This is a genomic window from Phenylobacterium zucineum HLK1, from assembly GCF_000017265.1.
GTDB lineage: Bacteria > Pseudomonadota > Alphaproteobacteria > Caulobacterales > Caulobacteraceae > Phenylobacterium > Phenylobacterium zucineum.
On the sequence record NC_011144.1, the window covers coordinates 1038205 to 1094718 of the forward strand.

The 56514-nt window shown below is 70.9% G+C and carries 50 protein-coding genes and 1 pseudogene (2 of these 51 cut by a window edge); 27 read left to right on the top strand and 24 right to left on the bottom strand.

Features of this window, described 5'->3' with window-relative positions; translation table 11 throughout:
• Positions 1-135 carry the 5' end (the start) of a LytTR family DNA-binding domain-containing protein gene (locus PHZ_RS05140; protein WP_236611872.1) on the bottom strand. It extends 630 nt beyond the left edge of the window, so 135 of the gene's 765 nt are visible here — the first part of the coding sequence; it begins with the start codon at positions 133-135; its stop codon lies beyond the left edge, outside the window.
• Positions 136-264: 129 nt separating this feature from the next.
• On the opposite strand from PHZ_RS05140, the gene PHZ_RS05145 reads away from it, so the two are divergent.
• Together PHZ_RS05145 and PHZ_RS05150 are read left to right on the top strand one after the other, a co-directional pair.
• Complete coding sequence (locus tag PHZ_RS05145; RefSeq protein ID WP_012521506.1) at positions 265-879, top strand: DUF2306 domain-containing protein; 615 nt, start codon at positions 265-267, stop codon at positions 877-879.
• A gap of 99 nt (positions 880-978) precedes the next feature.
• The gene (locus tag PHZ_RS05150; RefSeq protein ID WP_012521507.1) at positions 979-1623 is read left to right on the top strand and encodes a glutathione S-transferase family protein; all 645 of its coding nucleotides are present in this window, start codon (positions 979-981) and stop codon (positions 1621-1623) included.
• Between the two features lie 154 nt (positions 1624-1777).
• Here PHZ_RS05150 and PHZ_RS05155 read toward each other — a convergent pair whose 3' ends face one another.
• From PHZ_RS05155 to PHZ_RS05165, 3 genes are all read right to left on the bottom strand, one after another.
• A complete protein-coding gene (locus tag PHZ_RS05155; RefSeq protein WP_012521508.1) occupies positions 1778-3790 on the bottom strand; it encodes an elongation factor G in 2013 nt (670 codons plus the stop codon).
• 201 nt (positions 3791-3991) lie between these two features.
• Positions 3992-5545, bottom strand: coding sequence for an EAL domain-containing protein (locus PHZ_RS05160; RefSeq protein WP_012521509.1), 1554 nt, complete (start codon positions 5543-5545; stop codon positions 3992-3994).
• A gap of 95 nt (positions 5546-5640) precedes the next feature.
• Positions 5641-5907 carry a hypothetical protein gene (locus PHZ_RS05165; RefSeq protein ID WP_041373215.1) on the bottom strand — a complete coding sequence of 89 codons (267 nt, stop codon included), beginning with the start codon at positions 5905-5907 and terminating at the stop codon, positions 5641-5643.
• 104 nt (positions 5908-6011) lie between these two features.
• On the opposite strand from PHZ_RS05165, the gene PHZ_RS05170 reads away from it, so the two are divergent.
• Together PHZ_RS05170 and PHZ_RS05175 are read left to right on the top strand one after the other, a co-directional pair.
• Positions 6012-6512 (top strand): NUDIX hydrolase, encoded by a 501-nt coding sequence (locus PHZ_RS05170; protein WP_012521510.1) that lies wholly within the window; start codon positions 6012-6014, stop codon positions 6510-6512.
• 40 nt (positions 6513-6552) lie between these two features.
• On the top strand, positions 6553-7641 hold the full coding sequence (locus PHZ_RS05175; RefSeq protein ID WP_012521511.1) for a phosphatidylinositol-specific phospholipase C1-like protein: 1089 nt from the start codon (positions 6553-6555) through the stop codon (positions 7639-7641).
• Here the strand turns inward: PHZ_RS05175 and PHZ_RS21490 are convergent.
• From PHZ_RS21490 to PHZ_RS23525, 3 genes and pseudogenes are all read right to left on the bottom strand, one after another.
• A complete protein-coding gene (locus tag PHZ_RS21490) occupies positions 7638-8354 on the bottom strand; it encodes a hypothetical protein (RefSeq protein WP_012521512.1) in 717 nt (238 codons plus the stop codon). The two genes, PHZ_RS05175 and PHZ_RS21490, sit on opposite strands and share 4 nt — an antisense overlap.
• Positions 8355-8473: 119 nt before the next feature.
• Positions 8474-8692 carry a cold-shock protein gene (locus PHZ_RS23520; RefSeq protein WP_236611895.1) on the bottom strand — a complete coding sequence of 73 codons (219 nt, stop codon included), beginning with the start codon at positions 8690-8692 and terminating at the stop codon, positions 8474-8476.
• A gap of 180 nt (positions 8693-8872) precedes the next feature.
• A pseudogene (locus PHZ_RS23525) lies at positions 8873-9061 on the bottom strand (cold-shock protein); the annotation flags it as partial.
• 185 nt (positions 9062-9246) lie between these two features.
• On the opposite strand from PHZ_RS23525, the gene PHZ_RS05195 reads away from it, so the two are divergent.
• The 4 genes from PHZ_RS05195 to PHZ_RS05210 are packed head-to-tail and all read left to right on the top strand — an operon-like array spanning position 9247 to position 13305.
• A complete protein-coding gene (locus tag PHZ_RS05195; protein WP_012521514.1) occupies positions 9247-9834 on the top strand; it encodes an LOG family protein in 588 nt (195 codons plus the stop codon).
• Between the two features lie 46 nt (positions 9835-9880).
• The gene (locus tag PHZ_RS05200; protein ID WP_012521515.1) at positions 9881-11182 is read left to right on the top strand and encodes an amino acid permease; all 1302 of its coding nucleotides are present in this window, start codon (positions 9881-9883) and stop codon (positions 11180-11182) included.
• Between the two features lie 26 nt (positions 11183-11208).
• Complete coding sequence (locus PHZ_RS05205) at positions 11209-12222, top strand: aromatic ring-hydroxylating oxygenase subunit alpha (protein ID WP_012521516.1); 1014 nt, start codon at positions 11209-11211, stop codon at positions 12220-12222.
• Between the two features lie 9 nt (positions 12223-12231).
• Positions 12232-13305, top strand: a complete 1074-nt coding sequence (locus tag PHZ_RS05210) for an alpha/beta fold hydrolase (RefSeq protein ID WP_041373219.1) — start codon at positions 12232-12234, stop codon at positions 13303-13305.
• Between the two features lie 9 nt (positions 13306-13314).
• Here the strand turns inward: PHZ_RS05210 and PHZ_RS05215 are convergent, their stop codons facing one another.
• Positions 13315-13992, bottom strand: a complete 678-nt coding sequence (locus PHZ_RS05215) for a nitroreductase (RefSeq protein WP_012521518.1) — start codon at positions 13990-13992, stop codon at positions 13315-13317.
• Between the two features lie 138 nt (positions 13993-14130).
• Here PHZ_RS05215 and PHZ_RS05220 point away from each other — a divergent pair, with 138 nt between their 5' ends.
• From PHZ_RS05220 to PHZ_RS05230, 3 genes are all read left to right on the top strand, one after another.
• A complete protein-coding gene (locus tag PHZ_RS05220) occupies positions 14131-15723 on the top strand; it encodes a carboxylesterase/lipase family protein (RefSeq protein ID WP_041373221.1) in 1593 nt (530 codons plus the stop codon).
• A 25-nt stretch (positions 15724-15748) separates the two neighbouring features.
• Complete coding sequence (locus PHZ_RS05225) at positions 15749-17353, top strand: carboxylesterase/lipase family protein (protein ID WP_148216790.1); 1605 nt, start codon at positions 15749-15751, stop codon at positions 17351-17353.
• 67 nt (positions 17354-17420) lie between these two features.
• Positions 17421-17636 (top strand): hypothetical protein, encoded by a 216-nt coding sequence (locus PHZ_RS05230; protein ID WP_041373222.1) that lies wholly within the window; start codon positions 17421-17423, stop codon positions 17634-17636.
• Between the two features lie 8 nt (positions 17637-17644).
• Here the strand turns inward: PHZ_RS05230 and PHZ_RS05235 are convergent, their stop codons facing one another.
• Positions 17645-18355, bottom strand: a complete 711-nt coding sequence (locus tag PHZ_RS05235; protein ID WP_041373224.1) for an SDR family NAD(P)-dependent oxidoreductase — start codon at positions 18353-18355, stop codon at positions 17645-17647.
• A 251-nt stretch (positions 18356-18606) separates the two neighbouring features.
• On the opposite strand from PHZ_RS05235, the gene PHZ_RS21495 reads away from it, so the two are divergent.
• Together PHZ_RS21495 and PHZ_RS05245 are read left to right on the top strand one after the other, a co-directional pair.
• Positions 18607-18924, top strand: a complete 318-nt coding sequence (locus PHZ_RS21495; protein ID WP_012521522.1) for a hypothetical protein — start codon at positions 18607-18609, stop codon at positions 18922-18924.
• Between the two features lie 5 nt (positions 18925-18929).
• Positions 18930-20519, top strand: a complete 1590-nt coding sequence (locus PHZ_RS05245) for a methyl-accepting chemotaxis protein (protein ID WP_012521523.1) — start codon at positions 18930-18932, stop codon at positions 20517-20519.
• 21 nt (positions 20520-20540) lie between these two features.
• Here the strand turns inward: PHZ_RS05245 and PHZ_RS05250 are convergent, their stop codons facing one another.
• Entirely contained in the window at positions 20541-21275 is a 735-nt protein-coding gene (locus PHZ_RS05250; RefSeq protein ID WP_012521524.1) for an SDR family oxidoreductase, read from the bottom strand.
• A gap of 143 nt (positions 21276-21418) precedes the next feature.
• Here PHZ_RS05250 and PHZ_RS05255 point away from each other — a divergent pair, with 143 nt between their 5' ends.
• Positions 21419-22300 (top strand): AraC family transcriptional regulator, encoded by an 882-nt coding sequence (locus tag PHZ_RS05255; protein ID WP_041373924.1) that lies wholly within the window; start codon positions 21419-21421, stop codon positions 22298-22300.
• Positions 22301-22306: 6 nt separating this feature from the next.
• Here PHZ_RS05255 and PHZ_RS05260 read toward each other — a convergent pair whose 3' ends face one another.
• The gene (locus tag PHZ_RS05260) at positions 22307-24241 is read right to left on the bottom strand and encodes a S9 family peptidase (RefSeq protein ID WP_012521526.1); all 1935 of its coding nucleotides are present in this window, start codon (positions 24239-24241) and stop codon (positions 22307-22309) included.
• A 123-nt stretch (positions 24242-24364) separates the two neighbouring features.
• Between PHZ_RS05260 and PHZ_RS05265 the strand changes: the two genes are divergently transcribed.
• The 8 genes from PHZ_RS05265 to cobA all read left to right on the top strand — a co-directional run bounded on the left by PHZ_RS05265 (position 24365) and on the right by cobA (position 34333).
• Entirely contained in the window at positions 24365-25042 is a 678-nt protein-coding gene (locus PHZ_RS05265; protein WP_012521527.1) for a lysoplasmalogenase family protein, read from the top strand.
• 124 nt (positions 25043-25166) lie between these two features.
• Entirely contained in the window at positions 25167-25745 is a 579-nt protein-coding gene (locus PHZ_RS05270; RefSeq protein ID WP_012521528.1) for an ANTAR domain-containing response regulator, read from the top strand.
• A complete protein-coding gene (locus PHZ_RS05275; RefSeq protein WP_012521529.1) occupies positions 25742-26689 on the top strand; it encodes a CmpA/NrtA family ABC transporter substrate-binding protein in 948 nt (315 codons plus the stop codon). Before PHZ_RS05270 ends, PHZ_RS05275 begins: the two co-directional genes overlap by 4 nt.
• 220 nt (positions 26690-26909) lie before the next feature.
• Positions 26910-28127 carry a nitrate/nitrite transporter gene (locus tag PHZ_RS05280; RefSeq protein ID WP_041373227.1) on the top strand — a complete coding sequence of 406 codons (1218 nt, stop codon included), beginning with the start codon at positions 26910-26912 and terminating at the stop codon, positions 28125-28127.
• Between the two features lie 9 nt (positions 28128-28136).
• Positions 28137-30599: a nitrite reductase large subunit NirB gene (gene nirB, locus PHZ_RS05285; protein ID WP_012521531.1), complete on the top strand. Its 2463-nt coding sequence runs from the start codon at positions 28137-28139 to the stop codon at positions 30597-30599.
• The gene (gene nirD / locus PHZ_RS05290) at positions 30596-30934 is read left to right on the top strand and encodes a nitrite reductase small subunit NirD (RefSeq protein WP_041373229.1); all 339 of its coding nucleotides are present in this window, start codon (positions 30596-30598) and stop codon (positions 30932-30934) included. The genes nirB and nirD overlap by 4 nt, the downstream gene beginning before the upstream one ends.
• Complete coding sequence (locus tag PHZ_RS05295) at positions 30931-33573, top strand: nitrate reductase (protein ID WP_012521533.1); 2643 nt, start codon at positions 30931-30933, stop codon at positions 33571-33573. Before nirD ends, PHZ_RS05295 begins: the two co-directional genes overlap by 4 nt.
• Entirely contained in the window at positions 33563-34333 is a 771-nt protein-coding gene (gene cobA / locus PHZ_RS05300) for a uroporphyrinogen-III C-methyltransferase (RefSeq protein WP_012521534.1), read from the top strand. The genes PHZ_RS05295 and cobA overlap by 11 nt, the downstream gene beginning before the upstream one ends.
• 6 nt (positions 34334-34339) lie before the next feature.
• Here cobA and PHZ_RS05305 read toward each other — a convergent pair whose 3' ends face one another.
• The 3 genes from PHZ_RS05305 to PHZ_RS05315 are packed head-to-tail and all read right to left on the bottom strand — an operon-like array spanning position 34340 to position 40075.
• Positions 34340-35743, bottom strand: coding sequence for an efflux transporter outer membrane subunit (locus tag PHZ_RS05305; RefSeq protein ID WP_012521535.1), 1404 nt, complete (start codon positions 35741-35743; stop codon positions 34340-34342).
• Positions 35740-38922, bottom strand: coding sequence for an efflux RND transporter permease subunit (locus PHZ_RS05310; protein WP_012521536.1), 3183 nt, complete (start codon positions 38920-38922; stop codon positions 35740-35742). The genes PHZ_RS05305 and PHZ_RS05310 overlap by 4 nt, the downstream gene beginning before the upstream one ends.
• Before the next feature lie 13 nt (positions 38923-38935).
• Positions 38936-40075: an efflux RND transporter periplasmic adaptor subunit gene (locus tag PHZ_RS05315; RefSeq protein WP_041373230.1), complete on the bottom strand. Its 1140-nt coding sequence runs from the start codon at positions 40073-40075 to the stop codon at positions 38936-38938.
• A gap of 118 nt (positions 40076-40193) precedes the next feature.
• Between PHZ_RS05315 and PHZ_RS05320 the strand changes: the two genes are divergently transcribed.
• Positions 40194-40769: a TetR/AcrR family transcriptional regulator gene (locus PHZ_RS05320; RefSeq protein ID WP_012521538.1), complete on the top strand. Its 576-nt coding sequence runs from the start codon at positions 40194-40196 to the stop codon at positions 40767-40769.
• Positions 40770-40863: 94 nt separating this feature from the next.
• A protein-coding gene (locus PHZ_RS05330) for an IS3 family transposase (protein WP_407946656.1) occupies positions 40864-42029 on the top strand; the annotation gives its coding sequence in 2 pieces (ribosomal slippage) (positions 40864-41122 and positions 41122-42029; 1167 coding nt in all).
• A gap of 252 nt (positions 42030-42281) precedes the next feature.
• Here the strand turns inward: PHZ_RS05330 and PHZ_RS05335 are convergent.
• The 10 genes from PHZ_RS05335 to hsdR form a co-directional block, all read right to left on the bottom strand.
• Positions 42282-42656: a hypothetical protein gene (locus tag PHZ_RS05335; RefSeq protein ID WP_148216791.1), complete on the bottom strand. Its 375-nt coding sequence runs from the start codon at positions 42654-42656 to the stop codon at positions 42282-42284.
• Positions 42656-43821, bottom strand: a protein-coding gene (locus tag PHZ_RS05340) for an IS3 family transposase (RefSeq protein ID WP_407946656.1) whose coding sequence is annotated in 2 segments (ribosomal slippage) — positions 42656-43563 and positions 43563-43821 — 1167 coding nt in all. Because the reading frame shifts where the segments join, the coding sequence is not laid out codon by codon here. Before PHZ_RS05340 ends, PHZ_RS05335 begins: the two co-directional genes overlap by 1 nt.
• Positions 43822-43864: 43 nt before the next feature.
• Positions 43865-44419, bottom strand: a complete 555-nt coding sequence (locus tag PHZ_RS05350) for a hypothetical protein (RefSeq protein ID WP_049758144.1) — start codon at positions 44417-44419, stop codon at positions 43865-43867.
• Positions 44391-45554, bottom strand: coding sequence for a hypothetical protein (locus tag PHZ_RS05355; RefSeq protein WP_012521539.1), 1164 nt, complete (start codon positions 45552-45554; stop codon positions 44391-44393). The genes PHZ_RS05350 and PHZ_RS05355 overlap by 29 nt, the downstream gene beginning before the upstream one ends.
• Before the next feature lie 2 nt (positions 45555-45556).
• On the bottom strand, positions 45557-46477 hold the full coding sequence (locus PHZ_RS05360; protein WP_012521540.1) for an HNH endonuclease: 921 nt from the start codon (positions 46475-46477) through the stop codon (positions 45557-45559).
• Between the two features lie 94 nt (positions 46478-46571).
• Complete coding sequence (locus PHZ_RS05365; RefSeq protein WP_148216792.1) at positions 46572-47525, bottom strand: hypothetical protein; 954 nt, start codon at positions 47523-47525, stop codon at positions 46572-46574.
• Positions 47526-47551: 26 nt separating this feature from the next.
• A complete protein-coding gene (locus PHZ_RS05370) occupies positions 47552-48997 on the bottom strand; it encodes a restriction endonuclease subunit S (RefSeq protein WP_148216793.1) in 1446 nt (481 codons plus the stop codon).
• Between the two features lie 14 nt (positions 48998-49011).
• A complete protein-coding gene (locus PHZ_RS05375; protein ID WP_012521543.1) occupies positions 49012-50469 on the bottom strand; it encodes a type I restriction-modification system subunit M in 1458 nt (485 codons plus the stop codon).
• The gene (locus tag PHZ_RS22570; RefSeq protein ID WP_187149100.1) at positions 50466-51041 is read right to left on the bottom strand and encodes an 8-oxoguanine DNA glycosylase OGG fold protein; all 576 of its coding nucleotides are present in this window, start codon (positions 51039-51041) and stop codon (positions 50466-50468) included. Before PHZ_RS22570 ends, PHZ_RS05375 begins: the two co-directional genes overlap by 4 nt.
• Positions 51038-53485 carry an EcoAI/FtnUII family type I restriction enzme subunit R gene (gene hsdR / locus PHZ_RS05385; protein ID WP_012521544.1) on the bottom strand — a complete coding sequence of 816 codons (2448 nt, stop codon included), beginning with the start codon at positions 53483-53485 and terminating at the stop codon, positions 51038-51040. Before hsdR ends, PHZ_RS22570 begins: the two co-directional genes overlap by 4 nt.
• A 366-nt stretch (positions 53486-53851) precedes the next feature.
• Here hsdR and recA point away from each other — a divergent pair, with 366 nt between their 5' ends.
• The 3 genes from recA to alaS all read left to right on the top strand — a co-directional run.
• A complete protein-coding gene (recA, locus tag PHZ_RS05390; protein WP_012521545.1) occupies positions 53852-54937 on the top strand; it encodes a recombinase RecA in 1086 nt (361 codons plus the stop codon).
• A gap of 370 nt (positions 54938-55307) precedes the next feature.
• The gene (locus PHZ_RS05395) at positions 55308-56090 is read left to right on the top strand and encodes a methyltransferase (protein WP_049758145.1); all 783 of its coding nucleotides are present in this window, start codon (positions 55308-55310) and stop codon (positions 56088-56090) included.
• Between the two features lie 126 nt (positions 56091-56216).
• Positions 56217-56514, top strand: the beginning of a protein-coding gene (gene alaS, locus PHZ_RS05400; RefSeq protein WP_012521547.1) for an alanine--tRNA ligase. The gene runs 2345 nt beyond the window's last position; only the first 298 of its 2643 coding nucleotides appear in the window; its start codon is at positions 56217-56219; the stop codon falls past the right edge of the window.

A 56514-nucleotide genomic window follows, 5' to 3' on the forward strand; every position in this document is an offset into this window, starting at 1 on the left:
GTAGGCCATCCGCAGGCCCAGCGGCCAGGCGGCGCTCTGGAACGGGCCCAGGAAGGCCACCACGACGCCCATGGCGGTCAGCAGCGCGGTCTCGGCGGCGAGGCGTCTGGCGAGGGGCGGGCCGAGTCGGATCACGGCCCAAGTCTGCCATGCGGCGCCGCTCGCGCAGAATGGGCGCCGTTCGCGCAAAGCGGCCTTCCGCGGCCCCGCCGGATCGGCAGGTTCGCCTCCATCGCAGGACCGCCGCAAGGAGGGCGAAACGTGATGAAGGCGAGTGTTTCCAAGGGCGTGTGGGCGTTCGGGGCCCTGCTCAGCGTGCTCGTCGCGCTGGTCTCCTACCGCTATGTGGCGGGCGTGGGCCTGATGGCGCCGAACGTGATGGCCAACCGCTTCGTGCAGCCGTGGCTGGTGCTGCACGCGGGCGGCGCGTCCACCGCGCTGCTGATCGGCGCCTTCCAGTTCATGCCGCGGGTGCGGGCGAGCGGGCCCTGGCTGCACCGGTGGCTCGGCCGGACCTACGCCGCGGGTTGCCTGATCGGCGGCGTCTCGGGCTTGGCCCTGGCGGCGGGAACGTCGGCGGGCCCGGTGGCGGCCTGGGGGTTCGGCCTGCTCGCGGTCGCCTGGATTTTCACCACGCTGCAGGCCTGGCGCTTCGCCCGGACGCGGCGGTTCGAGGCGCATCGCGCCTGGATGGTCCGCTCCTTCGCGCTCACCTTCGCCGCCGTCACCCTCCGGGTCTACATCCCGCTTTCGCCCCTGGCGGGCGTCCACCCCGAGGAGGCCTATGTGGCCATCGCCTGGCTCTGCTGGGTCCCGAACCTGGCCATCGCCGAGCTGTGGCTGCGCTCGCGGCCGGCCCTCGTCGCGGCGCGCGCCTGATCCATTGATGGCCGGATAACGCGACCTGCTGACAGGCCCTGTCAGCAGGTCGGCGTAGGATCGCCGCGGGTCTGGCGACCAACCGCAAGGAGTTCCGCGATGTCGGACGAACTCGTCTTCTACACTCACCCCATGTCCCGCGGCCGGATCATCCGGTGGATGCTGGAGGAGGTGGGGCAGCCCTACACCACCAAGGTGCTCGCCTGGGGCGAGAACAAGTCGCCCGAGTACCTGGCGGTCAATCCGATGGGCAAGGTCCCGACCATAGTCCACGGCGGGACGGTCGTGACCGAGTGCGCGGCGATCTGCGCCTATCTCGCCGACGCGTTCCCTCAGGCGGGCCTCGCGCCGCCGCACGGCAGCCGCCTGCGCGGCCCCTACTACCGCTGGCTGTTCTTCGGGGCCGGCCCGATCGAGCAGGCCGTGGGCGTCAAGACGCTGGGTATCGAGCTCTCCGACGAGCAGAAGATGATGCTCGGCTTCGGCGACATGAAGACCGTCCTCGACACCCTCGAGGGGGCGCTCAAGGACCGCGAGTACCTGGCCGGCGAGGCATTCACGGCCGCCGACCTCTACATCGCCTCGCACCTCGGCTGGGGCATGGAGTTCGGCACGCTGGAGAAGCGTGCGACGTTCCAGGCCTACGTCGAGCGGTGCGGGAACCGCCCGGCCTCCAAGCGCGCCGACGAGATCGACAACGCGCTCATGGCCCAGATGCAGCCCCAGCCCGAACCGGCCGAGTAGGGGCCGCCTCTTCCCCTGTCGTCATGGCCCGCGTCATGCGGGCCACCCATCCCGACGCCCGTCCGCAGCAGGGGCGGCGCCGCCCCAGGCTGGGTCGCCCGGACAAGCCGGGCGATGACGAAAGAGGAGAGCGAACGCGTTCTTCCTCGGCTCCCTACGCTCCCTCCCTCGCGTGGTTCGCGGCCTCCTCGGCGAGGCGGCCGTGGAGCTCGCTCATGTGGTCGAAGTCGGCCTCGAAGGCGCCCAGGCCCTGGGTCAGCCCGCGCAGCTCGGCGATCAGGTCCTGGCGCTCGCTCTGCGGCAGGTAGGCCTCGATCCGCTCCCAGCCGCGCCAGTCCTCCCGCGGCCCCAGGCCCAGGATCTGGCCCCGCCGCGCGGTGAGCGCCGAGGTGACGTTCGAGGCGCTCGGCGAGGGCGAATAGACGACCAGCTTCTCGATCGGCTCCAGGAGGATCGTGCCGGCCGCCTTCAGGGCCTCCTCGATCGCCAGGCGCCCGGCGGTGCGGAAGGCCATTTCCGAGGAGTCGACGCTGTGGGTCATGCCGTCCACCAGCGTGACCTCCAGGTCGGTGACCGGGAAGCCCAGGAGCCCGTGGGCGAGGCCGTCGCGCACGCCGTCCTCGACCGCCGGGACCCACTGCCTGGGCACGGCGCCGCCGACGATCCTCGACTGGAAGACGACGCCGGAGCCGCGGGGCAGGGGCTTCACCTCGATGGTCACGTCAGCGAATTGGCCGTGGCCGCCGGACTGCTTCTTGTGGCGCGCCCGCTGGGTCACCGCCCCCCGGATGGTCTCGCGGTAGGGGGTCTTCGGTTGCTGGGTGTCGATCTCGACGCCGAAGCGCCGCTTCAGCCGCTCCAGCGCCAGCCGCACGTGCCCCTCGCCCTGGCCGGCCAGCAGCACCTGGCGCGCCTCGGCGTCGTGGGTCAGCGACAGACCCGGGTCCTCCTCGACCAGCTTGCCGAGCGCGCCCGAGAGGCGGACGTCGTCGTTGCGGTTCTTGGCGATCAGGGCGACGGCGAACAGCGGCCGGCGCGGGCGGGCGGTCGCCTTCACCTGCTGCGGCCGGCCGGTGGTGGAGAGGATCTGGCCCGCCTGGGCGGCCTCGACCTTGCCGATGGCGCAGACCTCGCCCACCGGCGCCTCGGCGATCTTCTTCAGCGCCGCGCCCTGGACGCCGAAGAGGCCGCCGGCGCGCTGCTTCTGGCCGTCCGGCAGAACGAACTCGGCCCCGTCCGCCAGCGGGGCGCCGAAGACGCGGGCGTAGGCCAGCTTGCCCGACTGGCCGGCGTAGGCGGCCTTCAGCACATAGGCGCCCGCCTCGACGCCCAGCCGCTCGGCGGCGCGGGATGGCGGGGGCGTCTCGTGGCGCAGCGCCTTCAGCAGGCGGCGCACGCCGAAGCCGTTCTGGGCTGAGCCGAAGAAGACCGGCGTGATCTGCCCTGCGTTCATCTCGCGCACGAGGTCGGCGAAGACCGCGTCGCGGCTGGGGACCACGTCGGAGAGGAGCTGCTCCAGCAGCTCGTCGTCGAAGTCGGCGATCTGCTCCAGCATGTGGAAGCGCGCCTCGGCCTCGGCGTCGCGCAGCTCGCCGGGGATGTCCACCTGCTGGCTGGGCTGTCCCGGCCGCCAGACGAAGCACCGCTCGAGCGCCAGGTCGATGAAGCCCGAGACCTTGTCGCCTTCCCACGTCGGGATCTGCCGGGCCACCAGCGGCGAGGACGAGACGGGGGCCAGCGCCTCCAGCAGCTCCTGGAGGGACCCGCGGGCCTGGTCCATCTTGTTGATGAAGAGGGCGTGCGGCACGCCCAGGCGCTCCAGCTCGCGCAGGGTGGGCTGCAGCAGCACGGCCTTGGCGGGGTCGGGCTCGGCCACCACGACGGCCAGGTCCACGGCGGGCAGGGCGGCGTCGATCTCGGCGCAGAACTCCAGCGACCCGGGGCAGTCGACGACGGCGTAGCGGTCGCCCATGAACTCGAAGCCCGCCAGGTTCAGCTCGACCGAATGGCCGCGGGCCTTGGCCTCGGGACTGCTGTCGCCCACCTCGCCCCGGCGGTCGGCGGCGCCGGTGGCGTGCAGCAGGGCCTCCATCAGGGCGGTCTTGCCGGCGCTTGTGGGGCCCACGAGCGCAAGCGCCCGAACGGACCCCTTTTCCTGGATTGCCATGGTCGTTCTCCCACGCACCGAAGGCGTCCCGGACGCCCCCGTTTCCCCCGGAACCTGCGGGGGTCGGAAGCGTCCGAGGCGCTTGTGATGAGCGGCCGACGACCGACTGGGCCGGCCAACGCCGCCCGATGGGAAAACCCTACGCCCCGGCTCGCGCCGTTGGCTAGCGGCGGCCCGTTCGAGTCCTCGTGATCGGGAAAGCTATCGGGCGAGGGCGGGTCGCATGGCGGGCGGCTTGATCTTCAGCTCGAGGGTCTCGGAGGCCGGGCCGTAGAACCAGCCCTGGGCGTAGTCGACGCCGGCCAGCCGCACGGCGCGCTCGGCGTCGGCGGTCTCGACCATCTCGGCCAGGGTCTCGACGCCCAGCTCGCGGCACATGTTCACCAGGTGCCGGATGAAGGTGCTCTCGCGCCCGCCGTGCTGCAGCTCGCGGATGTAGCGCCCGTCGATCTTCACGATGTCGACGGTCAGTTGCTGCAGGTAGGCGAGCGAGGCCGCGCCGGCGCCGAAGTCGTCGAGGCAGATCTCGCAGCCCGCCTCGCGCAGGGCCGCGAGCCGCCGGTCCGCCTGGGCAAGGTCGTCGATGGCCGCGCTCTCGGTGATCTCCAGCACCAGCCGGTCCCTGGTCGCCGGCTTGGCTCGCAGCAGCGCGATGGCCCGGCTGACGAAGGCGTCCGAGCCGATGGTGCGGCCCGAGATGTTCACCGCCAGCCGGTGCTTCGGCTCGCGCTCCAGCACCCGCAGGGCCTCGGTCAGGATGGCCAGGTCCAGCGGCTCGATGAGATCCATCTCCTCGGCCGCCCGGATCGTCGGGAAGGGGCTGGCCTCCTCGCCGAAGCGGACCAGCACCTCGTGGTGGCTCACCCGGCCGTCCATCAGCCGCACGACGGGCTGGTAGGTCAGGCGGAACTGCCGGTCGCGTATGGTGGCGCTCAGCGTGCGGGCGTCGTCGAGCGCGCCCTCCAGGGCCTGGTCCAGCGCCTGGTTGAGGCTGTCGGGCTGGATCTGGGCGAAGCCGCCCTCCATGAAGCTGGTGAGGGCGAAGCGCAGGGCGCGCATCGCCTGCTTGGCGCCGTCCACCCCGCCCATGGCCACGGCGCCGGCAGCGGGCTGCACGTCGGCGTCGATCAGCTTCTTCAGCCGGTCCTGCAGCGCCTCGACCGGCTCCCCCCGGCGGCGCACGAGGGCGTAGCGGTCATCGCCCAGCTCGGCGGCGGTCTCGCCCCGGTGGGACAGCGCGCGCAGCGTTCCGGTGAGCTGGTCCAGCAGCTTGTCGCGACCCTCGCCGGCCGCCTCGATCTGGCGGCCGAGGCCCTCCAGTTCGATCAGAGCCATCTCCATCGCCGGATCCTCGGCGAGCCGGGCCGCGGCGGCCTCGAAGTCGGCGCGGCTGAGCAGGCCGTCCACCCCGCCCGTGCTGACCCGGGAGAGCGCGCAGGAGATGGCGCCGCCGTTCTGCGGCAGGCGGAAGGCGGCGAGGCCCGCCAGGCGCTGGCCGTGCCCCTGTCCGGGGGTGAGCCGCACGGTCACCGGGCCGGCGCGGGCGCCGGGATCCAGGCCGGCGAACAGGGCCTCGACCATCGCATGGTCGGCGTCGTCCACGAACTGGCGCCAGCTGCGCCCGACCAGCGAGGTCTCGGCCGCGCCCGAGAGGGTCTCGCTGGCGCCCAGCGCGAAGGCGATGCGCGCGTCCGGCCCCACCTCCAGGAGGAGGTCGGCCCCCGCGAACGCGAACCCCAGCAGCCGGTGCGACATCAGCTCCACGTGGGGCGCCTGATCCTGTCGTAGACGAAGCTTGACCGTAGCCGGCCCGGCTTAAGTCGTGGTTTCCCTAGATGGTTTACGCCGGCTTACGCCGCCGCGGTGGTCCGGCGCGCCCGAAGCATGCGCTGGCGGTCCTTCAGGACGCTGAAGAGCCGCTCGCGCTGGTGTTCGCCCGCGGGCAGGGGGATGCGGCTGTTCTGGATCTCCAGGTCATGGCCGGCTTCGCGGGCCAGGACGTCCATGGCCTTGGGGTCCAGCCGCCAGAGCAGGTCGACGAGGTCGGCCACCAGCAGCTCGAGCGTCGCCACGCGCGAGACGAGGTCCCTTCGGCTGGTGCGGATCTCCTGGCTCATCTGGCTTCCGCTTTCGGGTTCGGCGTACGATCCGCATAGGCTGCAGCCTACATCTTAAGGTTTCGATATCCGCGGGGCGTACATTGTGAGGCCTGGAGCGTAATTTGACCGACCTGCCCCTAAGCGACCTGCCGGTACGGCCGACCGCCCGCGTCGTCCTGCTCGACCGCGAGGACCGCATCCTCCTGATGAAGGGCCGCCTGCCCAGCGCGAAGGACCGTCCGGGCGCCTGGTTCACCGTCGGCGGCGGGGTGGAGCCCGGCGAGACGCCGGCGGAGGCGGCCATGCGCGAGATCCGCGAGGAGACCGGCATCCTCGACTTCGACCTGGGGCCTGTCCTGTGGCGTCGCGAGGGGGTCATGCGGATGCCGGAGCCGACCCTGTTCCGGGAGAGCTACTTCCTCGCCCGCTGCGAGGGCGCCGAGCCGGATCGTGGGGGGTGGAACGCCGTCGAGCGGGAGCTGATCGACGACATCCGCTGGTGGCGTCACCAGGAGCTGCTGACGACGCAGGAGCGCGTCTTCCCGCCGGGGCTGGCCGAGCTGCTGGAGGAGGTGCTGTCCGGCCGGCTGCCTCCCGAGCCCCGCCCCATTCCCTGGATCTGACCGTCACCATACTGTCGGGCGGCGCCGCTAGAGGTCCCCCATGCTCGCCCTGATGCTCGCCGCCGCCCTTGTCTCGCCCGACTGCGATCTGGAGCGCCCCTCGGGCGCGCCGGGGTGCACGCGCGCGGCCGTGGACGCCCTGCCGATGAACGCGATCCAGGCGATCGGCACCCACAACTCCTACAAGCTCGCGATCTCGGCGAACGAGATGGCCGCCATCCGCGCCGTCAATCCGCGGCAGGCCGACGCCCTCGACTACAGCCACCGCCCCCTGGCCGAGCAGCTCGCCGCCGGCGCCCGCCAGCTCGAGATCGACATCGTCGACGACCCGCAGGGTGGCCTGTTCGCCAGGCCCCTCGGCCGCCGGATGGCCGGCGCGGCGGCCGAGCCCTACGGCCTGGAGCCCCTCAAGGCCCCCGGGCTGAAGGTGCTGCACGTCCCCGACGTCGACTACCGCTCCACCTGCCCGACCTTCCTCGGCTGCCTGCGCGAGATCCGCGCCTGGTCCCTCGCCAACCCCGAGCACGTGCCGATCCTGATCCTGCTGAACCTGAAGGAGGGCGGCCTGTCCTGGCCGGGGGCGGTGCAGGCGCCCGCCTTCGACGCGGCCGCGATGGACCGCATCGACGCCGAGATCCGGCAGGTCTTCCCGGAGGAGGCGCTGGTCACGCCCGACCAGGTGCAGGGACGCCACGCCACCCTGCGCGAGGCCGTGGGCGCCGGCGGCTGGCCGCGCCTGGCGGCCGCCCGGGGCCGGGTGATGTTCGCCTGCGACTGTCCGCCGGCGCAGGTCGCGGTCTACCGGGGAGAGCGCCGCAGCCTCGAGGGCCGGGCGGCGTTCGTGAACGTCGAGGAGACCTCGCCCGCCGCGGCCTACATCACCCTGAACCATCCGGTGGAGGACGCCGGCCGCATCCGCACCGCCGTGGAGGCCGGCCTCATCGTCCGCACGCGGGCCGACGCCGACACCTGGGAAGCGCGCAAGGGCGACCGGACGCGCCAGGCGGCGGCCCTCGCCTCGGGGGCGCAGTACGTCTCCACCGACTACATGGAGCCGGACCCGCGGTTCGGACCCTACAGCGTCGAACTGCCTGGCGGGGGCGCGGCCCGCCCGAACCCCGTCCGCTAGCCGAGCGGCGGTCCGGACCCCGGGACCGGTTCGGGCGGCGGAATGTCCCCCGCGAGGCCCGCAGGGTCCTCGCCGGGGGCGACCAACGCCGTCGTATCTGTCGGCGCCAGAGGTGCGAGGGGCGGGGTGGCGGCCACTTGGGCCGGGTCCGCGCCGGGCGCCGCCTCGGCGGCGGCCGTCAGCACCGCGGCGTCGCCGGCGGCGGGCGGCGGAGGCGGCGGGGCCTCGACCTGCAGGACGGGGGCGTCCACGTCCTTGTCCTCGCGGTCCTTGCCCTTGTCGTCCTTCTCATCGTCGTCATCGCCGTCCATGACGGCCTTGCCGATCTGCTTGCCCACGAAGCTGCCGGCGATCTTGCCCAGCGGCCCGCCCGCCGCCCCGGCCAGGCCGCCCAGCAGGCCGCCCACGGCGCCGCCGGCCTTCTCCTTGGTGACGAGCTTCTTTTTCTTCTCTTTTTCGCCGTCCTCGTCCCCGTCCTCTGCCGGCGGGGGCGGCGGCGCGGGATCGCCGAGCGCCGGGCCGGCAGGCATGGCGGGGAGAGGCTCCGCAGGCGGGGGCGCCGGAGTCTCGGGGATGATAAGGATGTCGGGGGCCGGCGGCGCCGGCGTCTGCGGCGCGGGGGGCGCGCCGGGGAGGACCTGCCCCAGGGCGGCGGCGGCGCCCGCGGGGGCGGCCAGCGCGCCGCATAGCGCGGCGGTCAGGATCTTGCGCATATGGGCTCCTTCAAGGCGGTCCCTCGAATTCGAGGACGATCAACGCCTTGCGCCCGCGCGCGTTTCAGCACGGCTGGAAACGGGCCTGGTCGTCCAGGCCCGTTTCCGCCGTCCGGTTGTTAGCCGGTGATCTTCAGGTTCGTCGCCGAGGTCTTGCCCGACCGACGGTCCTGTTCCAGGTCGAAGTCGACCGTCTGGCCCTCGTTGAGGCCCGACAGGCCGGCCTGCTCGACGGCCGAGATGTGGACGAAGATGTCCTGACCGCCGCCTTCCGGCTTGATGAAGCCGAAGCCCTTGGTCGGGTTGAACCACTTCACCACGCCCGAGCCCGAGCCCATCACGGCGCCGCGGGGACGATCGCCCCCGAAGCCGCCGCCGCGCGAGCCGCCGCCGAAGCCGCCGCCGCCGCCGCCGCCGTAACCGCCGCCGCCGCCGAAGCCGCCGCTGCGCTCGCCGCGGTCGAAGCCGCCCGAGCGACGCGGCGCAGGCGCGCCTTGCGCCGTCACGACGATCGAGGTCGCCGCCAGCTTGCCGGACCGACGGTCCTGTTCGAGTTCGTACTCGACCTGGTCGCCTTCGTTCAGGGCGTCGAGCCCCGCCTGAGCCACCGCCGAGATATGGACGAAGACGTCTTGTCCGCCGTCGTCAGGTTGGATGAAACCGAAGCCTTTGGCCGTATTGAACCACTTGACCGTGCCGCTCGCCATTCGCCGTAACCTACCGAGATAGAAGTCTTCCGCCGCTTTTCCGTCGCGACGTCCGGCCAATCCACGCGACGAGCCGTGGCGACGTTGTAGCTGGCGAAAGGGACCAACACCAGCGCGAGTGACACGGGTCTCCAAACGGCTTATGGGGAGCGCCCTTTCGGGCACAGGTTGGAGTCGAGCTGCTCGTGAAGAGCGTCTGCATCTATTGCGGGTCCTCCCCGGGAACCGACCCCCGCTTCATGGAAGAGGCCGTCGCCGCCGGGACGCTGATCGCCCGCGAGGGTCTGACGCTGGTCTACGGCGGCGGGCGCGTGGGGCTGATGGGCGCCGTGGCCGACGCCGCGCTCGCAGCCGGCGGCAAGGTGGTGGGGGTGATGCCCGCCGACCTCGTCAGCCAGGAGATCGCCCACACCGGCCTCACCGAACTGGTGGTGGTCAACTCGATGCACGAGCGGAAGTGGCGGATGGCCGAGCTGTCCGACGGCTTCCTCTGCCTCCCGGGCGGCCCGGGCACCTTCGAGGAGATCTTCGAGCAGTGGACCTGGGCGCTGCTGGGCTTCCACGCCAAGCCCTGCGGGTTCGTGAACGTCAGCGGCTACTACGACCTGCTGCGCGCGACGATCCAGCAGATGGCCGACAACGGCTTCATCGCCCAGCAGTACGTCGACATGCTGGTCTACGCCGACAGCACGGCCGAGGCGATCGAGCGGTTCCGGGCCTACGTCCCGCCGCCGCCGAAGTGGGGCGTGGCCCCCGTCGAGCAGCGCTACTAGGCGGGGCGCCGGCGCCGGGCTAGCCTCCCCAAAGGGGAGAACAGTCATGGCCGCGCACAACGACGGCGCCGGGCACGGCCGGATCGGCGTCCTGGGCGCCACGGCCCTCGTGGCCGGGAGCATGATCGGCTCGGGCGTCTACCTGCTGCCCGCGACCCTGGGCGCGGTGGGATCCATCTCGATCCTGGGCTGGCTGGCGGCCACCGCCGCCGCCCTGGCCATCGGCGGCCTCTTCGCCTTCCTGGGTCCGGCCGCGCCCGAGGCGCGCAGCCTGGCCGGCTACGTCCAGGCGGGACTCGGACGGCTGTTCGGCGTCCAGACCACCGTCGTCTACTGGTCGCTCTGCTGGTTCGGGAACGTGGCCATCGCCCTGGCCGTCGCGGGCTACGCCGGCTTCCTCGCGCCGGCGCTGGCGGGGGAGGGGCCCCGCCTCGCCGTCACCCTGGCCGCCATCTGGGTCTCGGTGTTTGCGAGCTGGATCGGACCGCGCACGGTGGCCCGGATCGAGGGCTGGACCCTGGCGCTCGGCCTGCTTCCCGTCGTCCTGGCGGCGAGCCTGGGTTGGCTCTGGTTCAGTTCGGAGACCTTCCTGGCCTCGTGGAATCCTCGGGACCTCAGCGTCCCCGCGGCGATCCGCGACTCGGGCCTCAATGCCTTCTGGGCCTTCCTGGGGCTGGAGAGCGCCGCGGCGGTGGCCGCCGTGGTGCGGAACCCGGCCCGCAACGTGCCCCGCGCCACGCTCTTCGGGGTGTTGGCGGCGGCGGCGATCTACATCTCGGCCAGCGCCGCGCTGATGGGCCTCCTGCCCGCGGCCGAACTCGCCAGGTCGGACGCCCCGTTCGCCGACGCCGCGCGGCTGATGCTGGGCGTCGGCGGGGCGGCGCTGATCGCGCTGTTCGCCTTCGTCCGCACCTCGGGCTGCCTGGTGGGCTGGACCCTGGTGGCCGCCGAGACCAGCCGCGGCGCCGCCGACGAGGGGGCGTTCCTGCGCGTCTTCCGCACCCGGCCCGGCGAGAAGGCCTCGGCGGTCAACCTGCTGGCGGTCGGCGTCCTGATGAGCCTCGTGGCCGTGATGACCGTCTCGCCGACGCTGGGCGAGCAGTTCGGAGTGCTGATCAACGTCGCGGTGCTGCTCAGCCTCTACGCCTACATCCTGGCGGGCCTCTCGCTCATCCGACTCTCGGGGAGCTTCCCGCCCGGCAAACGGGCGGCCGCTGTGGCGACGGCGGCGGTCGCCATCGCCTGCTCGGCCGGCCTCATCGCCACCGGCAAGCCGATCGAGCTCGCCTACAGCCTCGTTCCGATCCTAGCCGGCGCGGCGCTGTATCTCGTCATCCGGCGGCGCTAGAACAGGTCCGCGGAACGGAGGGGCCCATGCTGGCGGTCGATCTCTATCGCGGGGAAGAGGCGCTGAAGGCCGATCGCGCCCGCATCCTGCGGCGCACCTGGCAGTTCGTCGGCCATGTCTCGATGCTGCAGTCCAGGGGCGACTACATCGCCGACGTGATTGGCGGGGCCCCGGTGGTCGTGGTGCGCAACGACGGCGGCCTGGCCGCCTTCCACAACGTCTGCCGCCACCGCGCCGGCGGCCTGGTGCCCGACGGGACCGGCAACTGCGGCGAGCACTTCACCTGCCGCTACCACGGCTGGAAGTACGCCCTCGACGGGCGCCTGCGCAGCGCCGTGGACTTCGGCGCCGCGCCGGGCTTCGATCCGCGCCAGTTCGGCCTCTATCCGATCCGGGTGGAGACCTGGCGCGGGATGGTCTTCGTGAACCTCGACGTCGCCGCCGCGCCCCTGGCCGACCTCATGGCGCCGCTGGACCGCCGCTGGGCCGACGACCTGCCGCAGTTCGGCCTGACCGAGCGGCGCACCCACCACATCGCCTGCAACTGGAAGACCTACGTCGAGAACTATCTCGAGGGATACCACCTGCCGATGGTCCACCCCGAGTTCGACGAGGACATCGTGGTCGCCGACTACCGGGTCGAGATCGAGGGCGAGATCGTCTTCCACGCCGCGCCCGCCCGCGACGGCTCGGTCAACGCCGGCCTCTGGGCCTGGATGTGGCCGAACCTGGCCATCAACACCTACCGGCACGGCTACATGGTCGAGCGGATGACCGCGACCGGCCCCGAGAGCACGCGCCTCGACTATTTCTACTTCTTCGACCCGGCCCGCGCCGCCGAACTGGCCGAGATGTTCGTGGTCTCCGACCGGGTCACCGCCCAGGACAAGGAGATCTGCGAGATGGTCCAGCGCAACCTCGCCGCCGGCGTCTATCGCCCCGGCGTGCTCTCGCCCAAGCACGAGGCCGGCATCGCCTGGTTCCAGTCGAAGGTGGCCGGACGCCACGACGATCCCACCCCGCTGGCCGCAGTGTCCTAGAGTTTGCGAATGAAGTTCTCCGCCGCCCTCGCGGGCCTCGCCCTCGCGTTCTCCGTCGCCGCGTCCGCGCTCGCCGCGCCGCCGGCGCCGGCCACCCAGGACTGGACGATCCGTGACTTCCGGTTCCGCAGCGGCGAGACGCTGCCCGAGCTGCGCATCCGCTACCACACCCTCGGCCAGCCGCACCGCAACGCGGCGGGCGAGATCGACAACGCGGTGATGGTCCTGCACGGCACCGGCGGCTCGGGGCGCCAGTTCCTCCAGCCGCAGTTCGCCGACGTGCTGTTCAGGCCGGGCGGGCTGCTGGACCCGGCGAAGTACTTCATCATCCTGCCCGACAACATCGGCCATGGCGGCTCGTCCAAGCCCTCGGACGGCCTGCGCGCGAAGTTCCCGAAGTACGACTACGCCGACATGGTCCAGGCCCAGCACCGGCTCGTCACCGAGAAGCTGGGGGTGAGGCGGCTGCGGCTGATCATGGGCACCTCAATGGGCTGCATGCACGGCTTCATGTGGGCCGAGCAGTGGCCGGACGGGGCGAAGGCCCTGATGCCCATGGCCTGCCAGCCGGTGGAGATCGCCGGCCGCAACCGCCTGTGGCGCAGGATGGCGATCGACGCCATCACCACCGACCCCGCCTACCGCGGCGGCGACTACGAGACCCAGCCGGTCCAGGGCCTGCGCTCGGCCGTCCACCTGCTGCTGCTGGCCGGATCGGCGCCGATCCAGATGCAGGCGAGCCTGCCCACCCGCGAGGCGGCCGACGCCTGGCTCGCCGCCGAGGTTCCGCGGCGGGTCGCGGCCATGGACGCCAACGACTTCGTCTGGCAGGTGGCCTCTTCGCGCACCTACGATCCCTCGAAGGACCTCGAGAAGATCACCGCGCCGATGACGTGGGTGAACTCGGCGGACGACTTCATCAATCCGCCCGAGCTCGGCATCGCCGAAGCGGCCGCCAGGCGGCTGAAGACGACCCGCTACGTCCTCCTGCCGGCCAGCGACCGGACCCGCGGCCATGGCAGCCACACCTGGGCCGAGCTGTGGCAGGCCGAGCTGGCCGACCTGTTGCAGCGGAGCGAGTAGGGCGCCCGCCTACTCGTCGAAGCCGAGGAACACGGCCGCTTCCGAGACCGGCTTGCGCTCGGACACCACCGCGTTGGCCGGGAAGGCCTCGTCCGGCCAGCCCAGGGCGATGGCCTTCATGATCACCTGGTCGTCGGGGATGCCGGCGTGCTCGCGCACCACCGGCGACTGCATGATGCCCTGGCTGTTGATCACGCAGCCCAGGCCTCGGGACCAGGCGGCGTTGACCAGGCAGTTGGTCACCGCGCCGCAGTCGAACGGCGTGTCGTCGCTGCTGGCCAGCACCCGGTCGTAGGTGACGATCACGCAGACCGGCGCGTCGAACTGGCGAAAGCCCCGCAGCACCCAGTCCTGCCGCGCCGCCGTGTCCTCGCGCGCGATGCCCATGGCCGCGAAGAGCTGCTTGGCCACGCCGATCTGCCGCTCGCGGTGCACGCCGGCGAACGCCTCGCCGGTGCGGAACTCGCGCGAATGCGGGATGCCGGCCAGGTTCCGCTCGGTGTTGCCCGCGCGGATCCGGTCCAGCGGCTCGCCGGTGAGGACGTAGAAGTTCCACGGCTGGGTGTTCATCGAGGAGGGCGCCCGCATCGCCAGGGCCAGGATCTCCTCGATCAGCTTGCGCGGCACGGGATCGGGCTTGTAGCCGCGGATGCTGCGGCGGCCGAGGATGACGTCGTCGAAGTTCATGGGGCGGGAACCTAGGGGTGTTTCCCCGGCGGCAGCAAAGCCCGCGAACCACCGCCCGACCCTGTTGTCGATTTTCGAAAATACGGTACGAATGGGCGGCAAGCGGCCGAAGCAACAAGAACGAGGGGAGGCGCGCGTATGCTTGACCTGGGGCTGTCCCGCCGGGGGCTGATCGGGTCCGCCGCGGCCTTGCTGGCCGTGAGCGGCGCGCGGGCGCAGAGCGCCGAGGGGCGGGTGGTCGAGACGACCGAGGGCCGATATCGCGGCCGGCGCGAGAACGGGGTCGAGGTCTTCCGCGGCATGCGCTACGGGGCCGACACCTCCGGCGCGGGCCGCTTTCTGCCGCCCCCGCCGCCTGAGCGGTTCGCGGGCGTGCGCGATGCGTTCGAGTTCGGCGACCAGGCCCCCCAGCCACGCACGATCCTGACGACCCCCGGGCCGATCAGCGAGGATTGCCTGCGCGTCAACGTCTGGACCCCCGAGGCGAGCTCCGCCCGTCGGCGGCCGGTGATGCTGTGGTTCCACGGGGGCGGCTTCGAGGCCGGCACGGGTGCGAGCGGCCTCTATGATGGAAGCAATATGGCCAGGCGCGGCGACGTGGTGATCGTGACGGTCAACCACCGCCTGAACGTCTTCGGCTTCTGCGACCTGTCCCAGCAACTGGGGGCCGAATTCGGCCAGTCGGGCAATGTCGGCTACCTGGACCTCGTCGCGGCGATGAAGTGGGTGCGGACCAACATCGCGGCGTTCGGCGGCGATCCCGACAACGTCACCATCTACGGCCAGTCGGGCGGCGGACGGAAGGTCAGCGTCTGCTTCGCCGGCGAGGAGGCGAACGGCCTGTTCCACAAGGGGATCGTGCAGTCGGGTTCGCACCTGCGGATCCACACGCCCGACCAGGCGCGCGCCCTGACCGACGGCTTGCTCAGGGCGCTCGACATCGCCCCCGCCGACGCCCGCCGGCTGCAGCAGGTCCCGATGGATGCGCTGGGCAAGGCGCAGCGGCAGGTGATCGGGGCGGCGGGCTACCGATTCGAGCCGGTGATCGACGGGTTCTCCTTCAAGGCCCATCCCTGGATTCCCGACGCGCCGCGGCGGAGCGCCAGGGTTCCGCTGATGCTGGGGACGACCCAGACCGAGCTGTCGAACCAGCTGGGCCGCGATCCGGCGATCTTCGCCATGGACGAGGCGGGTCTGAAGGCGCGCCTGGCCAGGATCATTCCACCCGCGGCGGTCGCCGAGGCCGTCCAGGTCTTCAAGGCGTCGACGCCGTCCGGTTCAACCGCCGAGATTTTCTTCAAGATCGCCTCCTGGCGGGCCTACATCACCAACGCCACGATGATGGCCGAGCTGCGCCACGCCATGAACGGCGCAGCCAATCCCACCTGGGTCTATCAGGTCACCTGGCGCTCGCCGGTGCAGGACGGCCGGCGGTTCTCCGAGCACACGATCGACCTGCCCTTCATGTTCGACAACGTCGCGAAGGCGCCGCACCTGACGGGCCCCGAGACGGACGAGACCCGGGCGATGACCGAGGCCATGGCCAATGCCTGGCTCGCCTTCGCGCGCGACGGCGATCCCAACCACCCCGGCCTGCCGGACTGGCCGGCCTACGACGTGGCGAGCCGGCCGGTGATGATGTTCGACGCGCCGCCGACGCTCGCCAACGATCCCTTCCGCGAGGAGCGCCTCTTCATGGCCCGGTTCCCGGCCGTGCGGGGCGGCAGCTAGCACGAAGTCACGGGGGAGTTACGGCATGACCTTCGATACGAGCCGGCGGGCGATCCTGGCCGGCGCAGGCGCCTCGTTCTTCTTGGGCGGCGCGGCCTCGGCCGCCACGACCGACATCTTCCCGGTGGTCGAGACGGCCGAGGGCAGGCTCCGCGGCCTGGTCTCCGGCGGGATCAAGGTGTTCAAGGGCGTGCCCTACGGCGCCGACACCTCCGGGAAGAACCGCTTCCTGCCGCCCCAGCCGGTCAAGCCGTGGGCCGGCGTGCGCGACGCCCTCGACTACGGAAACATCTGCCCGCAGATGCCGGGCGACCGGCGAAGCGACTACGCGAACCTGATCTATCTCGACTACCAGCCCGGCGGGATGGGTGAGGACTGCCTGAACCTCAACATCTGGACGCCCGATCTGTCACGGACGGCGAGGAAGCCGGTGATCGTCCGCTTCCATGGCGGCGGCTTCTACGGCGGCTCCAGCAATTCGCCCGGCATGGACGGCGAGATGCAGGCGCGGCGCGGCGACTGCGTCGTGGTCAGCGTGAACCATCGCCTGAGCGCCTTCGGCTTCCTGCATCTGGCCGACAGCGGCGCGCCGGCAGAGTTCGCCCAGAGCGGCATGGCGGGGATGCTGGACCTCGTGGCCGCCCTGCGCTGGGTGAACCGCAACATCGAGGCGTTCGGCGGCGATCCCAATCGCGTCCTGATCATCGGCCAGTCGGGCGGCGGGGCCAAGGTGAGCGCCCTCATGGCGATGCCGTCGGCCAAGGGCCTGTTCCACCGCGCGGTGCAGATGAGCGGTGCGATGCTGCGGGTGGCCCCCCGCGAGCGCGCCAAGGCGACGGCGGACGCCTTCCTGACCGGGGTGGGCGTCGCGGGCCGCGACATCCGCAAGCTGCAGGCCATGCCGTTCCACGACCTGCTCTCGGCGCAGGCGGACATGGAGGCGGAGCGGCGGGCGAAAGGCGAGGCGCCGAACTCGTTCACGCCGGTGCTGGACGGCGTGGCCCTGCCGCGTCACCCGTTCGATCCGGACGCCCCGCAGGTCAGCGCCGACGTGCCGATGATCGTCTCGACGACCCTAGACGAGCGGACCTATCGGCAGCGGAATTTCAACGAGACCTGGGACGGGGTGCTGAAGATGCTCGCCACCCGCGTCGGAGGCCGCGCGGCCGAGGTGCTGGACCTCTATCGCCAGGAAGACCCTGGAGCCTCGCCCTACCTCATCCAGTCGCGGATCATCAGCGACCAGGGGCGGGGCGCAAGCTTCGCCATGGCCGAGCGCAAGGCCGCCCTCGGCGCAGCGCCCGCCTACGTCTACCTCTGGAAGGCCCCGAGCCCGGCGTGGGGCGGACGCTATGGCGCCACGCACGGCGTGGACGTGGGGCCGAGCGCCGGCGAGGTTCGCGGCGGTCTCCAGGGGGCGAACCTCGTCAGCGCGCGTCTGGCGGACGAGCTATCGTCGGCGATCGTCGCCATGGCGGCGACGGGCGATCCGGGCACGCCCAAGCTGCCGACCTGGACGCCGTACGATGCGGTGAGCCGCGCGACGATGGTCTTCGACGCGCCGTCCACCCGCCTCGAGCCCGACTACCGGGGGACATTCCGCAAGCTGTGGGCCAGCGTCGCGGCCTGACCCAGCGGCGGCTGAGCCGATTTCGCCTCTGCGTGTTATGCTTTTGCCAATCAGGGAGGCCACACGGATGAAGCTCTCCGAAGACGACCGCGACCGCCTCGCGCTGCACACCGCCTTCGCGGTCCATCAGATCGCCCGGTGGGTCGCCACCCAGCAGGATGTCCCCTCCGAGATCCGCGAGCGGCTGCGGGGCCACATCTCGGCGATCGAGGGCGTGCTGGTGACCACCGGCCACGACTGGATCAAGGACGAGATCGAGGCGACCGAGCGGGCGCTGGCCTAGCGCCCGCCTCAGCGCACGAAGCTGGCGCCGTTCACGTCCAGGACCGCGCCCGTCATCGAGGCGGGCGCCTCCAGGGCGAGGTAGGCGGCCACGCTCGCGACCTCCTCGGGGCTGGCCACCCGGCCCAGGGGGATGTCGGCCAGCAGCTTGTCGCCGCCGCGGCTCGCCAGGTACTCGTCGGCCATGCCGGTCATCACGAAGCCCGGGCAGACGGCGAAGGCCAGGATCTCCTCGCGGGCGTAGCCGCGGGCGATGGACTTGGTCATGCCCACCATGCCGGCCTTCGACGCGGCGTAGTGCCAGTGGGCCGGACTGTCGCCGCGATAGGCCGCGCGGCTGGCGATGTTGACGATCCGGCCCCCGCGCCCTTGCTCGCGGAAGTGCAGGACCGCCCGCCGGCAGAGATCGGCCGAGGCCTGCAGGTTGATCTGCATCGTCCGGCTCCAGGCGCCCTGCCAGTCCTCGGCCGGCGCGTCCACGGCGACGGCCTCGAACACCCCGGCGTTGTTGACCAGCACGTCGATCCGCCCGTCCAGCGCCGCCAGCGCGCGGTCCCACAGGACGTCACCCGCGCCCGGGTCGGCGAGGTCGGCGCCGATCACCCCCGGCCCGTCGGTGCGGCCGTGCCCGACCACGCGGGCGCCTTTCGCCGCGAGCGCCGCCTGGATCGCGGCGCCGATGCCGCGGGTGGAGCCGGTGACGAGGATGTGCGGGGCCAAGGCGGGACTCTCCCGAACGGACTTCGCCGCCCTCTTCGCCGCCGCCGGCGGCCCTGGCAAGCCCGCCGGGCCCGTCTGGCCGGCCGCGCCAGAGGCTGCGGCATCTCGCCGCAGGTCGGCCGCTCCTGCCCCGCAAATCGGCCTGGGCGCCGTCCCATAGTGGTGTTTCCCAAAGCTGGCTCAACCGGCGCGTGAGCTCGCATAACGGCGTTTAGCTCTCGGGAAAGGTTGGCGCAGCCACAAGCGTCGCCATGAGCACGACGGTCCGCGACAGCCTGCTGGCGAGCGCCATCTGCGGCGCCATCGGCCTCCTGACGGCGGCCGTCCTGCTGGGATCGTCCAAGATTCCCGATCCGGCCGAAGCCGCCGGCGTCTTCCCTCCGTGGTGGAGCCAGCAGGCCGTGATGGCCGCGGCCGCCAAGGCCGGCGTCATCCGCGATTTCGGCGCCGTCCCCTTCATCGTCGTCGTGCGCGACCCGGAAGGTCGCGCCCAGGCCCGCCTGCGCCAGGCCGGCGCGCTCTTCTCGGTCGCGCCGGCCGGCACGGCCCTGTGTGGAAAGCTGAGGTAGCCCGCGTGTTCCAGACCATCGCCGAACAGCGCAGTTTCGCCGACCGCATCGTCATCGGCGGCCTTTGGATTCTCGTCCCGGTGATCGCGGCCGCGGCCGCCTTCGTCGGGGGCGCTTGGCTGGGCCTGGGCCTCGCCGCCCTGGGCACGGCCGTCGGCGTGACCGTCGTCTGGCGCCTGCTGAAGGCCGGCCCGGTCGTCCGGATCACCGCCGGCGTCGCCCAGATGGCGCAGATCTCCCTGCTGGTGGGCGCCTTCTCCGGCCACCCCTGGCAGATCGACATGCACATGGCCTACTTCGCGGGCCTGGCCGTCCTGATCGTCTACTGCGACTGGCGGGTGATCGGCGCGGCCACGGCCCTGGTGGCGGCCCACCACCTGCTGCTGTCCTTCCTGCTGCCGGCCGCGGTCTTCCCAGGCGGGGGCGACATCGCCCGCGTCCTAGTGCACGCAGTGATCCTGCTCGTGGAGGCGGGCGTGATCATCTGGGTAGGCCACAACCTCTTCTCGATGTTCGAGCGGTCGGGGGCGATGCTGGCCGAGGCCTCCGAGGCCCGCGACCGGGCGGAAGCGGCCATGGGCGACGCCGAGCGCGCGCGGGCCGGCGAGGCCCAGGCCGCCGCCGAGCGTGAGCGGGTGCGCCGCGCGTCCGAGGAGGAGGCCGAACTGGTCGTCGGCGCCCTGGCCGAGGGCCTGGGCCAGCTGGCCCGGGGCGACGCCACCCACCGCATCGGGGCGGCCTTCCCCGACCACTACCGCCAGCTGAAGGACGACTTCAACGCCGCGGCCGATCAGCTGGACGAGACGCTGCGCGCCATCGTCGAGGTCAACGCCCGCGTCCGCGGCAGCGCCTCGGAGCTGTCGGGCGCCTCGCGCGACCTGTCCCAGCGGACCGAGCAGCAGGCCGCCACGCTCGAGGAGACCGCCGCGGCGCTGGACGAGGTCACCGCCACCGTGAAGCGCACGGCCGCAGGCGCCCGCCAGGCCGGCGAGGTGGTGGGCGCGGCCCGGGACCACGCCCGGCAGTCGGGCGAGATCGTCCGGGCGGCCGTCGCGGCGATGAACGGCATCGAAGCCTCCTCGACCCAGATCGGCCAGATCATCGGGGTGATCGACGAGATCGCCTTCCAGACCAATCTGCTGGCGCTCAACGCCGGGGTGGAAGCGGCCCGCGCGGGCGAGGCCGGCAAGGGCTTCGCCGTCGTCGCCATCGAGGTCCGCGCCCTGGCCGAGCGATCGGCCGAGGCGGCGCGGGAGATCAAGTCCCTGGTCGCCGCCTCCAGCGCTCAGGTCGGCGAAGGGGTGTCCCTGGTGGGCCGCACCGGCGAGGCCCTGGAGCGGATCGTCGCCGAGGTGGCCCAGGTGAACGCCGCGATCGCCGACATCGTCAGTTCGACCGCCGAGCAGGCGACCAGCCTGGAGGAGGTGAACACCGCCGTGAACAACCTCGACGGCGTCACCCAGCAGAACGCCGCCATGGTCGAGGAGGCCACCGCCGCCACCCACACCCTGGCGTCCGAGACCGAGCGTCTGGCCCAGCTGATCGCCCGCTTCCAGGTCTCCCAGGAGGGCGGGTTCGAGAAGCGCGCCGCCTGACGCGGCGCGCCGCTCGGGCGGTCAGCGGGTGGTGACGGTCGGCCGGACGACCACCTCGTTGACGTCCACGTCGGCCGGCTGCTCGATGGCGAAGCGGACGGCCCGTGCGATGGCTTCCGCGGGCAGGATCTGCTTGCGGTACTCGTCGACGAAGGCTGCGGTCGGCGCGTGGGTGATGGTGTGCGCCAGCTCCGAGGTCGTGGCGCCCGGCGAGACCACCGTCACCCGCACCTTGTCGGTCTCCTGGCGCAGGGCCTCCGAGATCACCCGGACCGCGAACTTGGTCGCGCAGTAGACCGCGCCCGACGGCAGGATCTGGTGGCCGGCGGTCGAGGCGATGTTGACGATCTGGCCCTCGCCCTGCGCCTCCATGACCGGCAGGGCCGCCGCGATGCCGTGCAGCACGCCGCGGATGTTGACGTCGATCATCTGGTCCCACTCGTCCACCTTCAGCGCGGCCAGGGGCGACAGGGGCATGATCCCGGCGTTGTTGACGATGACGTCGACCCGGCCGAACGCCTCGCGGGCTGCGTCCACGAACGCCTGCACGCTCTGGCGCGAGGTCACGTCGAGCGCCTTGGCCAGGGCCCGGCCGCCGGCCGCCTCGATCTCGGCCTTCAGCGCCTCCAGCCGCTCGACCCGCCGGGCGCCGATCACCACCGCGGCCCCGCCCGCGGCCAGGTCGCGGGCGATCGCCTCGCCGATGCCGCTCGAGGCCCCGGTCACCAGCACCACCTTGTTCTCAATTCCGGACATCGCCGTCTCCTTTGCTGCGAGGCCCGAGAGATGCGCCGGACCGGCCGAACGGCGTTAGACCGCTCCTCCGCCGTTCTTGCCCGATCCTCCAGGAAAAGCCTGTCGCGGTTGCGCCGCCCGCGCGCGTGTGGAACGCCTTCGGCATGGAAGAGCTCGCGGAACTGATCGCCCGGCACGCCCAGCCCGACGGGATGGTCGACATGCCCGTTCCTGGCCTGGCGCTGTTCCACGCCTCGGGCCCGACCGCGGCCGTGCCGGTGCTGCACAAGCCGGCCGTCTGCATCATCGCGCAAGGCGCCAAGGTGGCGACGGTGGGCGAGGAGACCTTCCGCTACGACGCCACGTCCCATCTGGTGATCTCGGTGGAGCTGCCCCTCACCGGCCAGGTCACCGAGGCCAGCCCCGAGCGGCCGTACCTATGCGTGCGGATCGACCTCGAGCCCGTCCTGCTGGGCGAGCTGCTGCTGGAGCCGCTGCCGGCGGCGGGGGCCGAAAGCGGCCGCGGCCTGCACGTCAGCCGCACCACGCCCGAGCTCGCCGGCGCCGCGGCCCGCCTCGTGGCCCTGCTGGACGCGCCGCAGGACGCCCCCGCGCTCGCCCCGCTGATCCGGCGCGAGATCCACTACCGCCTGCTCACCGGCGACCAGGCCGGCCTCGTGCGCCAGATCGGCATGCCCGACAGCCGGATCGCCCATGTGAACCGCGCCATCGCCTGGATCCGCGCCAACTTCGACCGGCCGTTCAGCATCGAGGCGGTGGCCCGGGCCGCCGGCATGAGCCCCTCGGCGCTGCACCAGCACTTCAAGGCGATCACCGCCATGAGCCCGCTGCAGTACCAGAAGCAGCTCCGGCTGCAGGAGGCCCGCCGCCTGATGATCGGCGAGGGACGCGACGCCCAGCACGCGGCCTTCGAGGTCGGCTACGAGAGCCCCTCGCAGTTCTCGCGCGAGTACGCCCGCCTGTTCGGAGCCCCGCCGGCCCGCGACGCGGCGCGGCTGCGGGCCGCGGCGCCGGCGTTCGCGTAAGGCCCGCTACTCGCCGATCCCCAGCACCTTCTTCAGGAACAGCACCTCGGTTGCGCGGACGGCTTCCTGGTTGGCCTTCTTCTGGATGCCGTGGCCTTCGTCCTTGGCCAGGACGTACCAGACCTCGGTGCCCTGGGCCCGCAGCGTGGCGACCATCTGCTCGGACTCGGTGCGCGGCACGCGCGGGTCGTTGGCCCCCTGGAAGACCATCATCGGCTTTTTCATCCTCGCGCTCATCTTGATCGGCGCGATGCGTTCGAACACGGCCCGCATCTTGGGATCGCGCTCGTCGCCGTATTCAGCCCGGCGCAGGTCGCGGCGGTAGCCTTCGGTGTTGTTCAGGAAGGTGATGAAGTCCGAGATGCCGTAGAGGTCGATGACGCCTGCGATGCGGTCGTTGTAGTGGCCGGCCACCGCCAGGACCATGTAGCCGCCGTACGACTGGCCCACCACCGCCACGCGGCTGGCGTCGAGGTCGGGCTGCTTGGCCACCCAGTCCAGCAGGGCGCCGATGTCCTTGACCGAGTCCTCGCGCTTCTCGGCGTTGTCGAGGGCGAGGTACGTCTTGCCGTAGCCCGACGAGCCGCGGACGTTCGGGATGATCACGGCCGCGCCCAGCTCGTTCACCCACGACTGCCGGCGCGGGTTGAAGTTGGGCAGCTCCTGGCTTTCGGGCCCGCCGTGGATCTGGATCACCACCGGCAGCTTCTCGCCCCGCCGCGCGGCCTTCGGCTTGTAGATGAACGCCGGGATCGAGCGCTTGTCGAAGGTCGGGTAGCGGAACAGCTCCGGCTCCACGAGCCTGGCCGGATCGAGCCCGCCCAGTTCGCTCTGCGTCCACCGCACCAGCGTTCCGCCCGCGAGCTCGTACGACCACACGTCTCCCGAGCTGGTGGAGGTGGAGAGCGACAGCCCGAGCCTGGACCCGTCGGGGGAGAACTTCAGCGCCGTCAGCACGCCGAGCGGCAGCTTCGGCCCGGGCAGTTCCCGGCCGCTGGCGATGTCGCGCAGCACGACCTTGGAATAGCCCTCCTCGTTGACGGCGTAGGCGATGGTGCGGCCGTCGGGCGAGACGTCCATCTCCTCGGCGCCCCACTTCGCGCCGGAATCGAGATCGCGGACCTTGCCCGTGGCGATGTCGATGACCACCGGCCGGGTCACTTCCGAGCCGTCGTCGGACAGCACGATCACCGACCGGCCGCCGTCCACGAAGGCGCCGCCGGCGTAGGCGATCTTCCGGCCGGTCGGGCCCACCGGCGCGATTTTGCCGGTCTCAACGTCCAGCACGAACAGCTCCACATGGGCCGCCGAGTTGTAGCGGCTGACCAGCAGGTGGCGGCCGTCGGCCGAGACGTCCTGCGGAGCCAGGGCGCCGACGCCGTCGTGCACCAGCCGCCGGCCGGCCGGGTTCGCCGGGTCGGCGACCATGATGTCGTAGTTGGGATCGCCCCGGTTCACCTGGCTCCAGGCGACGAGGCGGCCGTCCTTGGAGAAGACGAAGCTCTGGTTGCGGGTGTCGGGCGCGGTCAGCCGGACCTCGTTCCCCGAAAGGTCGCGCAGCCAAGCCTGGTAGTACTCGGCCCCGCCGACGTCGCGGGGGTAGAGGAAGCGTTCGGTCCCGGGCTGCACGATGGCCGCGTTGATCGGCTCATCGGCGAAGGTGAGCTGGGTGCGGGCCGCGCCGGGAGCCTTCACCCGGTGGATCTGGTTCGTCTCGCCGAACCGCGTGGCGATCAGGATGGAGCCGTCCGGCAGCCAGTCCTCGAACACCGCGTAGCGCGCGTCGTAGTAGGGGGCGATGGCGGCCTGCAGCGCGGCGGGCGTCTCGGGCGCGCCCTCGTAGACGATCTGGCCCACCTCGCGCCGGGCGACTTCCGCGCCGGCCGCCGAGACGAACGCCAGGGCCAGGGCCGCACCGGCCAGCAACGCACGCGACTTCATCGAGAACACCCCCGCTAGGACAGGGGGCGACCGAAGCGCGGCGCGGCTGCGGCGTCAATCCGTAGGCGTGGTACCAATCTTCGGCGAACGCGAGTCGGAAAGACGTGATCGGGGGGACATGACATGCACGCGCGCGACTTCCTGCCCAGGCTGGTCCTGGCCGCCGCCATCGCCGGCGGCGTCGGCTACATCTTCACCTGGGACCTCGAGCTGCCGAAGGCCCTGCATGTGGCCGCCAAGGGGTCGGGCGTCGGCCTGCTGGCGCTCTACGCGGCCCTGCTCGCCAAGGACGCCGACGGGATCCGCATCGCCGCGGTGATGGCCTTCGGCGCCCTGGGCGACGTGCTGCTGGACGCCGTGGGCCTGCAGGTCGGGGCGGTGGCCTTCCTGGTCGGGCACGTCATCGCCATAACCCTCTACGCCCAGAACCTGCGCAGCCCGCTGAGCCCGGCGCGGATCGCCGGCGCGGCCGCGTTCGTGCTGCTGGTCTGCGCCGCCGCCTACAGCCTGCCCGCCGACCGGGCCGGGGCGCCGGCGGTGGCGCTCTACACCGCCGGCCTCGCCGCCATGGCCGCCATGGCCTGGATGAGCCGCTTCCCGCGGACCTCCACGGGCGTGGGCGCCCTGATGTTCGTGGCCTCGGACCTGCTGATCTTCGGCCAGCTGGGGCCCTGGGACGGCGCGCCGGGGATCGGGCTCGGGATCTGGGGGCTCTACTTCGGCGGCCAGCTGCTGATCTGCCTGGGCGTGACCCGCACCCTGGCGGCGGCGCCGCGCACCTTCCGGCCCGTCACGGCCTAGCGACCCGCGCGGCGCCGGAAAACCGGGCGCCGGGCGCCCGGCCGGCAGGCGTTCGACGCGCCTGAGCGCCGATCGCGCCGAGGAGCGGCGGCCCGCCGGCCCGGCCCGGCTTAACTCGGCCGGCATGCGCGTCCTGCTCGTCGACCCCGACCCGGCCCGGGCCGCCCTCGTGACGGAAGGCCTGGCGGGAATCGATCCGCTGGAGGTCCGGCACGCCGCCGCCTTCGACGAGGCCGCCGCCGCGGCCTTCGCACCCGACGTGGTGGTGGTGGCCGCGGACAGCCCCGACCGCGACACGCTGGAGAGCCTGCGCGAGGCGAGCCGCGCGAACCCGCGGCCGGTGGTGATGTTCGTGGACCGCTCCGAGCCGGGGCTGGCGGAGGAGGCCGTGCGGGCCGGCGTCGCCGCCTATGTGGTGGACGGCCTCGCGCCCGGCCGCGTGCGCGGGGTGCTGGAGGTGGCCATGAGCCGCTTCGCCCTCATGAACCAACTGCGCCAGGACCTGGCCAAGGCCAAGGCCGACCTCGCCTCCCGCAAGACGGTGGAGCGGGCCAAGGCGCTGCTGATGAAGGAGCGCGGGCTGGAGGAGGAAGAGGCGTACCGCGTTCTGCGCAAGCTCTCCATGGACGCGGGCCGGCCCATCGCCGCCGTGGCCGCCGACCTCCTGGCGTTCGCCGGCGTGCTGAAGGGAGAGGGGCCATGAGGATCCGACTGGGCTTCGTGCCGCTGAGCGACGCTGCGCCGCTCATCGCCGCCCGCGCCTGCGGCTTCTTCGCGGAGGAGGGGCTGCAGGTCGAGCTGAGCCGGGAAGCTTCCTGGGCCACGGTGCGCGACAAGGTGGCGGTGGGAGCGCTCGACGGCGCCCACATGCTGGCGCCCATGGTGCTGGCGGCGGCGCTGGGGGTCGGCAGCGAGCCCGCGCCGCTGATCGTCCCCCTCGCCCTGGCGCGGGGCGGCGCGGCGGTGGCGATCTCGTCCCGCATTCCGGCGGCCGGCCTGGCGCGGCTCGTCGCCCAGCGGCGGGAGGCGGGCGCCAGCCCGCTCACCTTCGCCGTGGTGTTCCCCTATTCGATCCATGCCTACCTGCTGCGGGCCTGGCTGGAGCAGGGGGGGATCGATCCCGATGCCGATGTCCGGCTCACCGTCGCGCCGCCGCCGCGCATGGCCGACTTGCTGGCGGGGGGCGTGATCGAGGGCTTCTGCGCGGGCGAGCCGTGGGCCGCCGCCGCCGTGGCGGCCGGCGCCGGCCAGGTCGCCGTGCGCGCCGGGCAGCTCTGGCCCGGCGCGCCCGACAAGGTGTTCGCCGTGACCCGGGCCTGGGCCGAGGCCGACCCGCCGCGCCTGCAGGCGGTGCTCCGGGCCCTGTTGCGCGCCGCCGCCTGGGCCGAAGCGCCGGGGAACCGCGCCGCCGTCGCCGACCTGCTGGCCCGGCCGGAGCATTTGCGCCTGGAGCCCGAGCTGATCGCCGCCGGCCTCGATCACATCGTCTACGGCTCGGGCGCGCCCGAGCCGCGGGACGCCGCCTGGCTGCTCGGCGAGATGAAGCGGTGGGGCCAGATTCCCGCCAGCCTGGACGCCGCGGCGGCCGCCGCCCCCATCTACCGCCCGGACCTCCACGCCGCGGCGGCCGGGGCGCTCAGCGCCTGAATTCTGGTCATCGCGCCGCCTACGGCGCCGTGATTTTGCACTGCGGCATGGCCCCGTGGGCGCCGGGGCCGGTATCGGGGTGACGAGCCGCCGAGGCGGCGTTTTCATCGAACCCAGGCCCAGGACAACGGCGTTCGCGGCCCCCGGACAGGCTCAAGGACGAGCCCTCCCACACGGCGACGCCGCCGCTCCACCGCAATCCGCACGGGGCCTGATCCGCATGTCTGCGCGCTCGTTCCTGAAGGCCGGCCACCCGCCGACCCTCTTCGCCGCCTTCCTCTATTTCGACCTGAGCTTCATGGTCTGGGTGATCCTGGGGCCGCTCGGCGTCGCCATCGCCACGGACTTCGGCCTGACGCCGGCCGAGAAGGGGCTGATGGTCGCCGTGCCGGTGCTGGCCGGCGCCGTGCTGCGCCTCTTCGCGGGCGTGCTTGTGGATCACATCGGTCCCAAGCGGACCGGCCTGATCGGCCAGCTCGTCGTGCTGGCGGGCCTCGCGGCCGCCTGGCGGCTGGGGATCGGCGGCTATCCCCAGGTCCTGGCCCTCGGCTGCGTGCTGGGCGTCGCGGGGGCGTCCTTCGCTGTCGCCCTGCCGCTCGCTTCGCGCTGGTACCCGCCCGAACACCAGGGCCTGGCCCTCGGTATCGCCGGCGCCGGCAATTCGGGGACGGCCCTCGCGGCCCTGTTCGCCCCAGCCCTGGCCCAGCGCTTCGGCTGGGAGAATGTGATCGGCCTGGCGACCCTGCCGCTCGCCGCAGCCTTCGTCGTCTATCTGGTCTTCGCCAGGGACGCGCCGGACCGGCCGCCGCCCAAGCGCCTCTCGGAATACCTCTCGGTGCTCCGCACGGCCGACGCCTGGTGGCTGATGCTGCTCTACGGCGTCACCTTCGGCGGGTTCGTGGGCCTGTCGTCCTCCCTGACCATCTACTTCAACGCCGAGTACGGCCTGCCGGCTGTGACCGCGGGCTTCTTCACCGCCGCCTGCGTGTTCGCCGGCTCGTTCGTTCGGCCGGTGGGCGGGGCGCTGGCCGACCGCTTCGGCGGGGTGCGCACGCTGAGCGTCGTCTACCTGCTGGCCGCGCTCGGCCTCGCGCTGGCCAGTTTCCAGCCGCCCAGCGTCTGGATGGCCCTGGCCGTGATCCTCTTCGCCATGGCGGCGCTCGGGGCCGGCAACGGGGCGGTCTTCCAGCTCGCGCCGCAGCGCTTCGGCAAGGAGATCGGCGTGGTCACCGGCCTCGTCGGCATGACCGGCGGGATCGGCGGCTTCTACCTGGCCTCCAGCCTCGGCTGGGCCAAGCAGGTCACCGGCAGCTACCAGGCGGGCCTGCTCGCCTTCGCCGCCCTCGCCCTCGTGGCCCTGGCCTGCCTCACCGGGGTCAAGGCCCGCTGGCGGCGCACCTGGGCCGGCGAGGCCGCCGGCGCGCCCCTCAGGCTCTAGGAGGCGATCATGACCACCCTCAGGGAACGCCTCGTCGTCGTCGGCAACGGCATGGCCGGCTGCCGGGCGGTGCAGGAGGTGCTGAAGCGCGACCCCGGCCGCTACGAGATCGCCATCGTCGGCGCCGAGCCGCGGGTGAACTACGACCGCATCATGCTCTCGCCCGTCCTGGCGGGGGAGAAGACCTTCGCCGACATCGTGCTGAACGATGAGGCCTGGTACCGCGACAACGGGATCGCTCTGCACGCCGGCCGGCGGGTGGAGGCCATCGACCGCCAGGCCCGGATGGTGCGCGGGGAGGGCGGCCTTGCGCTGCCCTACGACCGGCTGGTCCTCGCCACGGGGTCGGACCCGGTGCGCCTGCCCCTGCCGGGCGCTGACCTCGCCGGCGTCGTCACTTTCCGCGACCTCGACGACGTGGAGGCGATGATCGCCGCCTCCGCCCGGCCGGGCGCGCGGGCGGTGGTGATCGGCGGCGGCCTTCTGGGCATCGAGGCCGCCTACGGCCTCGCCCGCCGGGGCATGGCGGCCACTGTCGTCCACCTGATGGACGTCCTGATGGAGCGCCAGCTCGACGCCTCCGCCGGCTTCCTGCTGGCCGAGGCGATGGCCGCCCGCGGCGTCGAGACCGTGCTGGAGGCCCAGTCCGAGGAGATCGTGGGTCGGGACGGCCGGGTTGCGGGCCTGCGGCTGAAGGACGGCCGCGTGCTGCCCTGCGACCTCCTGGTGATGGCGGTCGGCATCCGGCCGAACGCGACCCTGGCCAAGGCCAGCGGCCTGGAGGTCGGCCGCGGGGTGGTGGTGGACGACGCCCTGCGCACTTCCGATCCGGCGATCTACGCCGTGGGCGAGTGCGTCGAGCACCGGGGCCAGTGCTACGGCCTCGTGGCCCCCATCTGGGAGATGTGCCGCACGCTCGCCGACGCCCTGACGGGCCGCGAGGCCGCCTGGGAGGGCGCGGTGCTCTCCACCCGGCTGAAGGTCTCGGGCGTGGACGTCTTCTCGGCCGGCCGGTTCGCGGGCGGCTCGGGTTGCGAGGACATCGTGTTCCGGGACGCCGGGCGCGGCGTCTACAAGCGGATCGTGCTGGAGGAGGGCCGCCTCGCCGGGGCGGTGCTGTTCGGCGACGTCGCCGACGGCGGCTGGTACTTCGACCTGATGCGGCAGGAGACCGAGGTCTCCGACATCCGCGAGACCCTGGTCTTCGGCCAGGCGGTGACGGAGGGCCTTCGGGGCCTCGACCCTAGCGCCGCCGTTGCGGCCATGGCCGACGAGGCCGAGGTCTGCGGCTGCAACGGCGTCTGCAAGGGGACCATCGTCCAGGCCATCGCCGAACAGGGCCATGCGACCCTGGACGCGGTGCGGGCCCACACCAAGGCCTCGGCGTCGTGCGGCTCGTGCACGCCCGTCGTCGAGCGGATCCTGAAGGCTACGCTGGGCGACGCCTTCCAGGTCCAGACGGGGCCGAAGCCGGTCTGCGGCTGCACCGGGAAGGGCCACGACGAGGTGCGCCGGCGCATCCTGGCCGAGGGGCTGAAGTCCATGCCTGCGGTCATGCAGGCGCTGGAGTGGACCACGCCCGACGGCTGCCCCGCCTGCCGGCCGGCCCTCAACTACTACCTCCTGTGCGCCTGGCCGGGCGACTACCGCGACGACCGCCAGAGCCGCTTCGTCAACGAGCGGGTGCACGCCAACATCCAGAAGGACGGCACCTATTCCGTCGTTCCGCGCATGTGGGGCGGGCTCACCTCGGCGGCCGAGCTGCGCGCCATCGCCGACGTGGTCGAGAAGTTCGCCATCCCGACCGTCAAGGTGACCGGCGGCCAGCGCATCGACCTGCTGGGCGTGAAGAAGGACGACCTGCCGAAGGTGTGGGCCGACCTCAACCGCGCGGGCATGGTCTCGGGCCACGCCTACGCCAAGGGCCTGCGGACCGTGAAGACCTGCGTCGGCTCGGACTGGTGCCGGTTCGGAACCCAGGACTCGACGGGCCTGGGCGTGCGGCTCGAGAAGTTCATGTGGGGCTCGTGGACCCCGGCCAAGGTCAAGCTCGGCGTCTCGGGCTGCCCGCGCAACTGCGCCGAGGCCACCTGCAAGGACATCGGGGTCGTCTGCGTCGACAGCGGCTACGAGATCCACGTCGGCGGCGCCGCTGGCCTGCACATCCAGGGGACCCAGCTCCTGACGAAGGTCGCCACCGAGGACGAGGCGGTCTGGACCATCTGCGCCGTCACCCAGCTCTACCGCGAGGAGGGCTGGTACCTGGAGCGCATCTACAAGTGGATGGACCGGGTGGGGCTGGAGACCATCCGCGCCGCCGTCTGCGACCCCGACCGGCGGCGCGCCCTCTACGACCGCTTCGCCTATTCGCAGCGCTTCGCCCGCGTCGACCCCTGGGCCGAGCGGGTCGCCGGCCGCGACGCCGCCGAGTTCAACCCGCTCACCCGCCGCCTGGAGTTCGCCCCCGCATGAACGCTCTCGTGAAGGACCCTACCGTCTGGACGGACGTCGGGGCCGTGACCGACATCCCCGCGCGGGGCGCGCGGCGCGTGCCGACGCCGGATGGCGACATCGCCGTGTTCCGCACCGGCGACGGCCGCATCTTCGCCCTGAAGGACGCCTGCCCTCACAAGGGCGGACCGCTGAGCCAGGGCATCGTCCACGGCCACGCCGTCGCCTGCCCCCTGCACAACTGGTCCATCGACCTGGCCACCGGCGAGCCGCTGGGGGCCGACCGCGGCAAGGGCTGCGCGCCGGTGGCGCGGGTCCGGGTGGAGGGCGGTCGCGTCCTCGTGGGGCGGGTGTGAGGACGACCTGCCCCTACTGCGGCGTCGGGTGCGGGATCTCGGCTGAGGCCGAGGGCCGAGCGCTGTCGGTGGCGGGCGATCCGGCGCATCCGGCCAACCTCGGGCGGCTGTGCTCGAAGGGGAGCGCCCTGGGGGCCACGGTCGGCCTGGAGGGGCGGCTGCTGCATCCGACGATCGGCGATCGCCCCGCGACTTGGGCCGAGGCGACCGGGCTGGTCGCGCGCCGGTTACGGGAGGCCATCGCCCGCCACGGGCCGGACTCGGTCGCCTTCTACGTCTCGGGCCAGCTGCTGACCGAGGACTACTACGCCGCCAACAAGCTGATGAAGGGCTTCATCGGCTCGGCCAACATCGACACCAACTCGCGGCTGTGCATGGCCTCGGCGGTTGTGGCCCACAAGCTCGCCTTCGGCGCCGACCTCGTCCCGGGCTGCTACGAGGACCTGGACCTGGCCGACCTCGTGGTCCTGTCCGGACACAACGCCGCCTGGACCCACCCCGTGCTCTTCCGCCGCCTGGAAGCCGCCCGCGCCCGCGGCCAGCGCCATGTGGTGATCGACCCGCGCCGCACCGACACGGCCGAAGCCGCCGACCTGCACCTGCCCATCGCCCCGCAGACCGACGTGAGGCTGTGGAACGGCCTGCTGGCCGACCTCATCCGGCGGGGCGCGATCGACCTGGCGTTCCTCTCGGCCCACGTCGGGGGCTTCGCCGAGACCGAGGCCGAGCTCGCACGCGCCGACCAGTCGCCCGCCGCCGTCGCCGCCGACTGCGGCGTGCCGCTCGCCGACCTCGAGCGCTTCTTCCGCTGGTTCGCCGCCACGCCGCGGACCGTCAGCCTCTTCTCCATGGGGGCCAACCAGTCGGCGCAGGGCGTGGCCAAGGGCCTGGCCATCCTGAACGTCCACCTCGCCACCGGCCGCATCGGCAAGCCCGGGGCCTGCCCGTTCTCGATCACCGGCCAGCCCAACGCCATGGGCGGGCGCGAGACCGGCGGCATGGCCACCACGCTGGCCGCCCACATGGATTTCGAAGAGGCCGCCCGCGCCCGGGTCCGGCGCTTCTGGGGCGCGCCGACGATCGCCGAGCGGCCCGGCCTGAGGGCCGTCGAGATGTTCGAGGCGGTGCGCGAGGGCCGCATCAAGGCGCTGTGGATCATGGCCACCAATCCGGCGGTCAGCCTCCCCGACGCCGGCCGCGTCCGCGAGGCGCTCGCCGCCTGTCCGTTCGTCGTGGTGTCCGACGTCATGGCCGCGACCGACACCTCGGCCTTCGCCCACGTGCGCCTGCCCGCCCTGGCCTGGGGCGAGAAGGACGGGACCGTCACCAACTCCGAGCGCCGCATCTCGCGCCAGCGGCCGCTGCTTCCCCCGCCCGGCGAGGCGCGCGCGGACTGGCGGATCGTCGCCGACGTGGCGACGGCCATGGGCTTCGGCGAGGCCTTCGGCTGGCGCACGCCGGCGCAGGTGTTCCGCGAATGGGCGCGGCTGACCGCCTACGACAATCCGGACCGGGTGCTGAACCTCGGCCCGCTCGCCGCCCTCACGCCCGAGGCCTACGACGCCCTGGAGCCGGTCCAGTGGCCGGTGACGGCCGCCGGGGGCGCGCCGCGCCTGTTCACGGACGGGCGGTTCCAGACGCCTGACGGGCGGGGGCGCATGCATCCGGTGGCGGCCGAGGGGCCGGCCGAGCCGGTGGATCCCGGCTATCCGCTGGCGCTCAACACCGGCCGGGTCCGCGACCACTGGCATACGCTCACCCGCACCGGGCTGGCCCCCGAGCTGTGCCGCCATGCGCCCGAGCCCTATGTGGAGATCCACCCCGCCGACGCCGCGCCCCTGGGGATCGCCGAGGGCGCGCTGACCCGGATCGTCACCCGGCAGGGCGAGGCCGTGGCGACCGCCCGCCTTTCCGATCGCCAGCGGCCGGGCTCGGTCTTCCTGCCGATGCACTGGACGCAGGCCTTCGCCCCGGCCGGCCGCGCCAACCCGCTGGTCGCGGCGCGCACCGATCCCCGCTCGGGCCAGCCCGAGTTCAAGCACACGCCGGCCCGCGTGCGGCCCTATCGCGAGACCTGGCGCGGCTTCCTGCTCGCCCCAGCGGCCGTCGAGCCGCCGCGAGGCTGCGACCTGGTCTGGCGGCGCATCCCACAGCCGGCCTGCCAGCTGCACGAGTTCGCCGGCCGGGGGGACGGCGCCGAGCGCGAAGCGGTGCGCCGGGCGCTGGCCCGCGGCGCGCCGGCCGAGGTGCTGCGCTTCGAGGACCCGGCCGCCGGCGTCCTGCGCGAGGCCTTCCTGGCGGAGGGGCGGCTCGAGCGGGTGCTGTTCCTGGCGGCGGCCGGCGAGCTGCCGCCCCGGGACTGGCTGGCGGAGCTGTTCGCCGGCGGCGTGCTCGACCCCCTCCAGCGGGCGGCCCTGCTGGTCGGCCGCGCGCCCGGCCGCGCGGTGGAGGCCGGCCCCGTGGTCTGCGCCTGCCGCGGCGTGCGCCAGCCGCGCATCGAGGCCGCCATCGCCGACGGGGCCCGCGACCTCGACGCCGTGGCCGGGGCGACCGGAGCCGGCGCGTCCTGCGGCTCGTGCCGGCCCGAGATCGCCCGTCTCCTTTCCGCAACCAGTCCGCAGGTGCGCCATGCCGCCTGATCCCGTTCCCGGCCGCGTCCGCCTAGTGGGCGCCGGCCCCGGCGCCGCCGACCTCCTGACCGTGCGCGCCCTGCGGGCGGTGCAGTCGGCGCAGGCCCTGCTCTACGACGCCCTTGTCCCCGAAGAGATCGTGGCGCTCGCGCCGGCCGCCTGTCTCAAGGTCCAGACCGGCAAGCGCGCCGGTCGGCCCAGCCTGCGGCAGGAGACCATCAACCGCCTGATGCTGCGCCTGGCGCGCCGGGGCCTCGACGTGGTCCGGCTGAAGGGCGGCGATCCCTCGGTCTTCGGGCGGGTGGGGGAGGAGGCGGCGTTCCTCGCGGCCCGCGGGGTCGCGGTCGAGATCGTGCCCGGCGTCACTGCCGCCTGCGCGGCCGCGGCCCAGTTCGGCTTCCCGCTGACCCACCGGGGCGAGGCGCGTCGGGTGGTGTTCGCCACCGCCACGCTGAAGGACGGCGCCCCCTGCCTGGACATGGCGGCCGCCGCCGATCCGCAGGCCACGGTCGCGCTCTATATGGGCGGTGGCGCGGCGCCCGACCTGGCCGCGGCGCTCGTCGCCGCGGGCCGCAGCGCGGCGACTCCGGCGCTGGTGCTGGAGTCGGTCGGTCGGCCGGACGCGCGCATCCTGTTCGACGGCACGCTCGCGGGGCTCACGGCCGCCGCCGGCTTCCGCGCGGAGGGACCGGTCCTGCTGGTCGTGGGCGAGGCGGTGGCCCGGGGTCTCGCCCGCGGAGGTGCGGGCAGGATCGAAGCCGCCGCGTGAGCGGCCTCAGCCGCCGTCCGTGCGCCAGCCGCCGCCCAGGGCCTTGAACAGCGTGATCTGGTTCGAGGCGACCAGGGCCTCCGACTGGGCGAGCTGCGCCTCCAGGCCGGCCAGCGTCCGTTCGGCGTCGAGCACGGTCAGGAAGCTGTCCAGCCCGGCGCCCTGGCGCAGGCGCGCCAGCCGCACCGCCTCCGCGCTCTCGTCGCGGGCGCGGCGCAGGGCCGTGCGCCGGTCGAGCTCGCGCCCATAGGCGGACAGCGCCGTCTCGGTCTCCTGCAGCGCGGTCAGGGTCGTCTGCTCGAAGGCCGCCAGGGCGCCCTGGGCCGCCGCGTCGGCCTGGGCGATGCGGGCGCGGGCGAGCCCGATGTTCGGGAAGCTCCAGCTGATCAGCGGGCCGACGCTGAACGAGACCTGGTCGCCCAGGTCCCGGCCCTCGCCGCCGACGCTGGCCAGCGAGCCGCCCAGGGTCACGCGCGGATAGAGCGCGGCGGTGGCCACGCCGATGCGGGCGGTGGCCGCGGCCAGGCGCCGCTCGGCCTGACGCACGTCGGGACGCCGCGCGAGCAGCGAGGCGCCGTCGCCGACGGGGATCGCCGCTTCGAGCTGCGGAATGGCCGTGCAGGCGGCGGCCGCGGGCGAGACCTCGGCCGGCGGGCGGCCCGTCAGCACCGACAGCCGGAACAGCGCGGCGTCGCGCTGGGCCTGCAGGGGCGGGACGGCCGCCCGGGCGCTCTCGGCCTGGGCCTGGGCGCGCGCGACGTCGAGGCCGGTGCCGCGGCCGGCGTCCAGCTGCCGGCGGGTGAGGGCGGCGGTCTCCTCGGACAGCGCCAGCGAGCGGCCGGCGACCTCCAGCTGGGCGCCGGCGGCGCACGCGTCGGCGTAGGCGCGGGCGGTCTCGGCGGCGACCGAGACCCGCACCACGTCCAGCGCCGCCTGGGCCGCGTCGCGGTCGGCGCGGGCCGCCTCGATCGCGCGGCCGACCCGGCCGAAGAAGTCCACCTCGTACGAGACGTCGAGCCCCGCCGAGACGGTGTCGCCCTCCACCATCCGGCCGGTGGCGGGGTCGGGCTGGCGGCTGCGCGCCGCCCCGCCGCTCGCCGTCGTGGACGGCAGGCGGCCGACGCGGGCTTCGGACAGCGAGGCCCGGACCTGCGCCAGGTTGGCGGCGGCCACGGCCACGTCGCGGTTGTTGGCCAGCGCCTCGGAGATCAGGCGGTCCAGCGCGGGGTCCTGGTAGAGCCGCCACCAGTCGGCGGGGGGCTCGGCGGCCTCGACGGGCGCCGCCCCGGCGCCGACGAAGGCGCCGGAGGTCCCGGCCATCGCGCCGGGCGCCTTGTAGTCCGGGCCGGTGGCGCAGGCGGAGACGAGGGCGGCCGCGGCGGCGGCCGTCAGCAGGATGCGGGCGCTCACGGGCGGCTCCCTTCGATCTGGGTCGTCGCCGGCGCGTCCTTGGGCGGCGGCTTGGGCAGACGCTCGGCCAGCTTGCGGCAGACCACGTAGAAGACCGGCGTGAACACCAGTCCGAAGAAGGTCACCCCCAACATGCCGGAGAACACGGTGGTGCCGAGGGCCTGGCGCATCTCCTGGCCGGGGCCGGTCGCCAGCATCAGCGGCACGACGCCGAAGATGAAGGCGAAGGAGGTCATCAGGATCGGCCGCAGGCGCGTGCGGGCCGCGGTGACGGCCGCCTCGAAGCGGGTCTGGCCGTCGCGCTCCTCGGCCTGCTTGGCGAACTCGACGATCAGGATGGCGTTCTTGGCGGCCAGGGCGACGAGCACCACGAGGCCCACCTGGGTCAGGATGTTGTTGTCCTGGCCCCGCAGGCTGACCCCGATGAGCGCCGCCAGGATGCACATCGGGACGATCAGGATCACCGCCAGCGGCAGGGTGAAGGCCTCGTACTGGGCGGCCAGCACCAGGAACACCAGCAGCACGGCCATGGCGAAGACGATCCCGGCGGTGTCACCGGCGGCCTTCTCCTGGAACGCCAGCTCGGTCCACTCGTAGCTCATGCCCTGCGGCAGGGTCTGGTCGGCGAGCTGCTCCATCGTCCCCAGCGCCTGGCCGGTCGAGACGCCCGGCGCGGCCGAGCCGATCACCTCGGCGGCGGGGAACAGGTTGAACCTCACGACCCGCGTGGGGCCGGTGTCGCTCCGAAGGTCGGCCACGGAACCCAGAGGCACCATCCCGCCCTGCGCCGAGCGGACCCGCAGGCCGGCGATGTCGGCCATGTCGTCGCGGCCCGAGGGCTCGGCCTGGGCGGTGACGCGGAAGTTGCGCCCGCCCAGGGTGAAGTCGTTGACGTAGGTCGAGCCCAGGTAGGTCCCAAGAGTGCTGAACACGTCCTGCGGCTGGACGCCCATCATCAGCGCCTTGTCGCGGTTGACGTCGGCGGTCACCCGCGGGGCGCCGGTGTTGAACTGGTTGAACACGCCCTGCACATCCGTGCGCTGGCCGGCCGCGCCCATCAGGCCGTTCGCGGCCTCTTCGAGGGCTTCGTAGCCGGCGCCGGAGCGGTCCTGGACCATCAGCTTGAAGCCGCCGCCGTTGCCCAGGCCCTGCACGGGCGGGGGCGACAGGACGAAGATGTTGGCCTCTTCCACCGCGCCCAGCTGGCCCATGATGGCGCCGGCCACGGCGTCGGCGCCCAGCGCCTTGCCGCGCTCGTCCCAGTCCTTGAGGCGGATGAACATGGTCGCCGCGTTGGAGGCGTTGGAGAAGCTCGCGCCGTCGAGGCCGGCCATGCCGGCCACGTTCTCGACGCCCGGCATCTTGGCCACCTCGGCGCTGGCCCGCCGCACGATGGCGTCGGTCCGCTCCAGCGAGGCGCCGGGCGGCAGCTGGATGACGCCGATCAGCACGCCCTGGTCCTGCTGCGGGATGAAGCCGGTGGGCGTGACCGCCAGGCGCCAGCCGGTGACCGCCAGCAGGCCGCCGTAGACGGCCAGCACGAGGACGCTGGTGCGCACCAGCCGGGCCGTCAGGCGGCCGTAGCGCTCGCTGAGCGCGTCGAAGGCGCGGTTGAACGTCCGTCCCGCGGCCTGCAGCGGGCGCAGCCAGCGCGGGCCTTCGTCGTGGTGCTCCCGGTGCGGCTTCAGCAGCAGGGCGGCGAGCGCGGGCGACAGCGTCAGCGAGACCAGCAGCGAGATGGTGGCCGCCGCGGCGATGGTCACGGCGAACTGGCGGTAGAACTCGCCCGGGATGCCGGGGACGAAGGCCGTGGGCACGAACACCGCCAGCAGCACGAGGCCGATGGCGACCAGCGCGCCGCTGACCTCGTCCATGGTGCGGTAGGCCGCCTCGCGGGGACTGAGCCCCTCGCGGATGTTCCGCTCGACGTTCTCGACCACCACGATGGCGTCGTCGACGACGATGCCGACGGCCAGCACGAGGGCGAACAGCGACAGCGAGTTGATCGAGTAGCCAAGGGCCAGTTGCACGGCGAAGGTGCCGACCAGCGCCACCGGAATCGCCAGGATCGGGATCAGCGCCGCCCGCCAGGTCTGCAGGAAGACCAGGATCACGATGACGACGAGGAACACCGCCTCGATCAGCGTGTGCTGCACGGCCTCCACCGAAGCCTGGACGTACTCCGTCGGGTTGTAGGGGATGGTGTATTCGACGCCGGGCGGGAAGTCGGCCTTCGCCGCTTCGACCGCGGACAGCACGGCCTCGGCGGTGGAGAGGGCGTTCGAGCCCGGCTGCTGGATCACGGCCATGCCGATGCCGCGCTCCCCGCCGAAGTAGCCGCGGATGCTGTAGTCCTGCGACCCCAGCTCGACCCGGGCGACGTCGCGGACCCGCGTGACCCGGCCCTGGTCGTCGGTCCGGATCACGACGTCGGCGAACTGCTCGGGCGTGCCGAGGCGGCCCTGGACGTCCACCGGAAGCTCGGTCGCCACGCCCGCGTCCGTCGGCGCCTGGCCCAGGGCTCCGCCCGAGGCCTGGACGTTCTGCCCGCGCAGGGCGGCCACGATCTCCTGGGCCGTCAGATTGCGCGCGGCCGCCTTGTCCGGATCGATCCAGACGCGCATCGAGTAGAAGCCGCCCCCGAAGAGCTGGACGCCGCCGACGCCGGGCACCCGCAGCAGCCGGTCGCGCAGGCTGGAGTTGGCGTAGTTGCCGACGAAGTCGACGTCGACCGAAGGGTCCTTGGACGTCAGCGCCACCAGCATCAGGAAGCCGGTGGACTGCTTGTTCACCGTCACGCCGATCTGGCGGACCTGCTCGGGCAGGCGCGGTTCGGCGAGCGCGACGCGGTTCTGGACCAGCACCTGGGCCGCATCGAGGTCGGTCCCCGGCTGGAAGGTCACGGTGATCTGCGCCGTGCCGTTGGCCGACGAGGAGGTCATGTAGAGCATGTCCTCGACGCCGTTGATCTCCTGCTCGAGCGGCGCGGCGACCGTCTCGGCCAGTGTCTCGGCCGAGGCGCCTGGATAGCTGGCGATCACCGCCACGGTCGGCGGGGCGATCTCCGGGTACTGCGACAGCGGCAGCTGCGGGTAGGCGAAGAGGCCGAGCAGGGCCACGAACACCGAGATGACGCCGGCGAAGATCGGCCGGTCGATGAAGAAGCGGGAGAAGCTCATCTGGCGGGGCGGCCTAGCGGACGATGGTGGCGGTGGAGGCCGGCGCCGCGGCCGGGGCGGGCCGCTCGGCCGCCTGGGCCGTGCGGCTGATGGTGACGGTCTTGGGCTGGACCTTCTGGCCTGGGCGGACGCGCTGGACGCCGTTCACCACGACCCGGTCGGTCGGGTTCAGGCCGGCGCGGATCACCCGCAGGCCGTCCACGACGGGGCCGAGCTGCAGCGCCCGGCTCTGCGCCTGGCCGTCCGCGGCCACGACATAGGCTACCTTGCGCGGACCGTCCGAGGCCACGGCGGTCTCGGGGATCAGCAGCGCCTCGTAGGCGCCGGCGCCGGCCATCCGGGCCGAGCCGTACATGCCTTCCTTCAGGAAGCCGTCCGGATTGCGGATGCGGGCGCGCAGCCGGATCGTGCCCGAGGCCGGGTCCACGGCGTTGTCGAGGAAATCCACCGTCCCGGTCCAGCGGTAGTCCGCTTCGTCCTGCAGCCGCACCTGCACCGGCACCCCGCCCTTGCCGGCGGTCTGGCGCTGCAGCTTCAGCAGCTGGGCCTCCGAGGCGTCGAAGATGAAGTGGATGGGGTCGGCGGCGACGATGGTGGTCAGCACGTCGCCCGCGGAGGTGCCGCCGGCGATCAGGTTGCCGGGATCCACCCGCCGGGCCGAGATGCGGCCCGAGATGGGCGCGGTGACGCGGGTGAACTCCACGTCGAGCTGGCGGGCGCGCAGGGTCGCCTCGGCGACCGCGGCGGCCGAGCGGCGGTTCTCGTACTCCTCCTGCGAGATCGCGGTCGCGGCCAGCAGGCTCTCGGCCCGCTTCAGCTCGGCGCGGGCCAGGTCGGCCTGGGCGCGGGCGGCGGCGAGCTGGGCCTGGGCGGGACGCGGATCGAGGGTGAAGAGGAGCTGGCCCTTGCGGACCGTCTGGCCCTCCTGGAAGTGCACGGCCTGGAGGTAACCGCCGGCGCGGGCGCGCACGTCCACCCGGTGCGAGGCCTCGAAGCGTCCCGTGAAGTCGTCCCAGTCGCGCACCGTCGCCTTCAGGGGCGTGGCGACCGAAACCGCGGGGGCGGCCGCGACGGGCGGTCCCTCCTTCCGTCCGCAGCCAACAAGCGCCAAGCTCGCCAGCGCGGTGAGCGCCAGCGTTCGGAAGGTCCGCATCGATTTCTATCCCCTCGGCGCGCGGGGAGGCGCGCGCGGCATCAAGTCAACGTGTGATGACTTATTGACTCGGACCGGCAACAAGTCAACGGTTGTTGACAACCATGGAGGATTTTTCATGAGCCAGCCGGAATGCACGCCGCGGTCGCGCAACGCGGCGGCCACGCGCGCGGCGATCCTGGCGGCGGCCCGGGCCCGGTTCGCCGAGGAGGGCTATGACGTGGCCAGCATCCGCGGCATCGCCGGCGAGGCCGGCATCGACCCGGCCCTGGTGCTGCGCTACTTCGGCTCGAAGGAGGATCTCCTGGCCGAGGTGCTGGCCGACAGCGGCTCGGTGCGCGATCTGCTCGAGGGGCCGCGGGAGGAATTCGGCGCCCGCGCGGCCCGCATGCTGCTGCTCGAGCCCATGGCCGACCACAAGCTGGCCGTGCTGCAGATCATCCTGCGCTCGGCCTCCTCGCCGAAGGCCGGCCCCATGATCCGGCGCAACACCCAGGTCGCCTTCTACGAACCCATGGAGGAATGGCTGGGCGGCGAGGACGCGCCGATCCGAGCCCGCACCCTGGGCGCGATCATCATGGGCGCGGCGATGTCACGGGCGATCGACAACAACGGCCTGGACGATCCCGCCGACCGCGAGCGGCTGTGCCAGCGCCTGGCCGAGGCGCTCCAGCAGGCGGTGGAGCGGCCCTGAGGCGATGGGATGGCCATTGTGATCTGACGCTGTGACCTGCCCCCTTCCTGATCCCTCGGTTTGAGTGAGAGTCCGTCACCCTGAGGAGACGGACGTGAAGAAGAGCAGGTTCAACGAGGCGCAGATCATCGGCGTGCTGCGGGAGCAGGAGGCCGGGAGCCCGACGGCGGAGGTTTGCCGGCGGCATGGGATCAGCGAGCAGACCTTCTACCGGTGGAAGGCGAAGTACAGCGGCATGAACGTGTCGGATGCCCAGAAGCTGAAGACGCTGGAGGACGAGAATCGGCGACTGAAGAAGCTCTTGGCGGAGTCCATGCTCGACGTGTCGGCGCTGAAGGACCTGCTGGGAAAAAACTGATCGGGCCTGCAGCGCGCCGGGAGGCCGTGCTTCGCCTGATGGCGGAGCGCGGCTTCTCGCAGAGGCGCGCCTGCGGGCTGGTCCAGGTCGATCCGAAGACAGTGCGCCGCGTGGCCCAGCCAGGCGATGCGGAGGTACGCGCCCGGCTGCGGGGCCTGGCGGCGGAGCGACGCCGCTTCGGCTACCGGCGGCTCGGCATCCTGCTCGAGCGTGAAGGCGTCAGCATGAACAAGAAGAAGCTCTTCCGGCTGTACCGCGAGGAGGGCTTGGCGGTGCGAAGGCGGCGCGGCCGCAAGCGCGCCACCGGCACGCGGGCGCCCATGGCGCTGCCGGACGGGCCGAACCAGCGCTGGAGCCTGGACTTCGTGGCCGACACGCTGAGCTGGGGCCGGCGCTTCCGGATCCTGTGCATCGTCGACGACTTCACCCGCGAGGCGCTGGCGCTGGTGGTCGACACCTCGATCGGCGGCCATCGCATGGCCCGCGAGCTGGACGCCCTGATCGCCCGGCGCGGCCGGCCGGCGACCATCGTTAGCGACAACGGGACCGAGATGACCAGCCGGGCCATGCTGGAATGGACCAACCGCACCGGCGTCGACTGGCATTACATCGCGCCCGGCAAGCCGCAGCAGAACGGCTTCGTCGAGAGCTTCAACGGCAAGCTGCGCGACGAGTGCCTGAACGAGGAGGTCTTCGCCAACCTCGCCGAGGCCCGGGCTGTCATCGAGCGCTGGCGGCTCGACTACAACCACGTCAGGCCGCACTCGGCGCACGGCGGACTGACCCCGGAAGCCGTGCGTCTGAACCCCGCGGCCGGCCGGCTGCGCAACTTGATCAGCTCCACCGCCCGGCCGCTACCGCCGGCGCTGGAGATCAGCTACCAACCCCCTGGGCTCTCATAATGATCGAGGGACCGGCGGGGGGCAGGTCACCTGGGCTCTTAGAGGCTGTCATCCTTCTCGGGGGTGCGGGGGGACTTCTCTCGGCTCTTGCCTACCTTCAGCGCTCATTAGGCGTTCCTGTTGCATGGGCTTTCCGTGCGCGGGTCGGCAGCACCCTTCGACGAGTTGGAAGTTCGAACCCTCGCGCAGTGGCGTGAGTGCGCCGCCCCACTCGAAGAAGGCGCGCCGCGGGAGTGAGGTCGTCGCTGCCAACTAGCTGACGTTCCACTTCGCCTTGAGCCGATCGACGGTGGTGCGCCACTTCGGCGTCGTCGGTTTGCAGACGGTGTTCTGGTTACCGAAGAGGCCGATCTCGTTGACCGCCTTGTCTAGGTCGACAGTGTGGAGCCAACGAACCGGTATGAAGTACTCGGAACGCTCGGGATCGCCTGCGTACTCGCGGTGGTAGTTGGCCTGCGTGAGCACCTCCAGAGCGGGGCGCTCGGCGCCATCGACTTCGATCCTGAAATCGGACGCGGCCTGCGGCGGCCCGATCACTTCACCTACGCCGAGGAAGCCGTAACCCGGCGCCTTCGCCCAAACACGATCGCCCACATTTGACCTGCCCCCCGCCGGTCCCTCGATCATTATGAGAGCCCAGGGGGTTGGTAGCTGATCTCCAGCGCCGGCGGTAGCGGCCGGGCGGTGGAGCTGATCAAGTTGCGCAGCCGGCCGGCCGCGGGGTTCAGACGCACGGCTTCCGGGGTCAGTCCGCCGTGCGCCGAGTGCGGCCTGACGTGGTTGTAGTCGAGCCGCCAGCGCTCGATGACAGCCCGGGCCTCGGCGAGGTTGGCGAAGACCTCCTCGTTCAGGCACTCGTCGCGCAGCTTGCCGTTGAAGCTCTCGACGAAGCCGTTCTGCTGCGGCTTGCCGGGCGCGATGTAATGCCAGTCGACGCCGGTGCGGTTGGTCCATTCCAGCATGGCCCGGCTGGTCATCTCGGTCCCGTTGTCGCTAACGATGGTCGCCGGCCGGCCGCGCCGGGCGATCAGGGCGTCCAGCTCGCGGGCCATGCGATGGCCGCCGATCGAGGTGTCGACCACCAGCGCCAGCGCCTCGCGGGTGAAGTCGTCGACGATGCACAGGATCCGGAAGCGCCGGCCCCAGCTCAGCGTGTCGGCCACGAAGTCCAGGCTCCAGCGCTGGTTCGGCCCGTCCGGCAGCGCCATGGGCGCCCGCGTGCCGGTGGCGCGCTTGCGGCCGCGCCGCCTTCGCACCGCCAAGCCCTCCTCGCGGTACAGCCGGAAGAGCTTCTTCTTGTTCATGCTGACGCCTTCACGCTCGAGCAGGATGCCGAGCCGCCGGTAGCCGAAGCGGCGTCGCTCCGCCGCCAGGCCCCGCAGCCGGGCGCGTACCTCCGCATCGCCTGGCTGGGCCACGCGGCGCACTGTCTTCGGATCGACCTGGACCAGCCCGCAGGCGCGCCTCTGCGAGAAGCCGCGCTCCGCCATCAGGCGAAGCACGGCCTCCCGGCGCGCTGCAGGCCCGATCAGTTTTTTCCCAGCAGGTCCTTCAGCGCCGACACGTCGAGCATGGACTCCGCCAAGAGCTTCTTCAGTCGCCGATTCTCGTCCTCCAGCGTCTTCAGCTTCTGGGCATCCGACACGTTCATGCCGCTGTACTTCGCCTTCCACCGGTAGAAGGTCTGCTCGCTGATCCCATGCCGCCGGCAAACCTCCGCCGTCGGGCTCCCGGCCTCCTGCTCCCGCAGCACGCCGATGATCTGCGCCTCGTTGAACCTGCTCTTCTTCACGTCCGTCTCCTCAGGGTGACGGACTCTCACTCAAACCGAGGGATCAGGAAGGGGGCAGGTCAGTTTCGCTCTTCTCCCTCTGCGCCGCGTCTTCCTCGTACCTTGAGAGGAACGCAATGAAATAGGCGGGCGTGCCTGCAGCTTCTCTGCCAGCCTTGTTGAGGTAGACGACGTTCCCATGCGCCAGTGCGTTTCGCATTACGCGCAGTACCTCGCCCGCCCTCCTTTTGTTGATCGTGTTCGCCTCTGCGGACATCGAGGGGCGCCCGGCTTGATCCTTCCAAGAGGCGACATCGTTCGGGTCGCCCATGATCCGCGAGAACTGCCAGGCTTCGGGGGCGGCGCCGGCCCAGAAGGGGGCGTCCTGCCAGGGCCTGCGCTCGAGTTGTCGAAGTTCTTCATAGAGCGCCGAACCGCGCTCCTGCTTGTTGGGATGATGACCCTTGAGGCGTTCATAGGGGATCACCAGCACCGAGGCCGCCGCAAGCAGCGCGAACGACGTCAGCAGGTCCTGCTTTCGCGCGATCGGCTCCGCTGCATCGAGCAGCGCGAGGCACCGTTCAGGGTACTCAGTGACGAACCGGCTCGGCACTCCCATCCGAGTTCCCCTCCCTTACGAGCATCAGCAGCCGTTTGAACTCTTCGTTGTCGCTCGGGCCCTTCCAGAAATTGATGAAGCGGGCCACGACCTGGACGTTTCCTCGAACATAGTGTCCCGCACTGTCGATGCGGTCGCACGACGGGTAGAGGGCGCGGTCTCCGTCCTTGGTGAAGTCCAAGGCGATCCCTGTGAGGGCGCACCGATTGCCCTGAACGTCGAGAAGTTCTTCGAGCAGTCGATCGAGTTCGGTCGAGGTGAGATCGGTTTGCTTGTCTTTGACAATCCGCTCAACCAACTGGCCGTTGGAGTTGCGGACTGTGTTCTCGATGGACAACCGCATCTCGATGATCGCGCGCTCCCGGCCGCCGACGATCCGCCCAGCGGTCGTGCCGCGCCTACCTCGGCCGTCGCCCAAAGGCTCGGGCAGCTTCATCAGCAGCCAGAGAAACGAATGCGCGTCGACGAGACGGGTCCTCGATAGGCCAGGAAGCTCCGCCAAGCGCACGCGCACCTCCGCTAGGGCGGCGTTGAAGCGTCGGTAGTTGTCCCAGGAGCAGTTGTGCAGCGTGACCAGCTCGACGCCTAGTTCGCGGAACGCCCGATCGAAGGTTGTCGGCTGGATCGGCATGAACCGGTCCATGTCCTTCAGGAAAAACAGATAGGCCATGAGCGGGTACTTGGCGCCGGTGAGGTGGCTTAGCCGAGCGAAGACGGCGCCCTCTTCGGCCTCCACGCCGCGATAAAGGTCATAGAAGAGGCGCTCCAGTTCACGGCGCAAGCCAGGGTCGGTTTGCGCCTCCAGCAAGACCCGATGGTCGCGGTTCGCGTGGCCGTACCGGTTCTGCCAGAAGACCAGATTGTTCGTGAGGTTGATCCGGCTGTCCTGGATCTCGGTCGCGTCGATGACGTGCTGGAGGATCGTCCCTGAACCGATCTGCGTCTCCTGCCACTCGCGGGGCGCGAGCAGCTTGAGGGCGTGGTCGCGCAGGCGGGGCTTGTAGCCTTCCCAGGCCGCCGCCGCGCCCTCCTGGAAGTTGGTGAACGGCCTGCCGCCGTCCTCTGCTGCGATCAAGCGCTGGAACCGCGCGAATGCTGCCTGCGTCGCGCCCGCTTCAACGTTCCCCTCAGCCATGGTCACCCCCTGAAGCAGTTCTCGTTGTGCCAGGTCAGCGCCACCGGATCGGGCGCTTGGGTCGGCAGGTCCGGCGTGCGGATCGGCTGACCGTGAAGGGCGTAGTAGTGCCGACCGTTGTCGAACTCCTCGCGGATGCGGCGGCTCACCTCGAACCGGTGGTCGGGCGTGACGGTCACATAGCCGGCGTCGAACAGGCTATGGATGTCGCGCCTCAGCAGGAGACCGTTCCGCGCTTCGTGAGAGCCGCCTTCGGCAAAAGGACGGATGTGAGCCGCCTCGAGCGCCGGCAGCGTCCGCTCGCCCGTGATGGCGCACTTGCGGCCATAAACATCGGTGACCAGCACGCGGAACGCCCCCTGACCGAGCCGCGGCCGTATCAGCTGCGGGGCGCCGAACCGGGCGGCCTCCTCCGACATTCCAGGCGTGCGAAGTCGCTCCAGCCGCCCTTCGACCGCGTCCCATAGGGCGAGGCCGTCACTCGTATCGGTGTTGTAGGTCTTGAACGAGACGATGTTGGCGGCCCAGCTCGTGGGTACTGGGATCCAGTCCGATTCATCGAAGAAGAACGGCTGGGTCAGGATGCGGCAGCCGATGGGAAAGTCGCTACGGTCCGCTGGATCGGTGCGCCGGTAGCGGGCGATCCGGCGGCGCATGTCCTGTGCCGAGGCTGCGCCATTGGCTTCACCGAATGCCGCCCAAGCCAGGGAACACGGCATGGCGTTGGCGTGGGCGAACACGCCGCCGCCCACGATGACGTTTCTCGGCGCATGCAGCTTGAACAGGAACAGCTCGCCGGGCCGGAGGGCGCGGAAGTTTGCCGCCGAGGGCGCCCAGAAGTTCACCTCGGTCAGGTCAGTGCGATAGCGGAGGGCTTCGAACCAGTCGCTATCCGTCACCGCCACGACGAGATTGACGCCCATTGCGGCTACACTGCGTCGAGAAGGGCGGGCGCGACGAGCCGCTGAGCCGGGGCGACGAAGGTCCACAGAGCGTTGGAGAAGAGCATGCGCGGACCTAACCGAAGGGCTGCTCGTCACTGCGGAAAGGCAGAGTCCAAGAGGGACCGGTACGGATAGCCACGCCGTCCGGTTCGTAGCTAAGCTCCCGCAGCTCTTGCTGCATGCCGAGGGCGATCTTCCGTGCCGTGGACCAGTCGTCGTTCTCAAGGGCGCGGGCGATCTTCGGGTGAATGGCGACGCCGAGATCGACATCTTCGAGGCTTTTGACCCGAGCTTCAGCGTCGGGGGCGTCTGCTGCGTCTGAGGCGGCCGCCCGCCAGAGCATCGTCACGGGCTCATAGTGCCAGCGCCACGCTCCTTCGGTGTCGGAAATGACGATGGGTTCGCCGAGAGGCTCCGGGTCTCGCCAGTAGAACTCCAACTCCTCGCTGCGTAGGAAGGTGAAGGAGGCGATGTGCAGCGCGGGCGCCTGGCCGTCCACCGATGCGATCCGACTCGCCTGTCCCTTGGCGTTGTCTTTGTCGCCCGTCGTGGGAGGGGAGCTGCGGCCCTTGCTTTCGAAAGAGTACCAGTCTCCGGTGGACGCGTTCTGACCTATCAGATCTGGTCGTGATCGCTCGTGGAGCATGGCGCCGACTTGGTCCTTGAAGACATCGAGATGGAGGAGCCAAGGCGTATTGAGCATCCGTGAGGCAAACACCTTGCAGAAGGTCATGCCGAGGAAGTAGCTGACCGCCCCCTTTTCCGTAGGATCGAGTCTCCTGAAGGCGTCGGTTCGACGAAGCCGAGGGTCCCAATGGACGCGCTGTTCGACGGCAAGCCTGACGGCGGAGATCCTGAACAGGGCCTCGTGCAGGGAGGCTGCGCCGTAGTCGAACACGGCATGAATGTTGGGCCTGCCGACCGTCAGGGCAGCCCATAGGATCTCGTCCCAGCTGACATCGAGATGGCTCTTCGTGTTGCGGACAGACCCAGATGGAAAGTCGGCAGCCTCGTAGGGGACGCGCATCGGGGCCCGTCTGCGCGCGAGCGACATTAGGCAGCCTTCGCTATGGCCGGCTCGCTAAGGGCCTCGGCCAGGAGGGCTTCGAGCAGCTTCCGCCGGGTGGAATCGGCGGCGGTGAGGCTGGCTTCCAGCTCGTCGCAGATGGTCATCAGCCGTTCCACTTCAGCGGCGATACGCCGCTGCTCGGCAGGGGGCGGGAGATAGATTTCGGCGGTTTCGACTTGCTTCGATGAGATGTGCGGGACGCCGTTGCTCCGGCCGGGATCAATCTGAGCGGAGAAGTGCGGAGAGTTGATCCAGAGGAAGAGGTAGCTCGCATCGAGTTCCTTCGACAGAACGAAGCGGCCAACGCGCTGGAGGAGCAACGCAGGGAGATCCTCCTTCGCTACTCGCGCCACCTTAGTCCCGGAAACGATGAAGGGACGATCCAAGGAGAGCACGATGTCGCCTTCGTTTAGGCGAAAGCGCTCGAACTCATGGATCATTGTGTCAGGCAGGCGCACCTCATCCGACCAGTTCAGGGAGCCGTGCCCTACGTTCGCGTTCCGCACCAAGCGCGTTCCTGACTTGGAGAACCACTCACTCTTGAACGCATAGCCATTCTGCAAACTCGCGAAGTCGCCAAGCCGAACTGCTTGCCTACTCCAGGCAGGATTGCCCGATAGGCCGCCGCGAACAGCCAAGCTCAGGATCGTATTCCGCAGCTGCGCGATCTGACCGGGGCGGGCCGTGAGGGCCGGCAGGGCGTCGAGGGCGAAGCGGGCGTCGGCCTGGAAGGTCCCGGGGTTGGGGGTGTTCAGGCGCGCGAGGCTCGCCGCCGCCAGGCGGTCCCGCGCCGCCTCCCGCGCCGTCCGCGCCGCCTCCAGCTCGTCGCAGAGTGCCATCAGCTCGTCGATCTTGGCGACGATGCGGCGCTGTTCACCCACAGGAGGCACCGCGAGGACTAGGGCGTAGGCGTCTGATCGACTTAAGCCTGGCTTCACGCCTTTACCCAGGGTGCCGAGGTCGAGAGCGGTCAGCGCGTGAAACAAGTAGTTGAAGTCAAAATAACTAGGCACTTCGATGAAATAAGCGACGTCGGTAGTCCAAGATGGGACCGTGCACAGGTTCAACGCTCCGGCCGAACCCTTCCTTCCTACAATGATGGATGGCTGCCGTGTCAGCGGCACGGAGGTGAAACCAACCACACCGTTGGAGCCATAGACCGGTATTGGACCGGCGTCTTCTCGGTCTGAAGCCTTAAGACCTTTCCCATATTGGAAGTCGAGCAAATCGCCCACTCTTGCCCGCAGCCACCCCCGCGGCGATCCTTCGGAGGACGCAGACGGCTGCCCTAGCCGCGCGAGCAGTTCCGGATCGGGCTTCTCCACGGGGTCGTGCGCGACGATCGCGCCTCGTACCGCGATATCCACTACGAACCGCCGTAGCCTCGCCACCGCATCTGGTGCCTCGGCGATCTCCTCGTAGTGCGCCAACAGCCGCTCCGCGTTCATCGCGCGAGCGCCTCGGCCAGGATCGACTTCAGCTGGTCGCGCAGGCCAGCAGCCTTCGCTTCTGCCGCGCGCAGCTCGGCCAACAGCTCAGCGGGGTCGCCATGGTCCTCCTCGACGGTGTGCGGGTTCTTGATGTCGAGGTTGTAGTTGCGCGCCTTCACCGCCTCGGCGGTCACGCGCCAAGCCTGCGGCCCTTCCTGCCGTGCCTCACGCGCTGTGCCGCCCCACCAGGCGACGCAGTCGGCGAAGTGCTCAAGCCGGATGGGCTTGGTCATGGAATAGGCCTTCTGGCCCTCGGGGACCCGATGCTCCCAATACCAAGTCTCCTCCGTCGGCTGCCCCTTCTCGAAGAACAAGAGGTTGGTGCCGATGGAGGCGTAGGGCTTGAAGACCGAGTTGGGGAGCCGGACGATGGTGTGGAGGTTGCACTCCTCCATCAGGTGCTCCTTGAGCCGGGTCTTCATGCCCTCGCCGAAGAGTGTGCCGTCGGGCAGCACCACCGCCGCGCGGCCGCCCGGCTTCAGGAGACGGACGATTAGCGCCAGGAAGAGGTCGGCCGTCTCGCGCGTGCGGAAGTGGGCCGGGAAGTTGGTCTCGATGCCGTCCTCTTCCTGGCCGCCGAACGGCGGGTTGGTAAGGACGATGTCGACGCGGTCGGACTGACCCCAGCTGATGTAGGGCCGCGCGAGGGTGTTGTCGTGGCGCAGGAAGCTGGGATCCTCGACCCCATGCAGCAGCATGTTGGTGACCGCCAGCATGTGCGGTAGCGGCTTTTTCTCCACCGCGCGAAGCGAGGCCTGCATTAAGGCCTCGTCTTCCGGCCGCTTCACATAGCGCTCGCGCATGTGGCGCATCGCGCAGGTGAGGAAGCCGCCGGTGCCGCAGGCTGGGTCGAAGAGGATCTCGCCTGGCTTCGGGTCGATCCGGTCCGTCATGAACGCCGTGACGGCGCGGGGCGTGTAGTACTCGCCTGCGTTGCCAGCGCTCTGCAGGTCGTTGAGAAGCTGCTCGTAGATGTCTCCAAAGTGCTGGCGCTCGGACAGGTCATTGAAGTCGACATCGTCGATCTTGTTGACCACCTTCCGCAGCTGGTGGCCGGACTTCATGTAGTTGTAGGCGTCCTCGAAGACGCTGCGGACCACGATGGCGCGGTGGCGCCGCGGACCGGTGATGGGCAGGTTCTTGAGGGCTGGAAACAGCTCGTTGTTGATGAAGCTCAGCAGCGCGTCGCCGGTCATGCCTTCCCGATCAGCGGCCCAGTTTCGCCACTGGAACTCGTCCGGCACAGGCGACTCGTATCCCGGCTGGACCAACTCCAGCTCCTGGTCCTGGTCGTCGATGATCTTGAGGAAGAACATCCAGCAGAGCTGGCTGATGCGCTGGGCATCGCCGTCGACGCCGGCATCCTTGCGCATCTCGTCCTGGATGGATTTGACGATAGTGCGAACGCTCATGACTCAAGACCTATAATGTCAGCGTACAGTGCAGCCTCGATGTCGGCGACGTACCACTGGCCGTTCGGGCGGATGGGACACAGCACGCCCACGCCGGCAAGGTGCGCCGCTGCTCCATGGCAGGCCTGAAGAAGATTCGCATAGCCCTGCACGTTCAGGCGGAAGCCCGTCGCGCGGCTGATAACGCTGTCCAATATGGCCGCGGACTGAGGCCGCATGAAACGCAGGAACTTCGAGGCAAACGCCGGGCGACCTAGGCCGCGAAGCCGGTTGATGGCGCGCAACGCGGCCACTGGATCATCGCGCTCAAGCTTCTCATGCGCACAACTGAACGCGTTCCGAATGTCATCGTCGGGATTGGAAGCCGCTACCCGCACAGCGATGCCGTAGTACCCGCCCCATCGACACACTTGGCGAAGAAATCTCCTCGTTCCTCGGAAGTCGTCTCCGGCGAGCTGTGCCGCCGCCGCCTCAAGAGAGTCAGAGTCCAGGAACTCACGCCGGTGCCGCTGTAGACGGTCGATGAATGCGTGGTCGGCAAGTTCACGCGCTCCGAACCACGGCATCGTCAACCGACGTCCTGGTAGAGCGCGTCCTGCAAATCGTGGACGGCGCGATCGAAACCCTGTTTGCCGCCAAATGCCCGGATGAGCTGGACGACGCTGCCCATTTGGGTGAATGGCGGGATCCGCAGGACGCTGGGGTCGTCCAGGTTGAGCACGCCTTCGTCGGCGTACTTCGCCAGGAGCCCATCCAGTACGGCGCGCGCCTGCGGCCCGTATTTCGTGAAGACGTCCCGCTTCTTGACGCCTTCGGCTCGCTCGCGCCGGGTGAGCGGCTTGGCGTCGAAGGCGACGTGGCAGATGAGATCGAAGGGGTCGAGGTCCTTGCCCAGCTCGTGTCCCACGACGTCCAGCGGCAGCCCCTCGGCCTCCAGCTCGTCGACGATGGCCTGCTTGCGCGCCTCCGTGTTCCAGCGCTTCAGGAACTCATCCAGGCTCGCGTAGCGCTTGCGAAGGGCCGTTTTGGTGTAGTCGCGGAGAGATTCGGTGACGAGCTTGCCGTTTGCGTCGAGATACTCGACGCGCTCCGCGATGATATGCGCTCCGACGCCGTCGACGTAGACCTTGCGGACGGGATCGCCGCCACCCTTACCCGTGTTCCAGGGATCGCGGATGATCACCCCGGGATCGCCCGTGAACTCCTCGCCCTCCTCGCTGATCTCCCCGCCTGGCGGCAGGTCGTCAGGAGGCGAGACTGGCTGTCCAGGGCCCGGCTCGTAGATTTGGACGGGATCGCCGTCGAACTCGGGATCGGCGAAATGATCCGTGGCGCCCCGGAAGTCCATGAGCGTGAAGTAGAATTTGCGGGCGTCCTCGTTCACACGAGTGCCGCGGCCGACGATCTGCTTGAATTCCGTCATCGAGCCTACGGCGCGGTCCAGCACGATCAGGCGGCAGGTCTGGGCATCCACGCCGGTTGAGAGCAGACGCGAGGTCGTGACGATCACCGGATAGCGCGACTCGGGATCGATGAAGTTGCCCAGCTGGTCGAGGCCGTCCTTGTCGCTGCCGGTGATCCGCATGACGTAACGGTGATTGGCGTCGCACAGGTCCTTGTTCTCGTTGACGAGGGCTTGACGCATGCGAGCCGCGTGCTCCTCGTCGACGCAGAAGACGATGGTCTTCTGGAAGCGATCGCCGCTCTCCTTCAGGAACTCGGTGACCTTGGCCGCGACCAGCTTGGTCCGGTCGTCCAGCACCAGAGTTCGGTCGAAGTCCCGGCGATTGTAGATTCGGTCCTCGATCTCGTTTCCGTCGCGGTCGACCTGACCCTTCTCGGGCCGGTAGCCTTCGACGTCACGGTCGATGTGGACCTTGATCACCTTGTAGGGAGCGAGGAAGCCGTCGGCGATGCCTTGGCGCAGGGAGTAGGTGTAGACCGGCTCGCCGAAGTAGGCGCTGTTCGAGACGTAGGTCGTCTCCTTGGGCGTGGCGGTCAGGCCGATCTGGGTGGCGCCCGAGAAGTGCTCCAGGATTTCGCGCCAGGCCGCATCGTCGGCTGCGCTGCCTCTATGACACTCGTCGATCACGATCAGATCGAAGAAGCCGGGGGAGAAGTCCTTGAAGATCTTCTGCCGCTCCTCGGGTCCGGTGATCGCCTGATAGAGGCCGAGGTAGATTTCGAAAGCCGTGTCGACGCGACGGCGCTTGTCCATCGCGAGCGTGAGATCGACCTCGGTGCCGTCCGCACGCTCGATGGTCTTGGACTTGGTGGACAGCTTGGCCATCGCCGGCCCGAATGGGCGGAAGTCGTTAACCATGGTCTGATCGACCAGGATGTTCCGGTCGGCCAGGAAAAGGATCCGCTTCTTCTGGCCGGCCTTCCACAGCCGCCAGATGATCTGGAAGGCGGTGTAGGTCTTGCCCGTGCCGGTCGCCATCACGAGCAGTACGCGGTCGCGGCCCTTGGCGATGGCTTCGACGGCCGCGTTGACCGCATTGACCTGATAGTAGCGAGGAGCCTTGCCGCTCCCGTCGTCGAAGTAGTCCTGAAGGACGACCTCCTCGGCCTCCGGCGTCAGCCCTTTCCAGGCGCAGTAGCGCCTCCAAAGTTCGGCTCGCGTCGGGAAGGCGTCCAGCGCGACGTCAGTTTCCTTCTGGTCGGCGGCGCCCGTGCGGTCATGGAAGACGAAGCCATCGCCATTGGAAGAGAAGGCGAACGGCAGGTTCAGGATGTCGGCGTACTCCAGCGCCTGTTGCATCCCGTCGCCGACGGCGTGCCGGTTGTCCTTGGCCTCGATGATGCCGATCGGAACGTTCGGCTTGATGTAGAGGATGTAGTCGGCGCGTTTGGCCTTGCCCCGGGAGACGAGCTTACCGCGAACCGTGATGCGGCCCTTGGTGAAGGAGACTTCCTCAAGGAACTGAGTCTGCTCATCCCACCCGGCGCGACGCAGCGCAGGCGTGATGAACTTCGTGCAGATGTCGCGCTCCGACAGCGCGCGCTTATCCACCGCGGCCGTCCGTCATCGATGCAGAACTGCAGCTGGTGATCAAAGCACTCCCCCGCCGCGACTTCAGCGCGAGCGGAGCCATGTCGTCAACCGGCAGCCGTTGGGCGCGCTGCGTCGCCGCTTGGCGGCGGAAGCGGAATCCTCGCGGAGGAGAGTTCTCGTCGAGCCAGCGACAGTTCGTAGCGGCCAGTGACGAATCCCAGCCGCCAGAGGACAAATCGAAATAGCCATCCCAGCGAGGGCGTTCCGCGCCGCTCGCGAAGAACATCTTGCGAACCTGGAACAAAGGAGGTACGCATGAGTCCTCGGCGACGGCGTGAGTTCGACGGCCGGGTTGGCGGAATCGTGGGATAGAGGGCGCTGGATATGACTCAGTCGGCGTTGAGGCTCGTGGGCAAGGAAGACGGAGAAAAGCAGCGCGCGCTCGAGGCGGCGCTGGCGCAGATCGATCGGGCCTTCGGCAAGGGCTCGGTGATGAAGCTGGGCGACAAGGGCAAGATCGTCGAGATCGAGTCCGTGTCGACGGGCTCGCTCGGCCTCGACATGGCGCTGGGCATCGGCGGCCTGCCCAAGGGCCGCATCGTCGAAATCTATGGGCCGGAAAGCTCGGGCAAGACGACGCTCGCCCTGCACGTGGTGGCCGAGGTGCAGAAGGCCGGCGGCACCGCCGCCTTCGTGGACGCCGAGCACGCGCTCGACCCGTCCTACGCCCACAAGCTGGGCGTGAACCTGGACGACCTGCTGGTCGCCCAGCCCGACACCGGCGAGCAGGCGCTGGAGATCACCGACACCCTGGTGCGCTCGAACGCCGTGGACGTGATCGTGGTCGACTCGGTGGCGGCGCTGACGCCGCGGGCCGAGATCGAGGGCGAGATGGGCGACAGCCTTCCGGGCCTGCAGGCGCGCCTGATGAGCCAGGCGCTGCGCAAGCTCACCGCCTCCATCTCCAAGGCCAAGACGCTGGTCATCTTCATCAACCAGATCCGTATGAAGATCGGGGTGATGTACGGCTCGCCCGAGACCACCACGGGCGGCAACGCGCTGAAGTTCTACGCCTCGGTGCGCCTCGACATCCGCCGCACCGGCTCGGTCAAGCAACGCGACGAGATCGTCGGCAACAACGTCCGGGTGAAGGTGGTCAAGAACAAGGTCGCCCCGCCGTTCCGCGAGGTCGAGTTCGACATCATGTACGGCGAGGGGATCTCCAAGCTGGGCGAGATCATCGACCTCGGCGTCAAGGCCGGCGTCGTCGAGAAGGCGGGCTCCTGGTTCTCGTTCAACTCCCAGCGCATCGGCCAGGGCCGCGACAATGTGCGCGAGTTCCTGAAGCAGAACCCCGACATCGCCGAGCAGATCGAGGCCAAGGTCCGCGGCGCCAAGTCGGCGATCGAGGAAGAGCTGCTGGTCGGCCCGTCCGAGGGCGAGGGCGACGAGGCCGACGGCTCGCTCTGAGCCAGGGCCGGAAAGACTCCTCTGGACCTGCGCCGCGCCGGCGGCGGGCCTCCCCGCCAACCCGGTCCGCCGCCTCCACCCTGCGCGCAGGCGCAAGCCACAGAGGCGAGGACGCCTGGGGGCCGCCCCCCAGGCGTCCTTTTTCGTTCCCGGCCATGCGCGAGCCGCGGGTGCAGCGAAAGCCCAGCTTGCGCGTTCCAGCCCGGCACAACCGGGCGGACCCTTGTTTCAGACTCAGTCGGACCACGCGCTTCTCGCCCTCCTCGGGGCTCTGGACCAGAGGGGCTACGACTTCGTCACGCCCCTCAACCCGACCTCCTGGCGGACACATCGCCGTCGCCGGCCTCTAGGCGAGCGCAACCTTCGGGACGTGCTGGGATGGGGGCTGCCCTTCCCGAGCGGCGCCATCGACGGCGAGATCGAGGCTCTGCTGGCGGAGGCCGGGGCGCTGCGTGAGGAAGAGGGCGGCTATCGCTCCACCCTTCGCGTATCGCGGCTCGCCGGGACGCTCTTCCTCCACTCGGCCCTCGGTTCGCGCGAGCCCGGCAAGGTGTTCCTCGGTCCCGACAGCTACCGATTCGCGGAATTCCTGCGCGTGGAGCTGACCGGCAAGGCCGCGGCGCGGAAGGTGGTCGAAATCGGCGCGGGGGCCGGGGTCGGCGGAGTGGTCGCGGCCCGGCTCGGCGGTGCGGAGCTGGTCCAGCTCGGCGACGTGAACGAGTGCGCCCTGCGCCTGGCGCGGATCAACGCCGCGCACGCCGGCGTCACCGCCGCCGCCGTGCGGTCCGACGGCCTCTCCGACTTGGACCCCGACGCGGACCTCGTCGTCGCCAATCCGCCCTTCATCGCGGCGAGCGGACTCACCCACAGCGATGGCGGCGACCGGCATGGCACGGCCATCGCGCTTCGGTGGGCGGACGAGGCCATGAGCCGCCTGCCGCCGGGCGGACGCCTGCTGCTCTACACCGGTGCGCCCATGGTGGAGGGAACGGACATCCTGCTGGCCGGCCTGCGCAGGCACGCGCGCGAGCGGGCCTGCCGGCTGGGCTACCGCGAACTCGATCCGGACATCTTCGCCTCCGAGCTGCGCCGCGAGGTCTATGCGGACGTGGAGCGGATCGCAGCCGTCGGCGCTGTCGTGGAGAAGCTCTGACGCGAAGAAGCTCTGAGCGCGGATCTGCGCCGGTTCCCACGCTTTCCCTTCACCCCCGTCTTCGCGTAAACGGACGCGGCCCCCACATGAGGGGGCCGAAGTCCCCGTTCCGCAAGACGAGACCACATGGCGAGCCTGAACGAGATCCGCACGCACTTCCTGGACTTCTTCCAGCGCAAGGAGCACGCCGTGGTCCCCTCGGCTCCGCTCGTGCCGCAGAACGATCCCACGCTGCTGTTCGTCAACGCCGGGATGGTGCCCTTCAAGAACTACTTCACCGGCGCCGAGGCCTCGCCGTGGCCGCGCGCGGCCAGCTCGCAGAAGTCGGTCCGGGCGGGCGGCAAGCACAACGACCTCGACAACGTCGGCTACACCGCGCGCCACCACACCTTCTTCGAGATGCTGGGGAACTTCTCGTTCGGCG

Coding starts and splice junctions, on each gene's coding strand:
- PHZ_RS05160 (WP_012521509.1), bottom strand. CDS start 5,545: ATGTCGCACCGGCTGCTGGGGTTCGCGTTCGCGGGGGCCGACCTCCTC.
- PHZ_RS05210 (WP_041373219.1), top strand. CDS start 12,232: ATGAAGTTCTCCGCCGCCCTCGCGGGCCTCGCCCTCGCGTTCTCCGTC.
- PHZ_RS05165 (WP_041373215.1), bottom strand. CDS start 5,907: ATGAGCCAGGAGATCCGCACCAGCCGAAGGGACCTCGTCTCGCGCGTG.
- PHZ_RS05315 (WP_041373230.1), bottom strand. CDS start 40,075: ATGCGGACCTTCCGAACGCTGGCGCTCACCGCGCTGGCGAGCTTGGCG.
- nirB (WP_012521531.1), top strand. CDS start 28,137: ATGACCACCCTCAGGGAACGCCTCGTCGTCGTCGGCAACGGCATGGCC.
- PHZ_RS05320 (WP_012521538.1), top strand. CDS start 40,194: ATGAGCCAGCCGGAATGCACGCCGCGGTCGCGCAACGCGGCGGCCACG.
- PHZ_RS05310 (WP_012521536.1), bottom strand. CDS start 38,922: ATGAGCTTCTCCCGCTTCTTCATCGACCGGCCGATCTTCGCCGGCGTC.
- PHZ_RS05365 (WP_148216792.1), bottom strand. CDS start 47,525: ATGCGCGTCCCCTACGAGGCTGCCGACTTTCCATCTGGGTCTGTCCGC.
- PHZ_RS05280 (WP_041373227.1), top strand. CDS start 26,910: ATGTCTGCGCGCTCGTTCCTGAAGGCCGGCCACCCGCCGACCCTCTTC.
- nirD (WP_041373229.1), top strand. CDS start 30,596: ATGAACGCTCTCGTGAAGGACCCTACCGTCTGGACGGACGTCGGGGCC.
- PHZ_RS05275 (WP_012521529.1), top strand. CDS start 25,742: ATGAGGATCCGACTGGGCTTCGTGCCGCTGAGCGACGCTGCGCCGCTC.
- PHZ_RS05335 (WP_148216791.1), bottom strand. CDS start 42,656: ATGATCGAGGGACCGGCGGGGGGCAGGTCAAATGTGGGCGATCGTGTT.
- PHZ_RS05260 (WP_012521526.1), bottom strand. CDS start 24,241: ATGAAGTCGCGTGCGTTGCTGGCCGGTGCGGCCCTGGCCCTGGCGTTC.
- PHZ_RS05145 (WP_012521506.1), top strand. CDS start 265: ATGAAGGCGAGTGTTTCCAAGGGCGTGTGGGCGTTCGGGGCCCTGCTC.
- PHZ_RS05230 (WP_041373222.1), top strand. CDS start 17,421: ATGAAGCTCTCCGAAGACGACCGCGACCGCCTCGCGCTGCACACCGCC.
- PHZ_RS05200 (WP_012521515.1), top strand. CDS start 9,881: ATGGCCGCGCACAACGACGGCGCCGGGCACGGCCGGATCGGCGTCCTG.
- PHZ_RS23520 (WP_236611895.1), bottom strand. CDS start 8,692: ATGGGCTCGGGCTCGGGCGTGGTGAAGTGGTTCAACCCGACCAAGGGC.
- PHZ_RS05150 (WP_012521507.1), top strand. CDS start 979: ATGTCGGACGAACTCGTCTTCTACACTCACCCCATGTCCCGCGGCCGG.
- PHZ_RS05215 (WP_012521518.1), bottom strand. CDS start 13,992: ATGAACTTCGACGACGTCATCCTCGGCCGCCGCAGCATCCGCGGCTAC.
- PHZ_RS21490 (WP_012521512.1), bottom strand. CDS start 8,354: ATGCGCAAGATCCTGACCGCCGCGCTATGCGGCGCGCTGGCCGCCCCC.
- PHZ_RS05270 (WP_012521528.1), top strand. CDS start 25,167: ATGCGCGTCCTGCTCGTCGACCCCGACCCGGCCCGGGCCGCCCTCGTG.
- PHZ_RS05375 (WP_012521543.1), bottom strand. CDS start 50,469: ATGAGCGTTCGCACTATCGTCAAATCCATCCAGGACGAGATGCGCAAG.
- PHZ_RS05350 (WP_049758144.1), bottom strand. CDS start 44,419: ATGGGAGTGCCGAGCCGGTTCGTCACTGAGTACCCTGAACGGTGCCTC.
- PHZ_RS05225 (WP_148216790.1), top strand. CDS start 15,749: ATGACCTTCGATACGAGCCGGCGGGCGATCCTGGCCGGCGCAGGCGCC.
- PHZ_RS05155 (WP_012521508.1), bottom strand. CDS start 3,790: ATGGCAATCCAGGAAAAGGGGTCCGTTCGGGCGCTTGCGCTCGTGGGC.
- PHZ_RS05255 (WP_041373924.1), top strand. CDS start 21,419: ATGGAAGAGCTCGCGGAACTGATCGCCCGGCACGCCCAGCCCGACGGG.
- PHZ_RS05205 (WP_012521516.1), top strand. CDS start 11,209: ATGCTGGCGGTCGATCTCTATCGCGGGGAAGAGGCGCTGAAGGCCGAT.
- PHZ_RS05175 (WP_012521511.1), top strand. CDS start 6,553: ATGCTCGCCCTGATGCTCGCCGCCGCCCTTGTCTCGCCCGACTGCGAT.
- cobA (WP_012521534.1), top strand. CDS start 33,563: ATGCCGCCTGATCCCGTTCCCGGCCGCGTCCGCCTAGTGGGCGCCGGC.
- PHZ_RS05360 (WP_012521540.1), bottom strand. CDS start 46,477: ATGGGCGTCAATCTCGTCGTGGCGGTGACGGATAGCGACTGGTTCGAA.
- PHZ_RS05355 (WP_012521539.1), bottom strand. CDS start 45,554: ATGGCTGAGGGGAACGTTGAAGCGGGCGCGACGCAGGCAGCATTCGCG.
- PHZ_RS05265 (WP_012521527.1), top strand. CDS start 24,365: ATGCACGCGCGCGACTTCCTGCCCAGGCTGGTCCTGGCCGCCGCCATC.
- PHZ_RS05250 (WP_012521524.1), bottom strand. CDS start 21,275: ATGTCCGGAATTGAGAACAAGGTGGTGCTGGTGACCGGGGCCTCGAGC.
- PHZ_RS21495 (WP_012521522.1), top strand. CDS start 18,607: ATGAGCACGACGGTCCGCGACAGCCTGCTGGCGAGCGCCATCTGCGGC.
- PHZ_RS05220 (WP_041373221.1), top strand. CDS start 14,131: ATGCTTGACCTGGGGCTGTCCCGCCGGGGGCTGATCGGGTCCGCCGCG.
- recA (WP_012521545.1), top strand. CDS start 53,852: ATGACTCAGTCGGCGTTGAGGCTCGTGGGCAAGGAAGACGGAGAAAAG.